Genomic DNA, 56,839 nt, shown 5'->3' on the forward strand with positions numbered 1-56,839 from the left:
GTTCTTGCCGTTCTGCGAGGTATCGATGACGCCGCGTGCGGCAACCGAACCGCGCGTCCCCATCTTGTCGAACGGGCGCGGCGTACGGATGTTGATCGTCGCACCGATGCCACCCGAGGGGACACTGGCGCGTCCCGACTTGTAGACCTCGAGCGCGGCGATGCCCTCGGACGCGAGGTTCGCGAAGTCGAAGGCGCGCGAGCCGGACGCGCCGTTCCCGTCGCCGATCACGGAGGTCGGCAGCTGGCGGCCATTGAGTACGACCAGATTGTATTCGGGGCCGAGACCACGGACGGTCACGAACGACCCTTCGCCATTCGAACGGTCGATCGACACGCCGGTGATGCGCTGAAGCGATTCGGCCAGGTTGGTATCGGGGAACTTGCCCATGTCTTCCGCCGAGATCGCGTCGACGATGCCCTGCGCGTCGCGCTTGATGTCGGCCGACGCGCGCAGCGAGGCGCGGATGCCGGTAACGACGATGTCGTCGGTCGCGGTGTCCGGCGTGTCCGTTGGCGCAGCCGCCTGCGGCTCGATCTGCGAGGGGCCGGTATTCCCCAGCGTGGCGGCGGCATCCTGGGCCGCAGCGATGCCGGGCAGGGCGACGAGAGCGGCGGTCGAAACCCCGATGGCAAAGTGCGAAAGCAGGCGAGCCCTGACGCGGCGCATGGTAATCCTCCCCGATAGGCGCGGCGAACCCGCGCTCTTGAGAACGTTCACTTCGAGGATAAGTGTTTGGCTGTCAAGCGGATCGTGAGCGGCCACAGGCGCCGTTGTGAACGTTCTCCGATTATGCTTTGAGGGGGGCTATGCCCTCAACGGGCGACAGGCCGGGGCGGTGCATGCGTCGGTGACGGGAGGATTGCATGAAGCGGTTTTGGAAGACGTGCGCATCGGCAACGATTTTGGCGACTGCCGGGCTGGCGACCGGCGGCGTCGCTGCCGGCGGCGCCGCGGAGACGCCCACCATGCAGGGCGCGGCGGCGCGGGCGCGGGCGGATGCGATCGTCGCGCGGATGACGATCGACGAGAAGATCGCGCTGCTCCACGGCCTGTTCCCACCGATGGCGGCAGGCAAGTCGGCCAGCGAGCTGATCCCGTCGGCCGGCCATATCGACGGCATCCCGCGGCTGGGCGTGCCGCTGGTGCGCGAGAGCGATGCCTCGCTGGGGGTCGCCAATCAGGTCGAGCAGCGCAAGGGCGACGTCGCCACCGCGCTGCCGTCCGGGCTCGCCACGGCGGCGAGCTTCGATCCGGCGATCGCCCGGGCGGGCGGCGCGATGATCGGTGCCGAGGCACGCGCCAAGCGGTTCAACGTGCTGCTCGCCGGCGGCGTCAACCTGACCCGCGATCCGTGGAACGGGCGCAATTTCGAATATCTCGGCGAAGACCCGCTGCTCGCCGGGACGCTCGCCGGCGAGCATATCGCCGGCGTCCAGAGCAACCGCATCGTCTCGACCGTCAAGCATTTTGCGCTCAACGCGCAGGAGACCGGCCGCACCGTCGTCGACGCGAGGATCGGGGAGGCGGCCTTGCGGATGAGTGACCTGCTCGCCTTCCAGATCGCGATCGAGAAGGGGCAGCCCGGATCGGTGATGTGCGCCTACAACAAGGTCAACGGCGACTGGAGCTGCGAGAACGGCCACCTGCTCAACGACGTGCTGAAGCGCGACTGGGGCTATCGCGGCTGGGTGATGAGCGATTGGGGCGCGGTCCATTCGACGGTGAAGGCGGCCAACGGCGGCCTCGACCAGCAGTCCGGCCAGGAACTCGACAAGGCGATATATTTCGGGGCACCGCTGAAGGCGGCGGTCGAGGCCGGCCAGGTCTCGCGCCAGCGGCTTGACGACATGGTCGCGCGCTACCTCACCGGGCTGATCGCGACCGGCGCCTATGACAGCCCGGTCCCCGCCACGGCCCAGACGCCCCCGTATGCCGCGCATGCCGACGTCGCGCAGCGCGCCGCCGAGGCGGGAATCGTGCTGCTCAAGAACGAGGGCGCGGTGCTGCCGATCGCGCGCAGCGCGAAGCGGATCGTGGTGATCGGCGGCAACGCCGATGTCGGCGTGCTGTCGGGCGGCGGATCGTCGCAGGTGCGCTCGGTCGGCGGCGCGCCGGTGGAGATCCCGCTGGCCTATGGCGGTTCGGCGTCGTTCGCGCGGATCACCTATCACGCCTCCTCGCCGCTCGCTGCGCTGCGCAAGGCGCTGCCGGGCGCGCAGGTGACGTGGATGGACGGCCGCAACTTCAACGCGACGATCGAAGCGGCCAAGGGGGCCGACCTCGCCATCGTCTTCGCGACGCAATGGACGACCGAGGCGGAGGACGTGCCCAATCTGCGCCTGCCCGATCAGCAGGACGCGCTGATCGCCGCGGTCGCCGCCGCGCAGCCGCATACGGTCGCGGTGATGGAGACGGGCGGCCCCGTCCTGATGCCATGGATCAAGACGGTGCCCGCCGTGGTGCAGGCCTGGTATCCGGGCCAGCGCGGCGGCGAGGCGCTGGCGGCGATCCTGACCGGCGCGGTCAACCCGTCCGGTCGCCTGCCGATCACCTTCCCGGCCGATGCGTCGCAGCCGCCGCGGTCCCGCCCCGTCGGGCTCGACCGTCTGAGCGGACTGGAGGCAGAGGCGGCGGCGAATCCGGCGGTGGCGTCGCAGAAGGGGCTCGAGAGCTTCCCGGCGGACTATGCCGAGGGCGCCGACGTCGGCTATCGCTGGTATGATAAGAAGGGCCTGACGCCCCTGTTCCGCTTCGGCCACGGGCTGAGCTACACGTCCTTCGCCTATCGCAACCCGGTGGTCTCCGGCGGCACCCGGCTCAGCGTGACGTTCGACGTGGTCAACACCGGCCGGCGCGCCGGCGCCGACGTGCCGCAGATGTATGTCGCGCGCGAGGAGGGCGGGGCGCCGATGCGGCTCGCCGCCTTCACCCGCGTGACGCTGAAGCCGGGCGAGACGCGTCGCGTGACGCTGACCGCCGAACCGCGCGTCGTCGCCGATTATGATACGAAGCTGCCCGGCTGGCGTATCGCCGCGGGGCGCTATCGCGTCGCGCTGGCGCGCGATGCCGGCGACCGGACGATGGTATCGGGCGCGACCCTGCAAGCGACGACCATGAAACCATAAGGTTGTCGCGGGCGCGCATCGCGGGCAGGGTCGGCGTCCTACGATGCCGACCCTTACCCTCCATTCGCGCCGACGGCTGTTCCTCATCGTCTTTGCGCTGGCCAATGTCGGCGGCGTCATCGCCTATCTGCCGCTGCTGACGCTGTTGCTGCCGCTCAAGGTCGAGGCGCTGAGCGGGGCGGCCCGGATCGGGGTCTATACCGCCTGCATCACCGCGGGCTCGCTGTCGGCGAGCGGCTCCAACGTGCTGTTCGGCTGGCTCAGCGACCGGTCGGTGCGGCGCGGCGGCGGGCGGCGGCGGTGGATGGTGGGTGGGATCGTCGCGACTGCGGCGAGCTATGCGGCGGTGGCGCTGGCCGCGACGCCGGCGGCGCTGATCGCGGCGATCGTCGCCTTCCAGTTCGCCGTCAACGCGCTGCTCGCGCCGATGATGGCGATCATGGCGGAGGAGATACCCGATTCCGAAAAGGGGATCGCGGGCGGGTTGTTGTCGCTCGGCAGCCCGGTGGCGTCCGCCTTTTCCGCGATGCTGGTCGGCGAGGCGATGCTGCCGGAGGCGGCGCGGCTGGCGCTGGTCCCCGCCACGGTGGCGGCGTGCGTCCTGCCGCTGCTGCTGATGCGCGGCGGCGCGGGCGCAGCGCGGGTTGCGCCAGCATCGGCGCCATCGCGGCGCGATCTGGTGATCGCCGGCGTGTCGCGCCTGCTGGTCCAGGTCGCCGCCGCGGTGACGCAGGCCTATCTGCTCTATTATTTCGAGAGCATCGTCGCCGTCGACGGGCGCGGCAACCTGCCGGCGCGGATCGGCAGCCTGCTGGCCCTCGCCTTCGTCATACCGCTGCCGATCGCCCTGCTGCTCGGGCGGCTGTCGGACATCGCCGGGCGGCGCCGGCCGTTTCTGCTGGGCGCGGCGGGGGTGGCGGTGGCGGGGCTGCTCGGCATGGCGGGCGCACGGGACTGGGCCGGCGGCGCGACCGCCTTCGGCGTCTATGTGGCGGGATCGTCCGTCTTCGTGGCCCTGCACGCCGCCTTCGCGATGCAGCTGCTGCCGAACCCCGCGCACCGCGGGCGGGACCTGGGGCTGTTCAACCTCACCAACACCTTGCCGTCGCTGCTGGGACCGCCGCTGACCTGGATGCTCGCGGCGCCGCACGATTTCGCCGCCATCCTGCTGCTGTTGGCCGGGCTGACCGGGTGCGGCGGACTCGGGATGCTGGGGGTGCGCGCCTGGCGGTAGCGATCGCGATCTCGCATCGATCGCGCCTGCCGATCGCAGTTGCGTCGAGGCGCCGGAAGGCCGGCGCGTCCGTCACGGCCAGTCCGACAGCCACCCCGCACCGGCGAGCATCGTGATCGCGTCGTCCACACGGCGTGGCGCCCGCGCGTCGAGCTCGACCGGATCGTCGCCCAGCAATGCGCGCATCTGCTGCGGCACGAACACCAGATCGACGAACCGACGGGCCACCTCGCTGGCCCGCTCGATCGCCTCCGGGGCAGCATCCTTGCCGGCGATCGCCGCAGCGACGCAGCGCACGCCCTCATCGCCGCCGATCCGGTCGGCGAGCCGGGCCAGCTCGGGCATCCGGTGTGCCGTCGCCATCACGACGCGCATCAACGCCACCGCGTCCGGCGTCAGCGTGGCGGCGAGCAGCGCGTGCCCGACCGCGCGCAGCCGCACGTCGAGCGGCTGATCCCACGGTATGGCGATCGCCGGTGCGAGCGTGCGATCGACCATCCGTCGCACCACGGCGGCAAACAGCTCCTCCTTATTGGCGTAGCGCGCATACAGGCTCGCCTTGCCGGCACCCGCGCGCACCACGACCTGATCGCAGCTCGTGGCATCGAAGCCCAGCTGCACGAACAGGTCGGTCGCGGCATCCAGAATGCGTCGATCGACATCCCCCGCCTGCCCCGCAGGGGGCCGGCCACCGCGCCCGCGGCGCCTGGGCGCGTCGTGGCTGGGATCGAAGGGCGCTTGCATGGTCCGCGCATATAGGTCAAAGCGCCGCGGAAGAGAACTGAACGGTGTAGTTCAGTTATCGGAGATAGGCTATGACGGACGCGGCAGACCGTACGATCGTACTGGCAGGCGCAACCGGCGATCTGGGTCATCGCATCCTCTCCGCCCTGGTGCGGCGGCGGGTGACGGTGAGGGCGCTCGTGCGCGTCGGTACCAGCCCGGCGAAGCTGGAGGCGGTGCGCGCTGCCGGCGGCACGCCGGTGATCGTCGATTTCGATGACGGTGACGCCCTTACTCGGGCGTTGGCGGGAACCGAGTGCGTCGTGTCGGCGGTGAACGGGCTGGCGCCGATCATGCTTGGCCTGCAGGGGCGGCTGCTCGACGCCAGCGTTGCGGCGGGCGTGGCGCGGTTCATCCCGTCGGACTTTTCGCTGGACTTCACGCAGACCCGCCCCGGCGACAATCGCAACATGGACCTGCGCCGCGCCTTCCTGGCGCGCGCCGATGCCGCCCCGATCCGCGTCACCTCGATCCTCAACGGCGCGTTCGCCGATCTGCTGACCGGGCAGGCGCCGATCGTCCTGCACGCACTGCACCGCGTGCTCTATTGGGGCAGCGCGGACCAGCCGTTCGACTTCACCACCAAGGACGATGTCGCCGACTATACCGCTGACGCCGCCCTGGACCGCGAGGCGCCGCGGTTCCTGCGCATCGCCGGCGACGAGATCAGCCCGCGCGATCTGGCGATGCTGATGACGCGTCTTGAGGGCCGGCGGTGGGCGCTGCTGCGGGCAGGGGGGATCGGGCGGCTGAGCGCGCTGATCCGCCTCGTGCGCGCGCTGACGCCGCGCAGCGATGCGCCGTTCCCGCCGTGGCAGGGCATGCAATATCTCCGCGACATGGCGAGCGGCCGCGGCAAGCTGCAGACGCTCGACAACGCGCGCTACGGCAAGACAGAGTGGACGCGCGCCGAAGCCGTTCTCGCCGCGACCGTTTAGACCGCGATCAATTGGAGCGACCATGAGCGACGCTATCACCCCCTTCCCGATCCACGTCGCGCAAGCCGAACTGGATGATCTGACGTCCCGCCTTGCCCGCACCCGCTGGCCGGACGCGGGCACGGTGACCGACGGATCGCAGGGGCCGCAGCTGGATCGCATCCGCAACTTGGTGACGCGGTGGCGGGACGGCTATGATTGGCGATCCACCGAGGCGCTCTTGAACGGCTGGGGCAGCAGCCGGACCGTCATCGACGGGCTCGGCGTCCATTTCCTGCACATCCGCTCGCCCGAACCGGCCGCAATGCCGCTTCTGCTGACCCATGGTTGGCCGGGGTCGGTGCTGGAGTTCCGCGACGTCATCGGGCCGCTGAGCGATCCGGTCGCGCATGGTGGCGTCGCCTCCGACGCCTTCCATCTGGTCATCCCCGCGCTGCCGGGGTTCGGGTTCTCGGACCAGCCGACCGCGCGCTACTGGAACGTAGGCCGCACCGCGGCAGCCTGGGCCGCGTTGATGCAGCGGCTGGGCTATGGCGATCGCTGGATGGCACAGGGCGGCGATTGGGGCGCGGCCGTGACGACAGCGCTGGCGCACATGCGCGCGCCCGGCCTCGCGGGCATCCACCTCAACATGGTGCTGTTCCAGCCGACGGAGGCAGAGATTGCCGCAGCGGATGCATCCGAACGGCAGATGCTCGACGACGCGGCACGCTACCAGCGCGACTATGCGGGCTACATGACGCTTCAGAGCAGCCGCCCGCAATCCGTCGCTTTCGCCTTCGCCGATTCACCGGTTGGGCTCGCCGCGTGGATCTACGCGCTGTTCCAGGACGTGTCCGATAGCGGCGGCCAGCCCGAGCGGGTGATCCCGATGGATCATCTGATCGACGATATCATGCTCTACTGGTTGCCGAATGCGGGGCCGAGCTCGGCTCGTTTCTGTTGGGAAGCCGCGCAGGAGATGGCGAACGGCATGCCGACCGATCCCGTGCCGCTGCCGGCCGGCGTCAGCATGTTCCCCGGCGAACAGGTCCGCCTGTCCCGCCGCTGGGCGGAGGCGCGCTTCGCCGACCTTCGCTTCTTCGGCGAGGCTGATCGCGGCGGCCATTTCGCGGCGATGGAGAATGCGCCCGCGCTCGTGGCGCATGTCCGCGCCACCGCCCGGCAGCTGTGACGGTGCGCCGGACGTGCCGCAAGCGTGGCGTCGGCGGCGGTGAGGGGCGTGAGGATCGAAGGGCATCTTCGATTTCACAGATTAGAAGCGACGCTGCCCGGGCTGCGGCCTCATTAGAAATATTTCGTTCATCGTACGATATCCCGCAAGATTCGATCTTGGCGTATTCGGTTGGGAACATCGATGTTGACGACACGCTGCACGCCGGTCTTTTCTGTACGTAGACCGTGGCTGCGGTGGCACGATAACAGCATATTGAATGCCGCTAAGCCATCAGACGGAGGCTTATAAAACGGCAACCGCCTACGACAACAAGCCGATAATATGCCTTATGTTAAGCGTCGCTGCGTCGCGTACGCACACCCCCGACGTACACGCAGCCACCCGCCCCTTAACGCAGCAACAGCCACCCGAGCGTTCCGAGCACCGCAAGTGCATACCAGCCGCCTTGCGCGCGCATCAGGTATGCGGCGCCAAGGACGCCCGTCGCCGCCAGAGCACCATCTGCGACCTGGCGGGACGCGATGCGGTCCAGCACGATGACCCCGCCGATCAGATTGGCCGCCGCATTGGCCGCGATCCATAGATAGGACGGCCACACGCCGATCGACCCCCATAGCGGCACCTTGATCGTGGCGAAGCCGCGCATCGTGCTCGGAAACAGATCGGCCGCAAGATGGACGCCGATGCCCAGCCCCAAGCCGGCCGCCACCGGCCAGGTACGGTGGTCAAGCAACGCGACGCAGAATGGCAGGATGCCGTGCACCAGGGCACTGCGATGACGTAGGCGAAGCGGGGTGTCGAGATCCGGCAAGCGCGTGCCGGCCGCCGCAGCGGCGACGACCGTCGCGATCAGGATCCACGGCCCGCTTCCACCGGTGAACGCCAGCACCACCGCAATAAGAAGAAACAAGGATGCCGCCATCGGGGCGCGTTAACCATATGTTCCCGCTTTGTCCACTGTGGGTTCACCCTGCTGGAACCAGTCGGCGCGGCGGGCCATTCCGTGTCGGAGGAGATGAGAAAATGGCCGATGACAAAAACAAGCGTGGGGCCGGTGATCGCGCCCGGGTTGCCGGCGGCGAGGGCTACGAAGTCGCCTATTTCGCGGACCAGCACGGCATCACCCGACAGCAGGCGGAAGAGCTGATCAGGACGGTCGGCAACGATCGCGCCGAACTGGACGCGGCTGCAGCCAAGCTCAAGCCGACGACGTGACTCCCGCCGCGGCGGGGATGACGATCGCCACCTATAACGTGAACGGCGTCAACGGGCGCCTGCCCGTCCTCCTGCGCTGGCTTGCCGAGGCACAGCCGGACATCGTCTGTCTGCAGGAACTCAAGGCGCCGCAGGAGAAATTCCTGGCTGCCGCGATCCGCGATTGCGGCTATGATTCCGTATGGCACGGGCAGAAGAGCTGGAACGGCGTCGCCATCCTCAGCCGCGTCGGCACGATCCACGAGACGCGGCGCGGATTGCCCGACGATCCCGATCCGTCGCAGAGCCGCTATATCGAGGCGGCGGTCAACGGCATCCTGATCGGCGGCCTGTATCTGCCCAACGGTAATCCCCGCCCCGGCCCTAAATTCGACTATAAGCTCGCCTGGTTCGAGCGGCTCAACGCCCATGCGGCAACACTGCTGGAGAGCGGCCTGCCCGTGGTGCTCGCCGGCGATTTCAACGTGATGCCGACCGAGCGCGACGTCTATAAACCCGAACGCTGGATCGACGACGCACTGTTCGCGCCGGAGGTTCGAGCGCTGTTCGCGCGATTGACCGCACAGGGTTGGACGGACGCGCTGCGTCAGCGTCATCCCGACGAGACGATCTATACCTTCTGGGACTATTTCCGGAACGCCTATGCCCGGAACGCAGGGCTGCGCATCGACCATCTCCTGCTCAGTCCATCGCTGGCCGGACGACTGGAGGACGCCCAGGTTGATCGGCACGTCCGCGGCTGGGAGAAGACCAGCGACCATGCGCCGACGTGGATCCGTCTCGCGCCCGAACCGGCGAAAACCGCCCGCCGCGCTTGATCGAGGTCAACATGGCGTGGAAAAACGCAGCAGAAAACAACAGTTTGGTCAACCACCGGGGAACGAGAGGTGCCGTGCACGCTTGGTGGAGCAGGGAGCCAAAGCATGTCCTACGCCATCGGCGCAGAATTCGATGTCAGCGATCATCGTGACTCTATGGGGCGCTCATGACGGCGCCGCGCTGGCCGAGCCGGCTCTGGATCGTGCGCCATGGCGAAAGCGCCGGCAACGTCGCCCGCGATGAGGCGCATGCGCGCGGTGCCGACCGGATCGAACTGGCGACACGGGACGTGGATATCACCCTGTCGCAGCGCGGTGGCGAGCAGGCCGGTGCACTCGGCGACTGGTTCGCACAGGTCGCTACCGATGACCGGCCGGAGGTGATGCTCGCATCGCCCTATGTCCGCGCGCTGGAGACGGCGCGAATCTTCCGCAACCATGGCGGTGGCTCCGGTGATGCGCCGATCGCCGTCGACGAACGCCTGCGCGAAAAGGAGTTCGGCATACTCGACGGGCTGACGACGACCGGTGTCGCCGCGGTCCATCCCGAGCAAGCCGAATTCCGTCGGCTCCTCGGCAAATTCTACCATCGGCCGCCCGGCGGCGAGAGCTGGTGCGACGTCATCTTCCGCCTGCGGTCGCTGATGGACACGATCGCGCTGCACCATGGCGGAAAGCGCGTCATGATCGTCGCGCATCAGGTGGTCGTCCTGTGCCTGCGCTATATCATCGAGGATCTGTCGGAAGCGGAGATCCTCGCGATCGATCGGCAGGGCGATGTCGCCAACGGCTCGGTCACCGAATATCGCTTCGATCCCGCCGCGGGCCGCGACGGCGCGCTGGCGCTGGTCCGCTACAACGACGTGCGGCATCTTGAGGACCGGGGTGCCGCAACGGTGACGGCGGAGCCTGACCGTACCGCGGGCATACGGGGATGACCGGCGCGGCCACCCCGCTCGACCGCAAATGGATCGCCGCCAATCCGCTGCCCGTGCATGGCAGCGGGACGACGAAGAACAGCCGCGGCCGCGTCCTCGCGATCGGCGGATCGCGGATCGTCCCCGGCGCCCTCCGCCTCACCGGCGAGGCGGCGTTGCGCGCCGGCGCCGGCAAGCTGCAGATGGCGACGGTGGAATCGGCCGCACTCCTCGGCCTGTTCGTGCCCGAGGCTGCGACCATCGCCCTGCCCGAGGACGAGGATGGCGAGATCGCGGCCGGACCCGGCAGCCGCCTCGAGACCGCGCTCGACGCCTGCGGCGCGCTGGTGATCGGCCCGGGGATCGGCAAGCCCGATGCGGCGCAGCGCCTGCTCGACCTGATCCTTCGGCAGCCGGGTGCGGATATGACGCTGGTGGTCGACGCGATGGCGATCGGCTGTGCACGCGACATGCGCAAGCAGCTTGCGCCCTTGTCAGGACGGCTCGTGTTCACGCCCCATTATGGTGAAATGGCGATCCTGACCGGACAGGATGAGGACGACATCGCCGCCGATCCCGCCGCGATCGCCAGCAGGGTCGCCGCGGACTATGGCGCGATCGTCGTGCTGAAGGGCAGCGACACCGTCATCGCTGCCCCGAACGGGGCGCTGCTGCATTATGTCGGCGGCGGCAGCGGTCTGGCGACCGGCGGCTCGGGCGATGTGCTCGCCGGCGCGATCGCCGGCCTGCTGTCGCGCGGTGCACCGCCGCTCGTCGCGGCGGGCTGGGGCGTGTGGCTGCATGGCGAGAGCGGTCGTCGTGTCGCCGCCGCGACCGGCCCGATCGGCTTTCTGGCCCGCGAGTTGCCGGCCGAATTCCCGCGCCTGCTCCCGCAATGAGCGGGCGGAGCGGTTCGGCGTGCCGGCGAGCTGAGCCGCGCTGGTTGGATCACCGGGACCCGCCGTTGAAATCGCACTGATCCACATCGTGCCCGCGGAACTCCCGCCCGTCGCCGCACGATGAGGTCCGCGCCCGGGCCGGCGGCGCGCGACCGCCGCGGGGCACGCCGATGTCGGACCGGCCATCAGTGAAGGGCGCGCGCGATCATGCACACATTCGAGCTGCTGCTCATCCTGATCGCGGCCTGCGTGGTCCTTGCCTATGCCGCCGAGCGTCTGCGCATCCCGCTCGCCGTCGCGCTCGTCCTCGGCGGCATGGCGCTTGCGTTCGTGCCGGGGATCGGCACCGTCGAGCTCGATCCCGAACTTGCGCTGGCGCTGTTCCTGCCGCCGTTGTTGCAGGCGAGCGCCTATCGCACCGACTGGCCTGCCTTCCGGTTCAACCTGCGCCCGATCCTGTCGCTGGCGCTCGGCGCGGTGTTCTTCACGGCCGCCGCGGTGGCGATCGTGGCGAAGCTGCTGGTGCCGGACCTGCCGTGGTGGGCGGCGATCACGCTCGGCGCGATCGTTGCCCCGCCCGATGCGGTCGCGGCCGCGGCGGTGCTGAAACAGGTCCGGCTGCCCAAGCGCCTCGTGACGGTGCTGGAGGGCGAAAGCCTCATCAACGATGCGTCCTCGCTCGTGCTGTATCGCTGTGCGGTCGCCGCGACCCTTGCCGGCACCTTCAGCCTTGGCGAAGGCGTGCTGCAATTCTTCGCCGCCTCGATCGGCGGCACGCTGGTCGGCTGGCTCGTCGGCCGCGGCGCGATGTGGGTCTTCGCGCGGCTCGACGACACGTTGCTCGATATCACCGTCAGCCTGCTCGCCGGGTTCGTCGCCTATGTGCTTGCCGAGCAGATCCAGGTGTCGGGCGTGCTCGCCGCGGTCGCCTGTGGCCTGGTGCTGGGGCGGCGCCAGCACGCCGCCTTCACCGGCGAGACGCGGCTCGGCATGGCGACGGTATGGCGCTTCGTCGAATTCTTGCTGACCGCCCTCGTCTTCATGCTGATCGGCCTCCAGCTGCGCGGCATCGTCGAGCGGTTGCAGGACTATGATCCGCTGCGGCTCGGGCTGATCGCCTTTGCCATCTCCGCGACGCTGATCGTCAGCCGCGGCCTGTGGATTTTTCCGGCGACATGGCTGCCGCGCCTGCTGTTTCGCAGCACGCGCGAGCAGGACCCGATGCCGCCGTGGAGCCACCCGGCCATCCTGTCCTGGGCCGGCATGCGCGGCGTGGTCAGCCTGGCGACCGCGCTGGCGCTGCCGATCCGCTTTCCCGGTCGCGACATCATCGTCTTCCTCGCCTTCTGCGCCATTTTTGCGACGCTCGTCGTCCAGGGCACGACATTGGGCTGGCTGATCCGCCGCCTCGGCCTTGAGGAGGACGAGGCGGTGCTGCCCGAACCGGACACGGCACAGGCACGGGCGGAACTCGCCGCCGCCTCGCTGGAAGCGGTGGAGGATCACGCCGGCGACGATGCCTCGCTGCACAGCGGCGCCGCGGCCGAACTGGTTGAGGAATATAAGGTGCGCGCCCACCGCGCCAGCATCGAAGGGCAGGACGTGGAAACGAAGACCGAACAGCTCGCGGCGCAGCAGCGGCTGCGTCTCGTCGCGATCCAGGCCGCCCGCGAGAAGCTGTCCGATCAGACCGATCAGATCGACGCCGACGCCCACCGGGCGCTTGGCGAGGAACTCGATCTCGAGGAGCAGCAGATCTGCCGCGCCCTCGGCGAGGGCTGACGGGTCACAGGTGCAGCTCGATCCCGGCGCCGAACGTCTGCGGATCGCCCAGGATCGCCTGGTTGCTGCTCGGGGAGTCATATTGCTTGTACCGCGTGTCGAGCAGGTTGCGCGCGAATACGAAGGTGGTCCAGCGATCGGTGTCATAGCCCAGCCGCGTGTTCACGATCGTCCGGCCAGCCAGCCGTGCCTCCGCCTGCCCCACGCCGGGCGTGGTGAAGACCGGTCCGCGATAATTGGCGTTCAGATTGCCGCTGATCCGCCCGACATGCGCATTGACGCCCCCGGCCAGCGTCCAGCGTGGTGCGTAGGGGAATTGCGAGCCCGCGAGATCGACGCTGCCTGTCGCACCGCCGGGCAGCGCGAACGTGTCGAACCGGGTCTGCACGTGCCCGATCGAAGCATAGGCATCGAGTGTGCGACTGATCCGCCCCTGCCCTTCGATCTCGAAGCCGTAGAGATGCGACTGCGCGGCGTTGACGGTGTTGTAATCGAAGGTGTTGAGGCCGAACCGCGCGATGGTCTGCTGGCTGCGCCAATCGACATAGAAGACGTTGGCATTGACCGTCAGGCGCCCGCCCAGCCATCGCGAACGCAGCGACCCTTCGTAGTTCCAGCTATGTTCGGGATCATAGGGCACCAGCAGCGCGCGCGCCGGATTCTGACTCGACCCACCCGAACGATATGCCCGCTGCACCGTGAAGGCGGTGGTCAGGTCGGGCGTCCACGCCATGCTGATCCCTGCCTTCGGCAGGAAGGCATCGAAGCTGCGCGCGTTGGCGGCGCGCGGCGACGAGGCTGCGGCGACGAGCGCCAGCACGCCGCGGTTGATCTGCTGCACCGCCCCGTAGCGTAGCGTGCCCGCTGCCCCAAACGCCGCCGGATCGGGCAGCGTGCCGGTGAAGGTCGTCAGCGTCGCCGCGATGTAGCGGTTCTCCTCGTGATCGTAGCGGAAGCCCGCGATCAGCGACAGGCGATCGGTGACCCGGTAGCGCCCGTCGCCGAACAGCGCGGCGGTGCGCACGGCATCGGGCTGTTGGCCGCGATAGTGGATCGGGATCGCGGGCAGGGCGGCGGCATAAGCGGTCACGATCTGCGCCGCGGTGGCCGCGGGAACGCCGCCGCTCTCCAGCAAACGCCCGATTGTCCCGGTTGGCAGCGGTACGTTGATCCGGCTCTCGGCCTCCAGCCCGCCGGTGCGGCGATACGCCCATGCCCCCAGCACGCCGCTCGCCCGCTCGCCGTCATAGTTCAGGCGCAATTCCTCGGTCCACGTCTTGTACCGCGTCAGGTTGTCGACCGCCTGCACGTCGGCGGCGGTGCCGTCGGTGTCGACCAGCGCGTGCGTGGTGACCTGGTTGTACGAGGTCACGCTCGACAGGCGCAGGCGCGGCGTGATCGCATAGCCGAGGTTCAGCACGGCGATGTCGGAGTGGACGCGCCCGCGGCTGGGCCGGTTGCCGGTGCTGATCCGGTTGTCGTAGAAATCGGGCACGTCGGTACGCGCATATTCGTAGAGGTAACCGCCGTCGCGACGCACACGGTTGTAGCTTGCGCGTACGTCCAGACCCGGAACCGCGGCCGGCGTCCAGCGCAGCTTGCCGCGCAGATTGAGCGACCGGAGGGCATCGTCATAGCCGCCGCGCGTCACGTTCCGGATCAGCCCGCGGTCCGAGCGCTGCTCGGCGGACAGCCGGAAACCGAGTTCATCGCGGAGGAGCGGGCCGCCTGCCGCGGCTGAGACGGTCCGCTCGTTGTGCTCGGTCCAGAGGACGCGCGCATCCGCGCTGTACGCGGTGGGCGAGGCATCGCGTGTGGTGAGCACCACCGCGCCTGCCAGCGTGTTCAGCCCCTGGATTGTCGACTGCGGCCCGCGCAGCACCTCGACCTGATGCACGTCCCATAGATCGGTGGGGCCGCCGAACAAGGCGTCGCGCGGGATCGGCGCGCCATCGACGTACACGCTCGCGGTATCCGCGTTGCCGCCCCCGCCGACGCCGGTATTGGTGATGCCGCGGATCGTGAAGCCGGTGGAGCCATAGGTCTCCGACATGTTGGCGGTGCGATTGTAGACGTCCTGCACCGTCTGGATCGTCTCCTCCCGCATCCGGTCGGGCGTGGTGATTGCGACGCTGGTCGGCGTATCCTGCACCGTGCGGTTCGTCTTTTCCCCCGTGACGACGATGTCATCCTCGGGCGCCTCTGCGATGCGCGCCTGCTGCGCCGAAGCCGGCATGGCTGTGAGCAAGGCCGAACCGGCCAGTAAGAATGCAATCGTCCGCATGATGCCCCCCTGCCCCGCCGTTATCCTCCGCCCTATTGAGAATCAATAGCACTAGTGGATAAGCTGGCCCGGGATGCTTGCGGTCGTGGCAACGGTCGGCGATGCTGCGTCCGGTTTGGAAAGGTACGTCGATGATCGCTGCTCTCGCTGCACTGCTCCTGCAATCGGCGCCGGCGGCGCTGCCGCCGCTTCATCACGGCTTCGTGGAGATACACTGTCCCGTCGGCGGGGAGCGGTTCAGCGCGCCGACTACGCCGGTCTATTCCACCATGGGCCGGCGACCGGACGAACAGCCCTATTCCGACGTGACGTTCCCGTTGCCGATGCCGGAATGCCCGGGCAACGGCTTGACCCTCTTCGCCCACTTCACGCCGGCCGAGACGGCGCAACTCGCAAAGTGGATCGCGACCCCCACCTACCAGGCGATGCGCGCGACCGAGTCACCCTTTTATCGCGCCTATTGGCTCGCGAAGAAGATCGGCCGCCCGGACGCCGACGCCATCGAACTGCTGCTGCCCGCGATCTGGAGCGCCAAGCAGCAGGATCGTGACGATCCGCGCCGGCCGCATGCGACCCGCTATCAGCGCGTCCTCGTCGCCGCCGTCGTCGCCGCATCGCCGGCCGTGTCGGTGGACGACCGCGTCTGGCTCCAGAGCCAGGCTGCCAACGCCTTGCGGGAGATGGGCGATTTCGCCGCAGCCGAGCGGATGCGCGCCCGCGCGGAGCAGGCGCTTCCGCAGACCACGCGGCCGCCGCTGGCCATTTATCTGCAAAAGCTGAAAGCGGTGATCGCGCGCAGGGATCGCGGCGATGAACCGCTCGACATGATCCCGGACTGGAAGGCCGACAGCATCTGCAGGGACCACCCGCCCCGCGACCGGTTCGCGCGCGATTATTGCGCGAGCCCCGCGCTCGCCAAGATCAACGGGTCATAGCACGACACAAAGCGCGGCGGCGGCCGGCCGGCCGCGCGACCGCGTCTTCAGGACGACAGGCCCTCGCACATACGCCCGAGCGACCGAAGCGCTTCGGGCGTCAGGGTGTAGACCGCTTCGCGGCGGGCGCCGCGATTGTGGTGATCCACCCGCCAGCCCTGATAGTGCCGGCGCACCAGCCCCGCCCGTACCAGCTCCGACACGGCACGGCTGACGTTGCAGCGCCCCGATGCGCGCACCCGCAGTCGCACCGCCTCGTCGACGGCGTGGGCGGCGGCCTTGGGATCATCGGGCAATTGCCCCTCGCGCGCCAGCTCCGCCCGCACCTGTTCGGCGAGCGCGATCCGCCGCGGGTCGCGTCCCGCCATCGGCGACAGCGCGTCGCACAGCCAGTCGCGCAGCCGCACCGCCTTGCCCTGCTCGACGACATAGGGTCCGGCGTCGCCGTTCGTTCCGGCGGCGCGCGCGATCAGGTTCAGCACCATGAACGCATAGCGCGGCCGGCTCGACACGCTCGCCAGCCGCTCGATGATCGAGGGCATGTCGGCGGGCGACGCCGCCTTCGGTTCCGGCGCCCTCGGCACCGCGCGGGCCTCTTCGATGACGGGGAACAGTTCAGCCTGGATCATGGAACAAGTGAAGCACGAAACGGGAATCCTGTGAATCCCTGTTCCGCCCCCGTCCTCGCTTCTGTCACCTGTGACACTTTGCCCGGCGGCAAAGTGTCACGGACGGCACCCGATGACGCGGACGGCGAGAGGATGTGGGCATGGTCCGCTACCCGCGCGGCTCACCGGTCCCCGCATCAGGCGCCGCCCGTTCATCCAGCTACACCTGTCGCATGCCGCCATCGACGCAAAGCTCCGCGCCGGTGATAAAGCTGGCTTCATCGCTGAGGAGAAACACGGCAGCAGACGCAACCTCGTCGACGCGCGCCATGCGGCCGAGCGGGATGGGAGCGATCAGCATCTGCCGCATCTCCTCGGGCACCGCGGCCATCATGTCGGTATCGGTTGGGCCCGGTGCGACGACGTTGACGCGGATGCGACGCGGCGCGAGTTCGGCCGCCCAGCTACGCGCATAGGAGCGCAGCGCCGCCTTGGTCGCCCCGTAGGTACTGAACGGCGTCACGCCCATGACGTCGGCGATCGAGCCGACCAGCACCACCGATGCCCCGTCGCTCAGCACGGGCAGAGCCGCTTGGATTCCAAACAGCGCGCCGCGCACGTTGACGGCGAAGTGCCGGTCGAAATGCTCGCTCGTCGCCTCGCCGATCGTCGCCGGCTCCGACAGTCCGGCGTTCAGCACCAGGGCATCGATGCGTCCGTGCAGTCGCTTGGCCTCGGCCATGACCCGCTCCAGATCGGCCTGGCATGCCGCATCGGCTGCGATGCCCTGCGCCGAAGGCCCGATGCTCTCAGCCGCAGCGGCGACTTCGCGGGCCCGCCGTCCCGTCAGTATAACCGTAGCCCCTGCCTGCGCGAGCTCGCGGGCGGTCGCGAGACCAATCCCCTTCGCTCCGCCGACCACCACCGCGACCTTGCCTGCCATTCTAGCCATTGTGCGCCCTTCCATTCGCGAAGGCGAACCAGATATACGAAGCATATCTGCTATCAAGAACGCACCGGGAGTAGCCTAGATATGGCGAGCGATACCGACCTGCAGGCCCTGTCGTGCCAGGCGATGTTGGACGTGCCCCGCATCCGCCCCGTGCTGGACAAGATCGCGGACAAGTGGACGATCATGATCCTGACCGTGCTGTGCCCTCAACCCGCACGCTTCAACGAGATCAAGCGCCGGCTCGACGGCATCACCCACAAGTCGCTCGCCGATGCGCTAAAACGCCTGGAACGTCATGGACTGATCACACGCACCGTGATCCCGACGACGCCGATCGGCGTCGTCTATACGATCACGTCGCTGGGCCATTCGCTTCGCGAGCCCTTCGAAGCGCTCTGCTCCTGGGCTCTGGCTCAGGAGCAGGCAATGTCGGAGGCAGCGACCGCGTACGATAGATCGCGGGAGTAATCCGCTCGTTGCCCCAGCAGCTCCCCCTTGTGCCATTCGTTGAAGTCGACGGCAAAGCGACCTCGGCCCCCAGTCGGTGAAATCGATCGGGAAGACGAAGTTTCGAGAATCCTTCGATCGCTTTCCCGGTGGATCTCATCCTCCTATGGCCATTCGATGGATGTAGCTGGCTTCGACCTGAATCTGCTGAAGGCATTCGATGCCCTCTATGCGGAGCGGCACGTGACCCGTGCCGGTCACCGTATCGGCCTGAGCCAGCCGGCCATGAGCGGGGCGCTCACTCGACTGCGCGAGGTGTTCAACGATGAATTGTTCGTGCGCTCGCCGACGGGCATGCAGCCGACGCCGCGCGCCGATGACCTGTCCGGCCCGATCTCCTCTTCGATCCGCCTCATGCAGTCGATCCTGCAAGACGATAGGTTCGATCCAGCGACGGTCGATCACATCGTCACCATTGCGATGACCGATTACGCTGCATTCGTCTTGCTGCCTCCCTTGATGGCGCAACTCGCAATTGAAGCCCCTCGTCTGGAGGTGCGGGTCCGCGGCATTTTCGGCAAGGACGAGGTCGTGGACCTCCTCGACAGTGGCGAGGTGAGCTTGGCCATCAGCGTTTCCGTGGACACCTCGGCACGCATCCTCACCCGCCCCCTGTTTCGCGAAGGTTTCGCCTGCATCGCGCGGGACGGGCATCCTGCCTTTGCCAATGGCGCCGGGATCGAAGCGTTTGCGGCGGCTCCCCATCTTCTGGTTTCACCCGAGGGGGATCGCACGGGGCTGGTCGACCGCAAGCTTGCCACGATCGGGCTGGCACGCCGTGTCGTGCTGAGCCTGCCGCAGTTCCTGGTCGCGCCGTTCGTCGTTGCGGAGACCGATCTGATCGCGACCGTCGCTGCGCGTGTTGCCCGGCGGTTCGCCGCAGCCAATCTGGGCATCGTCGTGCATGAGCCGCCAATTGCGCTGTCGGACTGGCCGCTGGCGATGATGTGGCACCGTCGGGTGGATGATCACCCGGCCACGGTCTGGCTGCGCGACTGCATTGCCGCGATCGCCGCATCGGCCTGACGCCATCGGCCAGGCCGATGACGGCGTATCATGTCTCGCGATTTCCCGCCGGGCCAGCGTTCCGCTCTACGTCCCAGCACAGAGGCAATGAGGTGCTGAGATGCGGATATTGGTAACGGGCGCTACGGGATTGATCGGTGGCGCGGTCGCGCGTCGATTGGCGGCGGCGGGGCATGAGGTGGTCGGCCTTGCGCGTTCGGAGGCGAGCGCGGGCAAGCTCACCGACATGGGCTATCAGGCGGCTCTTGGCGACCTGGAGGATGCGGCCAGCATCGCCAATGCCGTCCGGGGTGTCGACGCGGTCGTTCACGCGGCATCGCCGAATGACCAGAACAGTGCGGCGTATGACGAGGCGGCGACCCGAGCAATCATCGACGCGCTGCGCGGCACTTCCAAACGCTTCCTCTATACGAGCGGCTGTTTCTTGTACGGTGCCACCGGCGACACGCCCGCAACCGAAGGTAGCCGGCTGGATCCGCTGGAACTCGTGCGCTTTCGACAGGCGCTCGAAGCGGACATCCTTGCCGCGGCGACCGATGGTGTGCACGGGATCATCATCCGTCCCGCCTGGGTCTATGGCAATCACGCCTGGACCACGATGATGATGTACGGCTCGGCGCGGGAGCATGGCGCGGCGCGCTACGTCGGCAACGGGCAGAACCGCTGGACGTGCGTGCATGTCGATGATCTCGCCGACCTCTATCTGCTCGCACTTGAGCAGGCGCCGGCAGCCTCGATCTTCAACGGCGCTCACGGCGCCGCCATACCGCTGATCGAAATCGCACGGGCAGCCAGCGAAGGGGCAGGCGTGGAGGGCCGGGTGGCGGAGTGGCCGCTGGAGGAGGCGCGGCAGGTGCTTGGCGCCTTCGCGGACGCGATCGCCTGCGATCAGGTGGTCTCGGGCGAACGTGCTGAGCGTGAGCTTGGTTGGCGCCCGTCACGGCATTCGATTCTCGAGGAACTCCGCTCCTACGCTCCACCGATAGCCTGACTGCAAATCGCCTCTGCAATCGGGTTCTGGTTCCGCTGCTGCTGACTGGAGCCTGATCGCGAGGCGCTGTACACGGACGTGCGAGCGTCAAGCATTGGGCACGAGCCGGCCGGCAGCGGCATGGTGCAACGCCCCGCGACCCGACGCTCAGCGGTCCTTTTCCGCTATCGAAAAGCAGACCTTGGTTCACCTTGAGAAAGCGAGGCGCTGATCGATGCGTCGACGTCCCTTCCCTCCCGCGCAAACAGGGTCGGTGTAATGCCGACATGACGCGAGAAGGCGACGCTAAACGTGCTCGAGGAGCTGTAGCCGACCTGGCGAGCGACTTGCGCGACGGTCGACTGCCCGTCCTTCAGCAAGCGTTTGGCTAGCACCATGCGCCAGTGAAGGAGGTACTCCATCGGCGCCACGCCGACGGTGCGTCGGAAGCGTTCGAAGAAGGCGGATCGTGACATCGCCGCGGCACGGGCAAGGGCGGGCACGTCCCAGGCGCCAGTCGGCCGCTCATGGATCGCACGGATCGCTGCCGCGACCTGCTCGTCGCCCAGCCCGCGCAAGATACCGCTCGCGGCGTGAAGACCGGACGTACGGAGTGCCTCGATGAACAGCACCTCCATCAATCGGGCGAGAACGACCTCGCGTGCCGCGCGCGTACCGCGTGACTCCTCCACCGCCAGCTGGATCAGGGTGGTCAGGCGCGGCTCACCGCGCGCGTGGATCAGCGATGGCAGCAGCGACACGAGCAACGCGGCGTCTGGCGAGGCAAAGGCGCAGTAACCGACCAGCATGCGCAGGTCCGGCGCGACGTGCTGATCGCCAAGGCGGAAGACGTTGGGCCGGATCTCGACGGGCGCATATTCGAAGCCGGCGGGTGGCTCGGCAGTCACGCTCGACGCCGTGAAGTCGTAGGCGGCCGGGATCAGCACGAAGTCGCCACTCTCGATCAGCAGGGATGGCCGACCCGGCACCTCCATGCGAACGGTCCCTTCGAGCGCCGCGAAGAAGAAGGCGCGGCCGTCCTCTGTCCGGCGGACACGCCAAGCGCCCGCCCCTTCCACGAACTTGGCATAGGATAGGTCGGGCTGCAGCAGGCTGACGATTTGCGCGAGAGGATCGGCCAATTACGGACGCTCACCAAACAGATGTGGACGCACGAACGTAGCATGTCTGGCTGGGCGCGCCATCTCCTGCCGGGTCAACGACAGGAGCTTGTATGCCGACCATATTGATCACTGGATGCTCATCAGGGTTCGGACTGGAAACCGCTCGCCTCTTTGCAGCGCGCGGCTGGAACGTGATCGCCACCATGCGCACACCGCGCGAGGACATCCTGCCCGAATCCGACCGTGTGCGGGTGCTCCCTCTCGACGTGACCGACGCTGCCAGTATTGCACACGTCGTTGCTGAGGCGGGAGCGGTTGATGCATTGGTCAATAACGCCGGCGTCGGCTTTCTCAATGCGCTGGAAGGAACGCCGATCGCGACAGCGCGGCACATCTTCGAGACCAACACGCTCGGCACCATCGCGATGATGCAGGCGGTGTTGCCGCAGATGCGTGCGCGTCGCGCGGGCGTCGTGGTCAACGTCACCTCGTCGGTGACCTACCGGCCGTTGCCGCTACTGTCGGTCTACACCGCCAGCAAGGCAGCGGTGAATGCCTTTTCCGACAGCGTCGCGCTGGAGCTCGCGCCGTTCAACGTCCGTGTCCGCGTGGTCCTGCCGGGTCGCGCGCCGACGACACGCTTCGGCGACAATGCCCGAGCGCTGATGCCCGACGGATTCCCCGAAGCCTATATGCCGTTTGTCCAGCAGGTCATGGCGGACCGGCAGGAAGACACCAGACCGACGACATCGTCCGAAGACGTCGCCGAGGCGGTGTGGCGAGCGGTGACCGATGTGGACGCACCCGCCCACCTGCCGGCCGGTGCCGACGCGATCGCCTGCGCGTAGGCTGGCAAGACGCTCGGGCAGGCTCACGAGGCGTGCGCCTGCCCGGCAACCGATGTCCTGAAAACGTGTCGGTTGGTCACCAGGCGATCGGGCCAGCATCGTCGAAGAAGGCGCCGGTGGGCCCATCCCCCGGCAGGGTCGCCAAGCGGATGCCGATGGCGGCGCCCTGTTCCGGGGTGCGGAGGCCGGAGTGCTGATTGAGGTCGGTCGCCGTGTAGCCAGGGCAGCCGGCGTTGACCTTGAAGCCAAGGGGCGCAAGCTCTTTGGCGAACGCCACCGTCACGGCGTTCAATGCGGATTTCGAGCTGTTGTAGCCGAGCAGATTGACGTGTGCCATCGGCGCATCGAAGTCGGAGGCCCATGCAAGCGACCCCAGGCTGCTGCTGATCATCACGATATGCGGTGACGCCGATGCCTTCAGCAACGGCAGGAAGGCCTGTGTTACCCGTATCACGCCGAATACGTTCACGTCGTAGATTGCCCGCACGTCCATCACCGGCTCTGCGGACGGCGGGCCCCAGCCCGTCGAGATGCCAGCATTGTTTACCAGGGCATCCAAGCGGTTGGTCTTGCGTCCGACGGTTTCGACAGCCGCGGCAACGCTCGCGTCGTCGGTAACGTCGAGCGGCAGGAACTGAACGTCGAGACCTTCGTCACGCAGCATCTGCGCTGCTGGCTCGCCCCGCGTCTCCTCGCGACTGCCAAGCCACACGGCATATCCCTTGCGCGCCAGCCCGCGCGCGATCTCCAGTCCGATACCCTTGTTCGCGCCCGTCACCAACGCAATCGGCTTGTCCGTCATCGTCTTGTCTCCTTCTGCACGGACAAGGTGGCCACTGCCGGCGGGGCCCGCATGCGCGATCGCCGCGACTATTTGCCTAATCCTATCAAGGCGCTTGTCGGCTACGATTTGCTCGCCCATCGTGCCGAGATGGAAAACACCCTCGCGGAGCTGTGCGCCATCGTCGGCCGGCATGCACCAGATCGCTATCAGGCAAGCCTTTTGCCGGGTGTGGCCCTCTACAGGGATGGCGCCGCTCCCCAGGCGCTTTCCGGCGTCTACCAGCCGATGATGGCGCTCGTTCTGAGTGGCGCCAAGGAGATCGCGATCGGCGACCGTCGCTTGCGCTACGATCCGGCCAGCTATTTCATCGCCACCGTCGAATTGCCGGCATCGGGGTGCGTAAAGCTCGACCTGCCCAATAGCCAGTATCTTGCCGTCAGCCTTGATCTCGATAGCGACCGGCTCGCCTCGCTATTGACCGAAACGGCGATAGGTGACCCCGTCAGCGAGCCTGCGTTTGCGGTCAATCCGATGACGCAAGACCTGCTGGATGCCTGGCTCCGCTTCCTGAGGCTACTCGACACACCAAGTGACATCGCTGTTCTGGCGCCTTTGCTGGAGCGGGAGATTCTCTACCGCCTTCTTCAGGGACCCCAAGGTTCGATGCTGCGCCAGGTGGCGCGGGCCGACAGCCGCCTGTCGCAGATGCGCCGGGTCATCGCGATGATCCGCGACAAGTTCGATCAACCATTGCGGATCGAGGCGTTGGCGGACGTCGCCAATATGAGCCCTGCCTCGCTGCATCGACACTTTCGCACCGCGACCGCGATGAGCCCGCTGCAATATCAAAAAAGCCTCCGCCTTCAGGAAGCGCGCCGCCTCATGATCGCCGGGCGAGAGGTGACCGCCGCGAGCTATGCGGTCGGCTATGAGAGCCCGTCGCAATTCAGCCGGGAATATGCCCGCCTCTTCGGGGCTCCACCATCGCGCGACATCAAAATGACCGCGCCGGGTGACCATCGCTCCGCTGCCTAACGACGACCCATCTGATGCTTCGCGTGGATGAGGGGATATCGGGCATTTAACGGATAGGCGCCGGCTGGTCGGTCATCGCGAACCGGCACCGGCCGAGAGAAAGCATCGAGCGCTTCCCGCCCGGCATCATCGACTCGCAAGCGCGTTGCGCGGAAAATGGGTCGCCAGGTGATCGATCAATGCCCGCACTGCCGGTGCCAATCCACGCCGGGTGGTGAAGACCAAATGCACGATCCCTTGCAGACCGCGCCATTCCGGCAGAACGTGCACCAGACTATTATCCGCAATGGCGTTGCGGCATATCCGATCAGGCAAGATCGCGATGCCCAGACCTGCGATCGCCGCGTGCCGCACGGCCGTCAGGTCAGCGCAGCCGAGGCGCGGAGACACCCGCAGCACGTGGAGGCGGCCGTCTTCCGTCTCCAGATGCCACGCCACCTCATCCGCTTCGTCGTCGGTGGCCAGCAACGGAAGTGTATTCAACTCCTCCAACCCGGTCACCTGGCTGGCGATCTGCGGGCTCGCGACCAATATGCGCGTGGAGGTGCCGAGCGAGCGCATGGTGAGCGCTGCGTCGCTTGTCAGCGACGAGCGGACGCGCAGCGCCAGATCGATCCGCTCCTCGATCAGATCGACGGCGCGGTCGGTGGCGACGAGCTGAAGACGAACCTTCGGATAGCTGGCGAGGAATGAAGCCACGATGCCAGAGACCGGCTCGATCATACCGGTCGGACAGCTGAACCGGATGCGGCCGTGCGGCTCGGCCTGCGCCTGCATGACCAGGGCCTCGGCCTGTTCGGCCTCCGCCAGCATCGCACGGCAGCGTTCGTAGAAGGCTTGCCCCGTCTCGGTCACGCGGAAGCGCCGGCTCGACCGTTCGATCAGCCGCAGGCCGAGACGGTCCTCCAGGCCGGCGATGCGACGGCTGAGCTTGGACTTGGGCTCGTGCAAGGCGCGCCCCGCTGCCGCGAACCCGCCGTGCGAAACCACTTCGGCGAAATAGGCCAGATCATTCAAGTCCGTCCGCATCAGCGTTCCTCCAGTGGAACGGTACGTGCCGATTTCACCCGCTACAAGCATGATCGTTTCAGTTGCATCTGAGCGGGGCAACGGCGCTGCGCCGTTACGATCAAGGAGACAGACAATGACGGACCGGTTCAACAACAAGGTGGTGGTGGTCACCGGCGGGACGAGCGGCATCGGGCTGGCGGCTGCCGAGGCCTTTTCTGCCGAGGGTGCTCGCGTGTTCGTGACCGGCCGCCGCCAGGACGTGCTCGATGCCGCGGTGAAGCAGATCGGCGGGCACGTAACTGGGGTGCGGGGCGACATGACGAACCTCGCCGACATCGACCGGCTCTACGACGCCGTTCAGCAGCAGCATGCGCAGATCGACGTGATCTTTGCCAACGCCGGGGGCGGGACGATGCTGCCGCTGGGAGCGATCACCGAGGAGCAGTTCGACACGACCTTCAACACCAATGTGAAGGGCGTGCTTTTCACCGTGCAGAAGGCGTTGCCGCTGCTCAAGGACGGGGCGTCGATCGTGCTGACGGGGTCGACCGCCGGCGCATCCGGCACTCCCGCCTTTAGCGTGTACGGCGCAAGCAAGGCTGCCGTGCGCAACTTCGCCCGCAACTGGATCCTCGATCTGAAGGACCGGCGTATCCGCGTGAACGTGGTCAGCCCCGGGCCGACGGAAACCGCCGGCCTGAACGAGGTCTTCGGCAACGGCGATCAGGCGCAGGGCATCAAGGATTTCCTTGCCACCCAGATACCCGCCGGTCGTGTCGGTCAGCCAGACGAGATCGCCAAGGCGGTGCTGTTCCTCGCATCGGATGACGCGAGCTTCGTCAACGGCGTGGAGCTGTTCGTCGACGGCGGTCACACCCAGATCTGACCCCGCGTTGCCGCTGCCCGGCTGCTTCCGTGGGAGGTGGCTGGGCAGCGTCGTCCGACAGCACCGTCAGCAGCCGACAGGACGATCCATGGCGCCGATTGCGTAGCAGTGCACCGTCCGAAAACTGTTCACCTCCGCGGACGGGTCGCTCACACGGTGAGCGCCTGCCTGCGGATCGTATCAGCCAAAGGTTGCAGCTCGGCAGGCGTGCGAGGCGCTACGATACTGTAACCGATGCCGCGATCGGCCCAGGTGATGCGGTTGATATTGCCTTCCGTCGTCGGGGTCATCTTCGCCGCCTTGTCGATCTCCATCGGCCGGCTGAGTACCGCGAGACGGCTGCTCGCTGGTCCCTCGTAAAGGAACATGACAGCAGGGCCGTGCGGCGTGGCGATGAGACGCCCGCCGGCGAACCGGTAACCGGCCGATGCGAGGTCCGGTATCGCGACACGGCTGCCGATCCGTCTTGACGCCCAACCGACCAGCTGCCGCCTGTCGTCGGGTCCGATCTCGGCGCCACGCTGCAAGTCAGAGGCATATACCCGGTAATTGTACGTCGCCTCCTGGGCCAGCGCACCGATACCGGCCTGTGGCGGCAGGGTGGTGGTACGCAACCCCCACCCGCCGCCAAAGCCCACCGCCAGCAGCAGAGCCGCCGCCGCCGCATGCCACCATCGAGGGCCGGCGCGCCGGCGCGCCGCGATGGTAGCTACTCGCATCGTGGAGGGGATCGGCTCCGATGTGACCGCAAGGAACGCCGCGGAAAGCGCGGACCGCTGCTCGCGTTGCAGCCGAAGCCGGCTGGCGACATCGGGATTGTCGGCAAGGTAGGCGTCGACGCGCGGACCGCGCTCGGGCGGCAGCCGGCCATCGACCCAGGCCATGAGATCATCCTCTCCGATCGGGGGTGTCATTTCACCCTCCGCAGCTTCGGCCGCTCACCGGCGCCGATCAGCCCCGCAAGCCGGTCGCGGCCGCGCGACAATCGCGACATCAGCGTGCCGATCGGCACGTCCAGGACGGCGGCCGCATCGGCATAGGACAGGTCCTCGACCGACACGAGCAGGATCGCGGCGCGCTGATCGGGAGGTAGGGCATCGAGGCTGCGCATCAGGTCACCATGTTCGATAGCAGCCGCCTGCTCGGGCGCAACCGACAGCGCTGGCCCCTCCGCGACGTCGATGGGGACAAGCGTGCCGCGCCGCGCGACGCGTCGGCCATGATCGACCAGCAGATTGTGCAGGATCGCATAGAGCCACGGACGAACCGCGTCACCGTGCCGCCGGCGCCAGGCGGTGACGGCGCGCTCCAGGCAGTCCTGAACAAGGTCGTCCGCCAGGCTCTCGTCGCGCAGCCATGCGCGCGCATAGCGGCGCAGGCCGGGGATCAGCGGTTCGATCAGGACGGCGCGTTGATCCATGTCAGTCCTGCTGCACCTGGAGGACCGTGCCTGGCATATCCCGGATCGCCTCCGCAACGACGAGCCACCGCCGCCCGGCCGGCGTTCCGCCCGCGACGATCTGGCGGATGGGACCGGACACGTTGACGATGGCCGACCCTGCGGGATTGGTCATGAACTTGGCAAGCGGTTCCAGCGCGCCTGAGCCGTCGGCATGGTCGGACAGGGCCAGGACGTAACCGTGCCGGGGGGCAAGACCGGTCACGGAGCCTTGCAGGATCTGGATCAACCCCTGGTCGAACAGGGTGACGCTCGTCGGGCTCATAGTCGCGGCGCCGCGCGGCGCGAGGATCAGATGCGTCGCATTGCCGGCTTGGCCGAGCGGCTGGAGGTTCGCCGTGCCCGGACCATCCGGCACGGCATTCGGCACATAGGCAATCGCCTGCGGGGCCTGACCGATCGGTACCATATGCGTGACCCGGTTCCTTGCGGTGTCGATCACCGCAAGCTTATCGTCGTTCTCCAGACCGACGTAGATCCGCGAGCCGTCACCGGACGGCCATATGCCGTGCGGCAGCTTGCCGACGGGCACGGTCGCGACTTGTGCGAAATCGCTGGTGCGGAAGACCTTCACCACATTGAGGCCACCCACGGTGACATAGGCGAATTGCCCCTTCGGCGTGACGGCGAAATTGACGTGGTTGGTGATCGGACCCGTGTCGATCACCTTGAGCACGGCGAAGGGAGGCTTGGCATCGAAGGCGACGGCCTTGCCGACGTCCTTCAGCGTGAACCAGACCTGCTTGCCATCGGGGCTTGCCGCGATGTTCGGGCAGAACGGGCTGGGCTGCCGGACGCGGCCCGCTTCCTTGTGGGTTGCCACGTCGAACACGACGAGGTCGGGGTTGAAGGACGAGCACACGTAGCCGTATTGACCGTCCGGCGAAAAGATCGTCATGCCCGGCCCGCCGGGCGTCTTGATGCGGCCCGTTTCCTGATAGGTGCCGGGGTCGAGTACGGAGATATAGTCCTCGCCGCGGACCGTCACCCAGACTTGCCTGCCGTCCGGCGTGAAGAAGGCTTCGTGCGGGCTGCGGCCGATGTACGTGGTATGCTTGACCGCGTTCGTCGCGGTATCGATCCAGGTCACCGAATTGGACCCGATCGACACGACCGCCAGCGTTCTCCCATCGGGCGAGAAGCCCAGCCCGTGAACCAGCACCTGCCCCTTGTAGAGTGGGCTGAAATTGGCAGGCTGCGGATCCCCGAGCTTGATGACGCCAACGAGGGTGTTGGTTGCCGGGTCGGTGACGGACAGCGTGTTCGAGAATTGCTCAGCCGCATAGATCCGATCATGCCCGCTGACCGGAACGTCCTGGCGGCTCCATGGCGCCTGCGTGCGTCGAGCGTATGCCGAGCCGGCGGACGCCAGCGTCTGCGCCTGATCGTCGACAAGGGGCGCTTCGATCGCAGCGGGTGCTGCCCAAAGCGCGGTCTGCGCGCCGGCCGAACTGGCGAGCAGCGCCGCCACGAGGATGAAACGGTTCATTTCAGTGCTCCTTATGGGCCTGGGGCGCAGTGCCCTGTTGGGTCGGCGCGGCCTGCGAAGGGGGCAGCGGCTGGCCAAGCGCGAGACGCATGGCCGCGATCTCCTGCTGCTGGTCGACGATGATCTCCTGCGCGATGCGCTTGAGCTGTTCGTTCTTGCCGTAGCGGAGTTCCGCGACGGCCATGTCGATGGCACCTTGATGATGCGGCTCCATCATGATCACGAAGTCGGCATCGACATTGCCCGTCGGGCTGACCATCATGGCCTTCATCATCCGGTCCATGGCGGCATTCACCTCCACGAGGTATGGCTGCTCCGTACCGTCGACCGCGGCAAGGGCGGTGCCGGCGCTGAATGCCAATGCGGGTGCAAGAAGTAGGCGCAACAGGCGGCTGGTGGCTGGCATCGATGCCTCCGATGAAAGGATCACTGCCGAGACGCTGCCAGGTCAGGCTTTATTCCACTTGGCCACAGATTTTATTTCCGAGCGCCAGCGGGCCGGCGATGCTCACCCCTGTCCACCGTTTTTGAGCCGCTGATAAGTTGGCGTCGGTTTCCTCATGCCCCGTGGCGGGGCGCGGCTGGTGAACTTGGCGGGTGTTGTGCCGCCGAGGCTGCTGTGCGGGCGCACGGTGTCGTAGCCCGTCCGCCATGCCTTGATGATCCGTCTCACCGCCGCCGGCGAGGGGAACAGATGTTCGTTGGGGCATTCGTCGCGCAGGCAACCATTGAACGATTCCGTGAACGCTCCGCGAACGGGCGTTTACGTGACATCGTCAGCCCCCGATCGGCGACGTTTCCCGTCACGCAACCCGTCACCCGATCGTTTCACCGGGACCTAAGGCGAACGGCGATTGCGCCCGAGCGGCGCGCACGCACGTTCGTCCACCGACAACGATCGATAGGATACGATGATGACGACATACCCGCTGAGCGAGCTGGCGACGATCTACGCTGTCGAAGGTGACACCGAGGCGATGTCGGACGTCATCGGGCAAGGGACGCTGGAGGAATGCGTCGACGTCATCGCCGCGATGCCGGCGGACGAGCAGGCGTCCGTGTTCATCCAGATGGACGATTTGGGTCTCCGGTTCGGCCCGGCGGAGGTGGCGGAGCTGCTCGCGTTCCTGCGCGACGAAAGCGCAGGTCTCAGCAACAACGAGGTCGCCGACATCAGGCAACGCGATCACTGAGCGATCGCTGCTGCGGCAAGTCGGGAAGATCGTCTGGCGTCACGTCCCATCGTCTGGGCAGGTCGCGGCGAGCGACGACGCGGCAAGGACTGCCGTTTGCAAGAAGGGGTATTCGATCCAAGGGTCTGCCCGCCCGATTCCGTCTTGGATGCTGGAGACCAAGAAGGATTGACATGCGCCTCGACGCGGGCCCGGGAGTGCTCACCCAAAGATCGGACATAACCGTATCCGCCCGGAAGGCCGGCATGTCGGAAAGGCCCGTCAGCCCAGGGGAGGGCGCCATCGATGCTGGCAGGAGCGCCAGTAGTGCAGCAGATGGCGGCGAACCTGCCTTCTCCTGCCCGACCTATCCGACTAAACGAGGACGTTTTCAAACACGGATTTCCCGCTACGCCATGCCGCTTACCGGCCTCGAAGCAGTCTATCTCGAACATCGCGACGCACTGCTTCGTTTCCTGCGCGCGCGCGGTGCGGGTGAGGCGGCCGAGGATCTCGTCCACGACCTGTGGCTCAAGGTAGCGGGGCGTACCGACGTGCCGATCGACAACCCGCTCGCCTATTTGTACCGCGCTGCCGACCTGCTGATGATCGACCGCTATCGCTCTCGCCGGCAGGCGGAACGGCGTGACCAGGCCTGGGAAGACGGACGGCGCGATCCATCCTCGGTCATCCCGACACCGGAGCGCGAGGTCGAAGCCCGCCAGGAAGCCGCGCGTGTCGCACAGGTGCTGCAAGCCCTCGGCGATCGCAAGGCGACGGTCTTTCGCCGCGCCCGCGTCGATGGCGTGCCGCAACGCGTGATCGCGACGGAGCTCGGCATCAGTCTCAGCACGGTGGAGAGCGATCTGCGCGACGTGACACGGGCCCTGGTGAAGCTGAAGGACGAGATTCGATGAGCGCGTTCGACACGAGCGGTGCGCCCGGCGCCATCGATAGCGAGGCGCTGGACTGGGCGATCCGGATGGCCGAGCCTGACGCGGACTGGAACGCCTTCGTCACCTGGCTGGAGGCGGACCCGGCGCGTGCCGAACGCTATGATCGCGCGGCTGCGGCGATCGCCGGCGCGGCAGAGAGCGTCGCCCGCAGCGGCCCGCCGGCATACGTCGCCGCGAACGATCCCGAGCCCGCCGTCGCCAGCCGTGCAGGGTGGCGTGGGCGCTGGCTCGGCGGTGCCGCGGCCGCCGCGCTGATCGGCGCGGTGAGCCTTGGCCTTTGGCATGAGCAGGACCAATCCTATACGATTGCCACCAACGCGGGCGAGCAGCGCACCCTCACTCTGTCCGAGGGCAGCCGCATCCAGCTCGCGGGCGGAACGCGGGTCCGGCTCGATCGATCACGGCCGCGCCGGGCGACGCTGGAGGCGGGCGAGGCGCTGTTCCAGGTGCGCCACGATGCCGATGATCCCTTCCAGGTCGGCGTCGGCGATCTGTCGCTCACCGATCTCGGCACGGTGTTCGACGTGCGGGTGCTGGGAGCGCGGACGCAGGTGGCGGTGAGCGAGGGCGCGGTGATGGTCGATGCCGACCGGCAGGCGCTCCGTCTGGCACCGGGCGACGGGATCGTGGCGCAAGGCGGTACGCTGCGGCGCACGCGGCTGGATGTCGCCGACGTCGGGGCGTGGCGCGACGGTCGCCTTGCCTATGACGGCGCGACCATCAGCGAGGTTGCGGAGGACCTGTCGCGGCAGCTCGGATGGCGCGTCACCGCCTCGCCCACCGTCGCCGGCCGCATCTTCAACGGCACGCTGGAGACGCGCGCGTTCCGCAACGACCCCGCGTTGCTCGGCGCGCTGCTGGGCGTCCGCGTCCGCCACAGCGCGAACGTCTGGACGCTGGAGGCGCCTCAGTGAGGCACGGGACGGGCGGCATCGCCGCATGTGCGCTGCTCCTCGCGGCGCCCGCCGCCCGGGCCGAAACGCTGCCGATCAACCTGCCCGGCGGAACCCTGGGGCAGCAGGTGACCGCGCTCGGTCGACAGGCCCGGATCAGTATCGTCGTGCCGGACCGCACCCTTTGGGCGCGACCGGTGCCGGCGCTGCGCGGGCAGCTTTCCGCCAGAGCGGCGCTGGCTGCGATCGCCGCGCGCGCCGGCGCCGTGATCGTGCCGGTCGGCTCGCAGAGCTGGCGATTGCAGCCGGCCCCCCGTTCGGCCCGCCCGCGGCGACCGACGCCGCCCGTGCCGCCCCCGCCCACCGCGGAGCCAAAAGCCGACGATATCGTCGTCACCGCCAGCAAGCGCGACACCAGGCGCGACGATTTCGCCGGACAGGTGGTGCGCGTGCCCGGCGAGGAGCTGGAGCGCGGCGGCGCGGGGGGCACCGACCGGCTGGTCCAGCGATTGACCAGCGTCACCTCGACCTATCTCGGCGCCGGCCGCAACAAGCTGTTCATCCGCGGCATCGCGGATTCGAGCTTCACCGGGCCGACCCAGGCGACGGTGGGGCAATATTACGGCGATCTCCGCCTCAGCTACAACGCGCCTGATCCCGACCTGCGGCTCGCCGATCTCGCCGCGGTCGAGGTGCTGGAGGGGCCGCAGGGCACGTTGTACGGCGCGGGGTCGCTCGGCGGCCTGATCCGGCTGGTGCCCAATCCGGTCGAGCTCGACCAGGTCGCGGGAACGGCTGTCGTCGGGACCTCGGCGACGGTGCACGGCCGTCCTGGGCTGGATGCGCAGGGCGTCCTGAACCTGCCGCTCGTCGAGGACCGGCTGGCGGTGCGCCTCGTCGCCACGACCGCGATCGAGGGCGGCTATATCGACAAGCCGCTGCTCGGCCGCACCGACGTCAACCGCACCCGGATCGAGGGCGGGCGCGCGACCGCGCATGTCGATCTCGGCGCGGGCTGGAGCGCCGAACTCATCGGGATCGGCCAGATCATCCGCGGCGCGGACAGCCAATATGCCGATCGCGACGGCACGCCGCTGACCCGCCTTGCCGCCGTGTCGGAGGGATTCCGCGCCGATTACGGTCAGGCGCAGGTGGTGGCCTCCGGCCGGATCGGCGGGGTGCGGCTGCGCTCGACCAGCGGGGTCACTGCGCACGACCTGCTCGAACGCTACGACGCCACGCCGCCGGGCGGGCCGCCGCGCCTGTTCACCCAGGCCAATCGCACCCGGATGCAGGCGAACGAGACGCGCGCCTGGCATAGCGCCGCGGATGGCTCGGGCTGGCTGGTCGGTGCCAGTTACATCTACAATCGCACCCGGCTGCGGCGCCTGCTCGGCGCGCCGGACGCGCCCGCGCCGACCACCGGCGTGATCAACAGCGTGCGCGAATGGACCGCCTATGGCGAGGGCAGCATTCGCCCGCTCGCGGGGCTGCTGCTCACCGGCGGCCTGCGCGCGACGCGTTCGACGCTGGACGGCAGCGCCGAGAACGCATCGCCGCTGATCGCCGCGTCGCGGAGCGGCGAAACCGCACAACGGACGCAGACGATCGTGCTTCCCGCCACTGCAGCCCTCCTCACCCTCACGCCGGGCACCAAGCTGTTCCTCCGCTACCAGCAAGGGTTTCGGCCGGGCGGTCTGGCGATCGAGGGCGACTATGTCCGTCAGTTCCGCAACGACCGGGTCGCGACAATCGAGGCTGGCATACGCCACGACTCTCCCCTCGCCGATGTCAGCGTGACGATCGCGCGGGCATCGTGGCGCGATATCCAGGCCGATTTCATCGATGGTGGCGGGCTGCCGAGCACCGCCAACATCGGCAACGGGCGGTTATGGACGGTAGAGGCGACGGGGACCCTCCGGCCCACCGGCGGACTGCGCCTCGAAGGCGCGGTGTCGTACAACAATGGCCGGATCGATGAGCCCTCCCCCCGCCTGTTGACGCTGGTCGCGACGCCGGAATTGCCGGTGAACCTCGCGGTGGCGCGGGCGCAGGCCTTCGCCCGGCTGGAACAGATCCCGAATATCGCCAAGGTGACCGCGCGTGCCGGCGCCATTTACCATCGCGACCTCAATGGGGCGGCGCTGACGCTCGACGGATGGATCCGCTATGTCGGGTCGTCACGGCTCGGCGTCGGGCCGGTGCTCGGCCAGCAGCAGGGCAGCTACCTCGATACCGAGGTCACCGCGCGGCTCAGCCTTGCGCAGTTCGGCGTCACGGCCGGAGTCAGCAACCTGCTCGACACGCGGGGCAACCGGTTCGCGCTTGGCACGCCGTTCGCCACCGGCCGCGACCAGGTTACGCCGCTGCGGCCACGCACGTTCCGGATCGGCCTCGACACGCGATTTTAGCGCGGATCGACACTCGGACTTCGAGAGAACTCCTCCCCCGCCAGGGGGAGGTGGCGCGGCGCAGCCGTGACGGAGGGGGAGGTAAAAAATGTCGTCGGTGGCGTGCCTTCCCCCTCCGTCATGCCTTCGGCATGCCACCTCCCCCTGGCGGGGGAGGAACTTCGCTACGACACTGGATGTCGATCCCGCCTGACGGCACGCGTGCCGCGGGACAGGCCGCCCTCCGCGACGTTAATCGTCGTCGCCCGCGCAGCCGCCCTGCGGAAAAAGCGACGTCGAACCAAGGTCGGGCGACGGTGCCTCCGTCTGTCTCAGGATGGATGGGGTCAATCATCGTTTCGGACAGGGTGCGAAGGGCGAGGAGCCCGTTCTCCTCGACGTGACGCGTCTGGTGGAATTGCGCTGGACCGGGCGGCTGGCGAACGGGATCGACCGGGTCTGCCTCGCCTACCTGCGCCATTTCGCGCCCCGCGCGCACGCGGTGGTGCAGCATCGCGGCGTCATCCGGGTGCTCAGCCGCTCGGCTTCACGCCGTCTGTTCGCCCTTCTCGCTGGTCGCCGCGGCGGGGGCGTCCGGTATCGGCTGGCCCTGAATCTCGCCGCCGCCTTGCTGCGGTCGCACCCGCCCCGCCCCGGCAGCCTCTATGTCAACGTCAGCCATACCGATTACGACCTGCCGGCGCATGTCCGCTGGATCGAGCGCCATGAGCTGCGCGCCGTCTACCTGATCCACGATCTGATCCCGATCGTGCATCCCGAGCATTGCCGGCCCCATGCCGTGCGGCGGCACACCGATCGCGTCCAATCGGCGTTGCGATATGGTGCCGGGATCATCGTCGGCAGCGCTGCGGTTGCTCGCGATCTGCGCGCGCATGCGGCGCGACTGCGGCTCCCCTGCCCGCCGGTTGCGATCGCGCCGCTGGCAGGGGCGGCGTTGTCCCGGACGGCGCCGACACCGGTCGACAGCGACTATTTCCTGTGCGTCGGCACGATCGAGAGCCGCAAGAACCACGTTCTGCTGCTGAACGTCTGGGATCGTTTGCGCACCACGCCCGGCCTCGACGTGCCGCGGCTCGTCGTCATCGGACGGTGGGGCACGGGTGTCGGCTCGCTGCGCGCGGCGCTTGCCGCGTGCGGCATGGCGGGCGGCCTGATCGAGATCGTCGAGGATTGCGACGACGACGCGCTGGCGACGCTGATGCAGGGTGCGCGGGCGGTGCTGATGCCCTCGCTCGCCGAAGGATTCGGCCTGCCGATGGCGGAGGCGCTGGCGCTGGGTGTGCCGGTGATCGCCAGCGACCTGCCGTGCTTCCACGAAGTCGGCCAGGGTATTCCCTGCCTGCTCGACCCCCACGACGTCGCCGGCTGGACCGCGAAAATCGCGGCATTCGATGGCCCGGCATCGCGGCGGCAGCGGCGGATCGATGCGCTGCGGGGCTATTGCCCGCCCAATTGGGACGATCATTTCGAGCAGGTCGCACCCTGGATGGCGACGCTCACCCGCCTGCCGACGTCCGAACGCCGCAGCGGCAACGACCAGCCGGCGCCGGCCGGCTGTCCTATCGATCTGGGAACCGCCAACTAGTGTCATCCAATTTCAAGCGTCCATCGCCGCTGTTCCTCGCGCTGGTCGTCATCCCGACCGTGCTCGCCACGCTCTATTTCGCGTTGTTCGCCAGCGACGTGTTCGTGTCCGAGGCGCGCTTCGTGGTGCGCAGCCCGAGCAAGGCCGCGGTGACATCGCTCGGCCAGGTGCTCAGCGGCAGCGGCCTGAGCGGTGCCACCGAGGAGAGCAACGCGGTCGTCGAATATCTCGAGTCGCGTGGTGCGCTGGACGATGCCGATCGCGACGGCCTGCTCACCCGCGCCTATACGGCGGGATCGGTGTTCCTGCTCGACCGGTTCGGCGGTCTGCTGCCCGCCAACCGTGAGCGGTTCTTCGATTATTACCTCGGCAAGGTGGAGGTCGAGCCGGACACGACGACGCAGGTCCTGCATCTCAGCGTCAGCGCGTTTGATCCTGTCCAGGCGCGGGCGATCAACGAACGGCTGCTCGAACGATCGGAAGCGCTGGTCAATCGCCTGTCCAGCCGCGCGCGGACCGACGCACTCGCGGTCGCGGAGAGCGACGCGCGTGAGGCGCAGGAGCGCGCCCGCACCGCCGCGGTCCGCCTTGCCGCGTATCGCAATCGCGCCGGCATCATCGATCCCGAGAAGGAGGCGGAAGCGCGCCTGCAGGGGATTTCGAAACTCGAGGACGAACTCGTTTCCGCGCGCACTCAGTTGCAGCAGATGGAGGCGTTCACGCCCGCCGCGCCGCAGATCCCCTATCTCCGCACCCAGATCGACGGATTGCAGAAGGAGATAGCGCGACGGCGGTCGGGGGTCGCGGGCGGTCGCAATTCGCTGTCCGCCGCGGCGGCGCGGTACCAGGTGCTCCTGCTCGACAGCGAACTCGCCGCCAAGCAGCTCGCCGCGACGTTGGTCTCGCTCCAGGACGCACATGCCGAGGCGCGCCGCAAGCGGGCCTATGTCGAGCGGATCGCTCCCCCCAGCCTGCCCGACTATCCCATTCGGCCACGACGATTGGGCGGCGTGCTGGCAGTGCTGGTGCTCGGACTGCTCGCCTGGGGCATCCTCACCATCCTGCTGGCCGGCGTGCGCGAGCATCGCGAGGGATGACGACCTCCGTCTCGCCGATGGTCCGCCCGCGGTTGCGCGACAGTTTCAGGGTGCAGGGCCGTGTCCTCGTCGCGCTGCTGCTGCGCGAGATGCTGACGCGCTACGGCCGGCACAATATCGGCTTCCTGTGGCTGTTCGTCGAACCGATGCTGTTCACGCTCGGCGTCGCCGCCTTGTGGACCGCGGCCAAGGCCTATCATGGCAGCGACCTGCCGATCGTCGCCTTCGCGCTGACCGGCTATTCGAGCGTGCTGCTGTGGCGCAACATGCCGGGGCGCTGCATCGGCGCGCTGTGGAACAACCTGTCGCTGCTCTACCATCGCAACATCCGCGTGCTCGACATCTACGTCGCGCGCGTCGCGCTGGAGTTCGGCGGCGCGTCGATGTCCTTCGCCGGGCTCAGCGTGCTGTTCATCGTGCTGGGCTGGATCGACCCGCCGAAGAACATCCTCGAGGTGGTTGGCGGCTGGCTGCTGATCGCCTGGTTCGGTGCGGCACTGGCGATCACGCTGGGCGCGCTCAGCCACGAAAGCGAGCTGGTCGACAAGCTGTGGCACCCCGCCTCGTACCTCATCTTCCCGTTGTCGGGTTCGGCATTCCTGGTCGATGCCCTGCCTGCCGCAGCGCAGAAATACGTCCTCTATATCCCGATGGTGCACGGCACCGAGATCGTCCGCGAAGGCTATTTCGGATCGCGCGTCCATGCGCATTACGACCTCGGCTATGTGCTGCCGTTCTGCCTGGTGCTGACCTTCGTCGCGCTGTTCACCACGCAATGGGTGGCGCGGCGCGTGGTGCCCGAATGATCCGGCTGACCGACGTCCGCAAGGTCTACCGCACCCGTTCGGGCGACAATGTCGTGCTCGACGGCGTCGGCTTCGACCTGGCGATGGGCGAGCGGCTCGGCGTGCTCGGCCGCAACGGCGCGGGCAAGTCAACCATGGTCCGCCTGATCAGCGGCGCGGAGCGGCCGACCGCCGGGCGGGTCGAGCGGCATATGTCGGTGTCCTGGCCGCTCGCCTTCGGCGGGGCGTTCCAGCCGACATTGTCGGGGATCGACAACATACGCTTCATCAGCCGCATCTACGCACAGGATTTTCAGCGCAACCTTGCCTTCGTCGCCGACTTCTCGGAACTTGGCGCCTATCTGCACGAGCCGGTGCGCAGCTATTCGTCGGGCATGAGGGCGCGACTGGCGTTCGCGATATCGATGATCATCGAATTCGACTGCTTCCTGATCGACGAGATCGGCGCGGTCGGGGATGCGCGCTTCCACGATCGCTGCAACCACGAACTGTTCGGCAAGCGCGGGGACCGCGCGATGGTGCTGATCTCGCACGATCCCGGCTATCTCCGCGATCATTGCAACCGCTTCGCGCTGCTGCACGGCGGCAAGCTGGCGCTGTTCGACGATTTCGACGAGGCCTATGACCGGTTCCGGGAAGCGATCGGCCTGGTCGCCGCGCCGGCGATCGACCGCGCCGCGGCGGTCGATCGGGCGGCCCTGATCGAAGTCGCGCAGCACCGCGCGCTTGCCGACGACCGCTTCCGGCTGCTGGTGCGCGAAGGCGACTGGCGGCGGGACGCCCGCGACTGGGGCGCCGCCGAGGAGCGCTATGCCGCGGCGCTGGCGGTGCATCCCTATCAGCGCTCCTATTGGGTGCAGCATGCCCATGTCGCCAAGGAGGGCGGCCATTTCGCGCGTGCCGAGGCCTCGTACCGCACCGCCTGCGCGCTCGGCGAGCCGGCCGCCGACGTGGTCGAGCATCTGCGTTTCGTCATCGCGCAGGGCGGCGGCGATCCGGCGGCATGGCCGATCCATCCGTACGGCAAGGGCCCTGCGGCGACGCAGGTGCCCGGACGCCCCGACGTCCAGGCGCTGGCCTGGCTGCTGTGGCCGGGCGCCGTGCTGAGCGAGGACGAGATCATCGCGCTGCTGCGGCGCCACGCCACCTGCGATCAGCTTGCCGCGGCGATGGTCGCCGACCAGCGGTTCGCCGATGCCGCGACCGTCGCCCCGCACGCCGATGGCGCGGATCGCGAGACGATCCGCGTCCTCGCTTTCGCGCATCTCTCGCCCGCTGACGGCGCGCTTGCCGTCGAGGGTTTGCCGACCGACGCGCCGGTGTGGCCGGTCGCGGCCGACGCCGGCGCCTTTCGCGACTGGCCCGCCACCCAACAGGCACTGCTTTCATGAAACACGTCCTCATCGACGGCTACAATCTCGGGCTGGAAAAGGGCACGGGGGTGGCCACCTACGCGCGCAACCTCAGTTATGAGGTGGGGCGGCTCGGCCACCGCACCTCGATCCTGTACGGCCAGCAGGGGCTTTCGTCGCGCGAGCCGCTGCTGCGCGAGATCGGCTTCTTCGACAGCGGGATCGCCAAGCGGCAGAGCCGCTTGCAGGACCTCGCCGCCCTCGTCTCGCCGCTGCCGTCGCGTGGCATGGCGGTGCCGGTGACGGGACGGGTGGTGACGCGCCAGTTCGCCGCGCGGCTGCCGCATTACGACACGCTGTACAATGCCGCCGACGTCTTCCGCCGCGCGCATGGCCGGTTCCAGGCCTGGGGCAGCACGACCGCGGTGCAGCTGCCGCAGCGGCCCGATCTGGCGCACTGGACCTATCCGCTGCCGCTGCGCGTACCCGGCGCGGTCAACCTGTTCACGGTACACGATCTCGTGCCGCTGCGGCTGCCCTATACCACGCTCGACAACAAGCGGCGCTATCTCGCGCTGTTGCGGACGATCGCGCGGACCGCGGACCACCTCGTCACCGTGTCGGAATGCTCACGCCGCGACATCATCGAGATCACCGGGATCGCGCCCGAGCGGGTCACCAACACCTATCAGGCGGTCGACATCCCCGCCGAATACCGCGCCACCGCCGAAGAGCAGGTCGCCCGGGAGGTCGAGGGGGCGATCGGCGCGGGCTACAAAGACTATTTCCTGTTCTGGGGCTCGATCGAACCCAAGAAGAACATCGGCCGCATCGTCGAAGCCTATATGGCGAGCGGCCTCACCACGCCGCTCGTCATCGTCGGTGCCCAGGCCTGGCGCGCAGAGGGTGAACTGCGCCTGCTCGACGCGCTGGCCAACGGCAAACCGGCCAAGGGCGATGTCCGGCGCGGGCGGGTCATCCAATTGCCCTATGCGCCGTTCGGCCTGCTGGTCAGTCTGATCCGCGGCGCCAAGGCGGCGCTCTTCCCATCGCTGTACGAGGGGTTCGGCCTGCCCGTGCTCGAGGCAATGCTGCTCGGCACGCCCGTGCTGTGCTCGAACACGTCGTCACTACCGGAGGTGGCGGGGGACGCCGCGATCGCGGTCGATCCCTATGACACCGCCGCGATCGCGGCCGGGCTTCGGGCGCTCGACGCGGATGCCGGTTTGCGCGCCGATCTGACGCGCCGCGGCCACGCCCAGGCGGCGCATTTCTCTCCCGAACGCTACCGGGCGCGCCTCGCCGCGCTCTACGAGAGGTTCCTCTGATGCCTATCACGCCGTCGCGGCTGTCCGCCGCGCTCCTCCTGCTGCTCGGTGCGGGCTGTTCGACGATCGGCGGCTCCGGCCCCTCTTCGAAGGCGATCGGCCGGGCGGCGAAGCCGGGCGCGGCGACGAACCAGGGGATCAGCATCGTCCCGCTCGACGAGGCCGCGGCGCGGCGCAGCGCCGCCTTCGCCCGCTCGCAGCGGTTCGCCGACGTGTTCGGCGTGGTCGCACCGACCAGCACGGTCATCGGCGTCGGCGACGTGCTCGACATCGCGATCTGGGAGGCCCCGCCGGCAGTGCTGTTCGGGGCCACGCCGCCGGGCGCGAACATCGGCAGCGCCATCGCGCAGAGCGCGGGCATCCCGCAGCAGGTCGTCGGGGAGGATGGCACGATCACGGTGCCGTTCGTCGGCAGCGTAGCGGTTCGCGGGGCGACGCCGCAAGGTGTCGCCCGGACCATCGTCGCCCGGCTGGCGGGCCGCGCCCACAGCCCGCAGGCGATCGTGCGGCTGGCACAGAATGACAGCCGTGCGGTGACGGTGATGGGCGAGGTCGGCGCGACGCGCCGCATGCCGCTCACCCCGCGTGGCGAGCGTCTGCTCGATGCGCTCGCCGCCGCCGGAGGATCGCGCCAGCCCGTCGCCAAGACCACCGTGCAGCTGACGCGCGCCGGGCGGACCGCGGCGATGCCGCTCGACGCCATCGTCCGCGATCCGGCGCAGAACGTCGTGTTGCAGGCCGGCGACGTGATCACCGCGATCTTCCAGCCCTACAGCTTCGTTGCGCTGGGGGCGGTCGGCCAGAATGCCGAGGTTCCGTTCGAGGGCGGCGGCATCTCGCTGGCACAGGCGCTCGGCCGCATCGGCGGCCTGCGCGACGACCGCGCCGATGTCCGCAGCGTCTTCGTGTTCCGACTGGAGCATCCCGAGGTGCTCGATCCCGAAACCGCGCAAACGGCCCGGCGCACCGCCGAGGGACTGGTCCCGGTCGTCTACCGGCTCGACCTCGGCCAGGGCGCGTCCTTCTTCACGGCGCAGGATTTCGCCATCCGGGATCGTGACGTGCTCTACGTCTCGAACGCGCCGATCGCCGATCTGCAGAAGTTCCTGAACATCGTGTCCAGCGCGGCCTTCTCGGTCACCGGTATCAACAACGCTGTCCGGTAAGCGCACGCACGTGGCCATGCCGACGGTCTGTATCGACTGCCGCTACATCGGTCCGCGGCCAAGCGGCATCGCCGAGGTGGTGCGCGGCCTGATCGACCACGTGCCGCAGCTCGCGCCGGACCTGCGCTTCCTGCTGCTGCGGCATCCCGGCCATCCCGGCCAGCTCAGCGATGCGCCGAATGTCGTCGAGCAGGTGGTGTGGCAGGCGGCGAACGGCCCCGCGACGATGTGGTGGCTGCCGGAGGTCGTCGACCTCACAAAGGTCGACCTGTTCCACGCCACCTTCAACATCATGCCGGCAGGGCTGGCCATGCCCTGCGTCGTGACGATCCACGACATCATGCGCCTGACCCATCCCGCCTGGTGCCGCACGGGCCTGCGCGGCGCGGTGGAGCGGCTGTTCTACGGGCACGGCCTGCGCCGCGCCGTCCGGTGCGCCGACGCGATCGCCGCGATCAGCACCGCGACCGCGACCCAAATCGCCGCCTATCATCCTGCCGCGGCGGAGCGGACCATTGTGACCCTGTCGGGCGTGTCCGATCACTTCCGCCCCGTCGCCCCTGACCCTGCGATGCTCGCCGCGCTCGGCCTGGCGCCCGAGCGCCCCTTCGTGCTGACCGTCGGTCAGGATGCGCCGTACAAGAACCACGAAGGCGCCCTGCGCGGCTTCGCGGCGGCCTTCGCCGGGGATGGCGACATCGATCTGGTGGTGGTGCAGCGGCGCGGGCCGCGGCGCGCGCGACTGGAGAGCCTCGCCGCGGCGCTGGGCGTCGCGGGCCGCGTCCACTTCCTTCCCGTCGTCGACGGTGACGCTCTGGTGACCCTGTACAGCGCGGCGCGCGTGCTGCTGCACCCCTCCTTGGCCGAGGGGTTCGGCAACCCCGTCGCGGAGGCGATGGCCTGCGGCTGCCCCGTCGTCACCAGCATGACCTCGTCGATGCCCGAGGTCGCGGGCGGCGCGGCCATGCTGGTCGACCCGGACGATATCGTCTCGATTGCAGACGGGTTGCTGGCCGTCGTGCGCTCGCCGACCCGCGCCGACCAGATGCGCGCGGCCGGGCTGACGCGCGCCCGCGCGCTCCGCTGGCAAGGCTTTGCGGCGGCCAATCTCGCGCTCTACCGGCGGTTGCTGGCGAACGCCCCGGTTCGGCGCGCATGACCAAGGTTTTCGCGCCGCCATTCCGTCAAAGCATCGATGCACCAGCGGGAACGAGCGATTTGCCCCATATCATCCTTGTCTTTTCGAGTGCGGCGGCGGCGGAATACCGCGTCGCGGGCATTCCCGCAGCCGCTCGCGCCGCGCATGCGATCGCCGCGATCGCGGAGCAGGACGGCATCCGCCAGTGTGCGATCGTCGTCGACCAGCCATGGCAACCCAGCGAAACGCTGCTGACGGAATGTCGGCGCCTGGCGCCGCATCTCCGGCTCGCCTTCGCACCGCCGGCGCCGTCCGGCACGGTGCTGACCGTGCGCGGCGAGGCGTTCGTCGCCGCCGTGGCGCGCCGCGCCGGGCCGCTCGGGCGAGAGGCCGTGCTACCGGCGCTGTTCGACGCCTGTATCAGGGATGAGGCGCCGCCGGCCGCCGCGTCCATCGACGGGCGCGCGGCGCTCAGGATGCTGCGACGCGCAGGTCAGGACGTCCTCGCCGCGACCGGCAAGGGCGGCGACGGTATCGTGTCGCGCTACATCAACCGCCCGATATCGCGCGCGATCAGCCGGCAGTTGCTGCGCATCCCGGCGTTCACGCCATTCCATGCCAGCCTGGGCACCGCATTGCTCGGTGTTGCGATGGCGTTCGCGCTGTTCCTCGGCGACAAGACCGGGCTGATCGTCGGCGCTCTGCTGTTCCAGGCCGCTTCGATCTTCGACGGCGTCGATGGCGAGATCGCGCGCGCGACGTACCGCACGTCGGATCAGGGCGCGACGCTCGACAGCGTCATCGACGCGTTCACGAACCTGGCGTTCGTCACCGGCCTGACGCTCAACATCGGCCTTTCAGGCGACGTGTCCGGTGCCGTGGCGGGCGGCGTCGCGCTGGTGACCCTGGCGGTCGGCCTGATGCTGATCGGCCGGCATGCCGATGCGATGGGCGAGCCGATGAACTTCGACATCATCAAGCGCCATTTTCGCAGCGGCCGGCGACCGTCGCGGCTTATGGAGTGCCTGATCCATCTCACCATGCGGGACTTCTTTGCTGCCGCGTGCGCCGTGATGGTGGTCGCGGGGCTCACCCATCTGCTCATCCTCGCCTTTGCGACGATCGCGCTGGGCTGGTTCGTCGTGACGGTCTTCGTCCTCTTCCGAACGCGGCGCGGCGCCGTCGACACGGATCCCGCCTTGTACGGCGTCCTGACGCCCCTCCCGTCGTCGCAGGGCCGCAACAGCTGCGCGTAGCGGCGCTGCCATCACGATCGATGCGCTGGCCGCAGTCGACGCCGCAGGTCAGCGCAGGTTCAGCACTGCCCTGCTATCAGGCACGCATGCTTAGATCCCTGCTCATTGCGGCGGTTGCGCTCGCGACGCCCGCCGTTGCTGCTCATCGCGATTCTCCCGATATCCAGATGCAGAAGGCGCTGGCCGGACGCGTCGCCGGCAAGCCGGTCAATTGCATCAGCCTGACCGGCGTCAACTCGAGCCAGATCATCGACGGCAAGGCGATCATCTACCGTGCCGGCGGCCGGCTGTACGTCAACGAACCGCGCGCAGGTGCGCCGTCGCTGCGCGACGACGACATACTCGTCACGCGCAGCTTCGGCTCGCAGCTTTGCAGCATCGACACCGTTCGGCTGGTCGACCGGGCGTCCCGCTTCCCGCGCGGCTTCGTCTCGCTGGGGCAGTTCGTGCCTTACACGAAGGTCAAGCCGCCGGCCTGAACCGCCACGGACGCGGCGCGCGCCCGGTCATTCGTCGCCGGAGGTGTCGTCGTCCTTCGCCTCGACGCCCCGCGCAGCCAGCGCCTCGCGTAACTGCCGCTGGATGCTGGCCCCGTTGAGGTGGCCGTGGACCCCGTCATAGCCCTCGGCCGCCAGTTGCGTGCGGATGTCGGCGACCGAATGGCAGGCCCCGGAACGGGCCAGCTGGAATGCGCGCTCGATCGTGCTGATCTCGTTGTCCTTTCTCATCACCAGGGCCGATCCCGCCGGCCGCCTGTCATATGCATCACCTGCGTTGCAGATGCATGCGCGTCTACTTTTGCCTTCACTGTTGCGCCGCGACTGATCCGCGGCCGGGTTCGCGCGCCGCCGCGATGAACTCCGACGATCGCAGGTTGATGCGGTCGTATAGCTCCAGCAGGCGGTTCACCTCCTCGACGACGGTCTGCTGCTCGCGCCGCCAGCGATTGCTCGCGTCCGCGGTCGGGACGCCGTCACGACCGTCGTGGATCGTAAATCCCTGATCCAGCAGCCAGAGGGCATCCTGCGCACGGGAGCGCTGCCGCCTGAGGTGAAACACCCATTGCTCGATGACCCCCGACGGGACCAGCCTTTCGATCTCACCCATTGTCGGCGCCTAGCCGCCCCGGGCGGCACGCGCCAGCCAATGCTTTGGTTATCCGCCTTTTGCCGTGATCGGCACCGAGGGTCGGCGCCGGGCCGGATCGTCGCGCGGTGGCACCGGATCGCCACGGCGCGTCGCGTGGAGATGCCGCAGGATCATCGCAAGATCCCGTTCGGTCAGGCCTGAGGCGGGGTCGATCACCACGCCTTCCGGCAAGGGCTCCACCCACGCGGCTAAGCGGTTGCATGCAGCTCCCAACGCGGGGTCCAACGCATCGTCGAAATCGGCCATGGCGGCAGTCTAAGCTGTCCGCGCTCGTCCGCAAGCCCGGGAGCGCGGAACGGCATCGGCTTTGCCGGTGGGCGCCTGCTCAGTGGCCGACAGCGTCGTGCACGCCAATGCCCGTTTCTGACCGCAGTCGCTGCGTGGCATATCCCGCTCTGTCGATGGCGGCACGTGGGGATCGATCGAGTGTCGAAATCAGCCAGATACCAAGAAAGCCGGCCGGCACGGAGAACAGCGCGGGCGAACTGTAGGGGAAGATCGCATGGTCGAAGCCGAACACCGTAACCCATATGACGGGCGACAGCACGGTCAGACCGAATGCCGACAGGAGCCCGATGGCGCCACCCCATGCGGCACCAGCGGTTGTGCAGCCCTTCCAGAGCAGCGACATTACCAGCACCGGAAAATTGCCTGACGCAGCGAGCGCGAAGGCAAGGCTGACCATGAAAGCAACATTCTGCTTCTCGAACACCACGCCCAGCAGGATCGCGGAGACGCTGAGCAAGATCGTGGTGACGCGGGACACCCGCAGCTCCTTGACCGGGTCTGCCGCGCCCTTCCGGATCACGCTGGCATATATATCGTGCGAGATCGCTGAGGCGGCCGAGAGCGTCAGCCCCGCTACGACCGCAAGGATCGTTGCGAATGCAACCGCCGAGATGAAGCCGAGGAAAAGATTGCCGCCAATCGCGTGGGCCAGATGCATTACCGCCATGTTGTTTCCGCCCCGCAGCGCGCCGCCGATGCCGACATATTCCGGGTTGAACGAGATCATCACGATCGCCCCGAACCCGAGGATGAAGGTCAACGCGTAGAAATATCCGATCCAGACCGTGGCCCACATGATTGATTTGCGGGCTTCGCGCGCGTCGGGCACGGTGAAAAAGCGCATCAGGATATGCGGCAGACCGGCAGTGCCGAGCATCAACGCGAACCCGAACGACAGGGCTGAGATCGGGTCCTTGATGAAGCCGCCCGGACCCATGATCGAGCGTCCCTCCACGACCGCGGCGGCCGGCGAAGCCCCCTTCTCAAGCGCCAGACGGGTCTTCACCGCGACAGCGCGCGAGAACAGCGACTCGAAGGAGAAGCCGACATGCGCCATCACGCCGAGCACCAGGAAGGTCGCGCCGCACAACAGCATCACCGCCTTGATGATCTGCACCCACGAGGTCGCGCGCATCCCGCCGAACAGGACATAGATCATCATCAGCCCGCCGACGACCGCAATGGCGTACAGGTAGGGCAAGCCGAACAGAAGCTGGACCAATTGTCCCGCGCCCACCATTTGCGCGATCAGATAGAAACAGACGACGAACAGCGTACTGGCTGCAGCGAAGGTGCGCACCGGCCCCTGCAAGAAGCGGTAGGACGCGACATCGGCGAAGGTGAACTGGCCCAGGTTCCGCAACTTCTCGGCGACCAGGAACAAGACGATCGGCCAGCCGACAAGGAAGCCGATCGCATAGATCAGTCCGTCATACCCGTCATTAAAGATCTGCGCCGTGATCCCGAGGAACGATGCGGCCGAACAATAGTCCCCCGCCATTGCAAGGCCGTTCTGGAATCCGGTGATGCCGCCGCCGGTGTAGAAGTCGGACACCGTGCGCGTCCGCCGTGCAGCGGCCCCCGTGATGAACAGGGTGATGCCAACGAACCCGCCAAACATCAGGATGGCCGTCCAATTGGTCGGCTGGCGCTGGATGGCGCCGGCGATCGCCGCATTGGCGCCAGTCGCCCAGCCGAGCAATGCCAGCAAACCCAGGGTGCGCCACAAGGTGCGCGTCATGATCGCACGCCAGCGAGCAGTTCCGCGAGACGAGTGTCATATTCGCCGTTTGCGCGGCGAACATAAACGGCTGAGATCGCCACCGTCCCGATCAGCATCGCTGCGCCGAGCACTACCGCAAGGCTCACCGTGCCATCGCCGATCGGCCGCGCCATCAGCGGTTTGTCGAAGGCGATGAGCGATATGAAACTGCTGTAGACGACCACGGTTATCGCGGTCAGCGTCCACGAAAATCGCTGCCGGTCGCGCACCAGGGCGGCGTATCGAGGATCGGCGGCAATCCGCATTTCCAGTTGATCAGGCGTCGTGGATGTCTGCATGTCGCATCTTTGACGAGGATGCGGCACTTGGCAACGCATTGCTGATGTCACTGACCGAGCACCGAAACCCCGACCGATTCGCGTCCTTGATCTAGGCCGGATCGACCCGCTGCCCCCGATCTCCCCATCCTCGACCGGATGGCTGGTTGACGGGCTGTGCCAGTTCACCGTCCCCGCTTGGCACGCGATCGATGCACTGCCAGACGTTGGCCACAAAAATGTAAGCTGAGAGGAGAGCGGGTTGACGTCTGAAACGACACGTCGCGGCGTACTGGCAGGCATGGCTGCCATCGGACTCGCTCCTCTCGACGCCGCGGGCAGAGCATCGGTTGGCAACCCGGATCTGGGCCCCAATGTGCTGATCGTCGACCCGGCCATGCCCGGCGCCCAGCGCCGCATCAACGCTTGGTTCGCGCAGCAGGAACGTGCGCATTTCACCGACCGGCGCTACGCCGTGCTGCTGAAGCCGGGGGCACACCAGCTGGATATCAACGTCGGATTCTTCACTCAGGTGGCCGGCCTGGGGCTGCAACCTGGCGACGTCACCGTGACCGGGCACGTTCATGCCGAAGCCGATTGGGCGAAAGGCATGGCCTTGGTCAATTTCTGGCGAGCGGTCGAGAACATGACCGTCCGCCCGCCGGACGGGGCGGATCGGTGGGCTGTGTCACAGGCCGCTCCATACCGGCGCGTCCACCTTGCCGGTGACCTGCCACTGGACGATGGTGGCTGGTCAAGCGGGGGTTTCCTCGCCGATTGCCGCATCGACGGCACCATCCGGTCGGGTACACAGCAGCAATGGTTCACCCGCACCTCCGATATCGGAGGCTGGCAGGGTGCCAATTGGAACATGATGTTCATGGGCGTCACCGGCGCCCCGCGAGGTAGTTTTCCCGAGCCGCCCTATACCACCCTGCCCTCCGTCCCCCTCATACGGGAAAAGCCGTTCCTGTTCGTCGAGGCAGACGGTCAATGGGCCGTATTTGTCCCGGCGCTCCGCCGCGATGCGGTTGGAATATCGTGGCAGCGCCGGCCAAAGGGGCGGGTCGTGCCGCTCGACGCATTCCTGATCGCCACTCCTGCGACTCCGGTCGCGGTGATCAACAGTGCTTTGGCGGCCGGGCGCCATCTCTTGCTCACGCCGGGTGTGTATCGTCTGCAGGCGCCGATACGTGTCGTCCACGCCGACACCGTGGTACTGGGCTTAGGCCTGGCGACCTTGCTGAGCGAGGCCGGCAACGCCGCAATGACGATCGCCGACGTTCCCGGTGTGTCGATCGCAGGCTTGCTGATCGACGCGGGACCGCGATCCTCACCCGTTTTGATGCAGGTGGGCCCAAGCGGCGCGGCTCGCGACCACCGAGCGAACCCGACCCTCCTCGCCGACGTCTTTTTCCGGGTCGGCGGCGCGACGGTGGGCAATGCGGTGACCTGTCTCGAGATCAACAGTCATCACGTCGTCGCCGATCATCTCTGGATATGGCGCGCCGACCACGGTGATCGGGACAATGGCCGCGTGCATGTCGGTTGGTCCGAAAGCCGGGGCGATCACGGGCTGATCGTCAACGGTGACGATGTGAGTTGCTATGGACTGTTCGTGGAGCATTTTCAGCGCTGGCAGACGGTATGGAACGGCGAGAACGGGCACACCTTCTTCTACCAGAACGAACTGCCCTACGATCCACCAAGCCAGCGAGCCTGGCGGCGGGATTCAGCGCGTGGCTGGGCGGCGTACAAGGTCGCTGACCATGTACGCCACCACGAGGCGGTCGGCATGGGCGTGTACGCGAACTTAACAGCAGACCCGAGCATCGTGCTGGCGAGCGCCGTCGAGGTGCCGGATGCGCCGGGTGTGCATGTGGAGAACGTCACCACCATATCGCTGGGCGGGGGCAAGGGTACAATCGCGCATCCGGTGAACAACGTTGGTGCCGCCGCCGGTCCTGACAGTATTCGCCAGACGCTACGTCGCTATCCAAGCCGATAGGCGACGCTGGTCAGCGACATGGCAGCGAACTGCTCGGCGCTTCTACGGACCCGAACGATCGATTCTGCACGCTCACGCCGGCCGGCATCGGCTGGTCAGCGCCGATATGCCGCGCGTCGTATCCGCCGCCAGCCGAGCACCACGCCGGTGATGCTGAACAGGAAGCCGGCGGTGAGCGGGATCAGCAGCAGGCCCCGGCGCAGCGCGGGGCGGGTCGTCAGCCCTGGTACGTTGCCCGTGTGGAGCGCGTAATAGATCCACGCATACGCGGCGCGGCTCGCGTCCATCACGGTCAACAATTGCCCGGTGTCCGCATCGACGTAGAGGTCTGGCAACGACGTCGCGCCGAGCCGCACCCGCCAAGCGGAGCCGGACCAGCCTTCGGCCAGGGCGTAGGTGGCGCTGGGATCGACGGGCCCGATACGGACACGGGAGGGTGCCGGCCAGCCGGCGGTCGCTGCCTGCTGCACCAGCCTATGCATGTCTGCCGCCCCGATCTGCTGCCCGGCGGAATCGAACCGGGTCGTCCCGCCGCCGGCCGCATAGCGGGTCGCGACGACGCGGCACGCGACGGGCGTGAAAACCAGCGCGCGCGCGTCACGGGTCATGGTCCTGACCGGCGCGTCAGGACCGAGCGCCATCGCGAGCGGGCAGCCGGCGTAACGTGCCGCCTGCCGGGCTGTCGCGGTTCCGCGCGAGAACAGCCGGCCGTGATCCATCGACAGCCAGCCGCTGACGATCCAGCCGAGCACAAACACCGCCGTGCCCAGCCCGAGCAGATGATGCCAGCGCAGCCAACGCTGGCGATAGAAGGTGATGGCGGGCGGGTGCAGCCGGCGCGCGGCGAGCATCCGCACGATGCCCAGTATCGTGCCGGTGACCGCCACGAGCATACAGACCAGCGACAGCCACCAAAGGCTGCGGTCCCACGCGATCCAGCTCTTGCGAAGCGGCGTGACATAGACCCAGTGCAGCACCGCGCCGGCCCAGTTCCACGCCCGGGCCGCGCGCGTCGTCCGCTGGAGCACTTCGCCCGTCTGCGCCGAAAGGTACAGCTGTGTCCCTACGGCGTCATTGGCATCGAGACGGTAGAAGGGGCGCGCGGGATCGAAATGATTGTGGACCACCCATTGGTCGTAATCGAACGGCCCGACGACCGTGGCACCCGGTCCGACCACACGCCGCGCCTCGTCCCCGGCCTCTTGGCGGGACAGCAGCGGGCGTGTCGCGCCGGTCATGGCGTCGACGGCTTGCACGATGCTGGCGGTGCCGACGAGATAGGTGGGATGGCCGGCACGCTGTACCAGGCGGAGCGTCTCCGCCTCGCCGCCCGCGTTGCCGAGCGCCTGCCGCGGCGGGATCGCGATCCGCTCGCCGTCGATCGGTGCCTGCAAGCCCATCTGCGCGGCGTGGGACAAAGCCGGGAACGGCTGGAACAGCATGATCGCACCGCTCGCGAACCACGCCGCGAAGATCAGGCAGGTGGCGACACCGAGCCAGCGATGCACCCATGCCAGCGCGGGGAGCAGGCGCTGCCGCCTGCGCACATCAGAAGCGGGCAAGCAGACTGACCTCCGCGCGCCGCGGCTCGCCGAGCATCACCTGGCCGGGGTAATAGATATCCGCCCATTGGACGAAGGTCGTGTCCCACACGTTGTTGATCCGTCCGGTCAGCGACAGCTTCGGGCTGAGCGCGTAGGTCGCATAGACGATGCCGGTCGCATAGGGCTTGAGCGTCAGGTCGTTGGCGGTGTCGCCATAGCGTCTGCCGACATATTTGACGCCGCCGCCCGCCTCCAGCGGCAGGCCGGCGATGCGGCGTACGCTCGTCCAGATGTTCGCGGTCCAGTCTGGCACGTTCGGCGGCCGACGCCCCGAGGCCGCCACGCCATAGGTCGGATCGACGAATTCGCCATAAGCGGCATCGACATAGGTGCCGCTCGCGGTGACCGCCCAGTCCCTGGTCAGGCGCGCTTCGCCCGACAGCTCGAAACCGCGTGATCGCTGGCGACCGACGTTGCTGACCGTGTCGATCGCCACCTGCGTCAGGATGTTGCGCCTCCGGATGTCATAGCCGGCCAGCGTCAGCGATCCGCGTCCGTCGGCCAGGTCGGCCTTCAGCCCGATCTCCACCTGGCGCGAACGCGACAGATCGAACGCCTGGTCGGCGTTGACCAGGAAGATGTTGGAGCCGGCGGGATCCCTGCCGGTGCTGAACGAGGCATAGGCGGTCACCGCCGATGACGCATCGTAAACCAGTCCGGCGCGCCAGTTGAACGGCTCGTAGGTGCGCCGGAAGCTCGTCGCCGCGCTGAAGCTGCCGTCGAGGTTGAAGTTCTCGCGCGTCAGCGCCAGTCGCTCGGTCCGCACCCCCGTCACCAGTTTCAGATCGGGGCCGAGGGTCAGCGCATCTTCGGCGAACAGCGCGATCTGGTCCCAACGCGTCGGGCTGACCCGGCGGTCGATCGGCCCGAAGCGGCCGCGCTCCGGACGAAGCAGGTCCACGGTGTCGCCATCGGGAAAGCCGCGACTGCGGACGAAGTCGAGATGGCTGTAGTCGAAGCCGGCCACGAGCGTGTTCGGCAGGCCGAACAGGTGATGGCGCAGCGTGGCGGTGCCTTGATCGCCGACCAGATCCTGATTGTGGAAGACGAAGAAGCGGTCGCGGGCGATCCCGCCGCCTGCTGCGTCGAAGGTATAGGATTCGGCGTTGATCCACGTACGGTCCGCGTGGAAATAATAGCTCGTGTTGGACAATGTCAGCGTGTCGGATGGCGACCAGTCGATCACCATGCGCGGCCAGACCTGCCAGCTGTTCGCCCGGGCATCGCCGACGTTATAATTGACGAAGCGGGTGCGGCGATCGACGACCGCCCCGTCCGCCCGCGACAGGATGCCTCCAATCGGATCGGCCGCCGCCGCCGCGGGGAGCAGCGGCGTGCCGTAATAGGTCGGCAGCCGATCGCGCAGATAATCGACGCTGAGCTCGATCGACAAAGCATCGGACGGGCGGACCAGTAATGCCCCCGTCGCGTTGAACGAATGCGGCCCGGTGCCGTCGACATAGCCGTCGGAGCGATGGTAGCTCACGTCCGCCCGGCCCGCCACCGTGTCGCTGAACACCCGGTTCCCGCCCAGCCCCAGGCTCACCGTGTCGAAATCGCCGTACGAGGCGAGCGCCTGTCCGGCGTTGCCGCGGAAATCCGGGCGCTTGTCGACGATGTTCACCGCGCCGCCGACGGCGCCCTGGCCGTAGAGGACCGAGGCGGGCCCCTTCAGCACGTCGATACTGGCGATGTTGAAGGTGTTGCCCGGCCGGTTGATCATGTTCGCGGGGCCGAGATAGAGGCCGTTGTGCAGGATGGTGACCTGCTCGCCCGTGAAGCCGCGCATCGAGAACAAGGTGGGATTGCCGGGCGATCCGCCGGAGATGATGCCGGGCAGGCTGTCGGTCGCCTCCTCGACCGTGCGGAAGCCGCGCGTCAGCATCTCGTCCGCGCCGATCCGGTCGAGCGTGGCGGGGGTCTCGCGGACCGACAGAGCGAGGCGGCTCGCGGTCGGTGCTTGCATGTCGAGTTCGCGCAGGCGCCAGCCGGTAACGGTGATCTCGCCCTCTCCCGGCTGCGCGACGGCGTCTGCGTGGGCAGGCGCCGGTGCCTCCTGGGCGGTGGCAGGTGCTGCGAGGCTGATGAGCAGCGCCAGACGGGAGATGCGCGAGAGCGCGGGCCGGAACGCGGGCATGACGGATACTCTTGAGTGTCGGTGGTGGGTCAAGGAACGGACGGCGGTCGCCGGTCAGCTACGCGCCGGCGCGCGCGCCCACCAGCGGCCTGCGGCGAGCAGCAGCACGATCGCCCCCGCCGCGCCGACACCGACTGCGGTAAAGGCACCATCGGACAGCGCGACGTCCAGCCCGGCCATCTCCGCCAGCGCATATCCCGCCGTGCCGAAGCTCAGCGTCACCACCAACCAGCCGACCGCGCGGCGGTAATGCCGCACCCTCGCCGCCGAGCGGCCGGTCGAGCGCAGCAGCCGGCCGACGATCTGGCTGTCCAGCGTGTCGGCCAGCATCATGCCGGCCGCGAAAGTCGCGACGAGCGCGAGCGCCGCGCTGGTGCCGCCCTTGGCGGTCGCCGCCGCCCCCCAGGCGGCCGCCTGCGTCGCGGTGTCGAACACCAGCCCGAAGATGGCGCCGATCGCGATGACGGCGATCGGCCGCGTGCTGTTGCGCAGCCGGGACGGCACCAATGCGCTCCGCCAGCCGACCGGCGTGTAGTCGTCACGGCGCAGCAGCGCGCGCAGGTTGAGCGTGCCGACGATCAGCAGCAGGCCGACCACGGCAGCATCGACCATCGGAGCGGTCCACGCGGGCATCGCGAACGCATCCGCCGCCAGCGAGACACCGATCGCCACAACGGCGACCGCCAGGCTGTGCCCGAGCGCGAAGAAGCTGCCGGTCCACGGCGCCAGGCGCGGGCGCGCATCGACGGTGCGAAAGACGATATTGTCGATCACCGCGACATGATCGGGATCGAGCCCGTGACGCAGGCCCAGCACGAACATCAGCCACAGCGCGGACATCTCGATCATCATTCGTCCTCGAACACCCGCACGCCGCGCGCATCCAGCTTGGTGAGCCGGGCCGGCAGTGCCTTGTTGATCGCCATCAGCCGGGGCCGTGGCGCTTTCTTCCATTCGCGGCATTCCGCCAGCGTGCGGCCGCACGCGACGCACCAGCCGGTGCGTCCGTCGAAGCGACAGATGCTGACGCACGGGCTCTTCACGCGCGCGCATCCATGTCGAGGATGCCGACGCGCCCGTCCTCGCACCCCCATCCGAGGCGGCTGCCGTCCTCGTTCCAGGCAAGCGTCGTGACATAGCCGTCGGCGCTGTCGAGCAGCAGCGTCGCGTCGTCGGCCAGCCGCGCAAGGACCACCACGCCGTCGCTATATCCCACGGCGAGCAGGTCATTCTGGGGGTGGAAGGCGACCTGCGTCACCAGCGCTCCCGTGCGTTCGGCGAGCATCAGCGGCGCCTTGCCCATCGGCCCGGTCTTGCCCTCGAACGGCCAAAGGATCGCGCGCGCATCGCCGCTGGTCGCCAGCCACTTGCCGCGCCGGTCCCAGGCGAAGCTGCGCGTCTTGGCGGCATAGCCCGACATCCGCATGTCCCGCAGGTCGGGGAGCTGCCAGCCGTGCAACCCGGTTTCCTGCAAGGCGGTGAGCAGATAGCGTCCGTCCGCGCTCAACGTGCAGGCGAGGTGCGACCCCACCCAGTCGAGCGCGATCCTGCCGCTATCGGGGTTGGTCCCGTAGACCAGGGTCGCACCGTTATAGTGCGCGATGCCCAGCCGCTTGCCCTTGCCGTCGAGCGCCAGCCCGCCCACCGTCGAGCCGACCGCATAGCGATGCGACGGGGTGGTCGCACCCTTCACCCAGGCGACGGCCTCCCTCCCCACGCCCGCGACGATCAGTCCGGAGGCGGGGCTTGCTACCAGATGCTCGACCCATTTGCGCTCGAACCGGCCGAGTTCGACGATTTCGCCCGCGGGCGAGACGTGGCAGACGCGACCGTCCTGGCCGCCGGTGACGATGCCCGTGGCGGCGGGATGGCGGCAGGCGGCGAGGATCGCGCCGGCATGGACCGGCATCGCCCGTTCATCCTCACCGTCCGCGATCCAGCGCACGCTGCCATCGCCCAGTGTCACCGCCACGGTGGTGCCGAGCCACAGCAACGCGGTCGGTTCCGCATCGAGCGCGACGTGGCGACCGTACCGCCGGACCAGCGGCGCATCCTGCACGGCAACTGCCATCAGGCGGCCAGACGCGCGGCGCAGGCGTCGAAGCCCTGCTGCAAGCCTATGGGGTCCAGGTTGCGCCCGATGAAGACCATGCGGCTGACGCGGTCTTCTTCCGGTTTCCAGTCGCGCTGGTGATCGCCGTCGAGCAGCATATGCACCCCCTGCACGACATAGCGCTGGTCCTCGCCGGCGAAGGCGAGCACGCCCTTCAGCCGCAGGATGTCCTGCCCCTGTTCGGCGGTCAGCCGGCGCAGCCAGGGCATGAACAGCTCGGGCCGGATCGGCGCCTCCGACCGCAGCGAGACGGAGGTGATCGCATCGTCGTGCTCGTGGTCATCCTCCGACAGGAAATCGGGTTCGATCTCGAGGATGCGCTCAAGGTCGAACGCGCCGCGTTCCAGCACCGCCTCGAGCGGGACGACGCAATTCTGCGTCTCGTGCAGCCTGGCCTGGGCGTTGATCGCACGGATCCGCTGGCGCACCCGTTCCAGCTCCTGCGCGTCGACCAGATCCGTCTTGTTGAGCAGGATCACGTCGGCGAAGGCGATCTGCTCCTCCGCCTCGTGGCTGTCCTCCAGTCGCTGGAGGATGTGGCGCGCGTCGACGACGGTCACGATCGCATCGAGGCTGGCCCGGGCGCGCACCTCGTCGTCGACGAAAAAGGTCTGCGCCACCGGCGCGGGATCGGCGAGGCCGGTCGTCTCGATGATGATCGCGTCGAAGGCGTCCTTGCGCTTCATCAGCCCTTCGATGATGCGGATCAGGTCGCCGCGCACGGTGCAGCAGATGCATCCGTTGTTCATCTCGAACACCTCCTCATCGGCATCGACGATCAGGTCGTTGTCGATGCCGATCTCGCCGAATTCGTTGACGATGACCGCATATCTACGTCCGTGATGCTCGCTGAGGATACGGTTGAGCAGCGTCGTCTTGCCCGCGCCGAGATAACCGGTGAGGACGGTGACGGGGATGGTGGATCGATCGGCCATGACGGGCTCCGTGATATGATGCATCATCTCATTGCCGACCAATGGCATGGCGATCAAGGGGTTTTGCTCTGTCCTGGCGCCACGTGCCCGCGCAGGCGGTTCAGGTCAGGCGCGGTGGGTGATGAAGAACGAGGCGGTTGCCGGCAAGGCGCCTCGTGGGCCGAGGGGAGCCTGATCGAAGCAATCGAGGCGGGCGCATAGCGGCGGCTCCGACCTGCTGTCGGCCGCGGCAGACCCGCGATCAGTGGCTGAGCTTGCGCTTCTCCAGTTCGACCGAGCACAGCGCCATGGCGCGGGTGTCGCGCTCGATGATCGCGTCGTCATAGGCTTTGGCCACCTCGCGGTCAGACACCACCGCCAATGCCTTCGCGAGGATCTCGGCGTCTAGATCTGATTTAACATGGCTCATGTTCACAACGTATCTTATTGTCGTGCTTTAACAAGCTGCAAAGCCGATCGACCCGGTGGGCGGAGCCCGGCGTCAGCCAAATGGCCGCGAATGGCGTGCCTGCGCGGCCTTCCATGCCCATTCGACCCAAGCGCCGGACTTGCGAAACTGAATGCATCATCGGATCGCAATAAACCGGTCCCGGCCA

55 protein-coding genes and 1 pseudogene (1 of these 56 running past the window's edge) are annotated in these 56,839 nt (G+C 67.9%); 30 read left to right on the forward strand and 26 right to left on the reverse strand.

All coding sequences use genetic code 11. The annotated features are described in order from the left end of the window. Positions 1–669: the start of a TonB-dependent receptor gene (locus HD841_RS14990; protein WP_179509676.1), read on the reverse strand. Its footprint begins 2,355 nt before the window's first position; 669 of the gene's 3,024 nt are visible here — the first part of the coding sequence; its start codon is at positions 667–669; its stop codon lies beyond the left edge, outside the window. A 197-nt stretch (positions 670–866) separates the two neighbouring features. Here HD841_RS14990 and HD841_RS14995 point away from each other — a divergent pair, with 197 nt between their 5' ends. Beyond that, positions 867–3,128, forward strand: coding sequence for a beta-glucosidase family protein (locus HD841_RS14995; RefSeq protein WP_179509677.1), 2,262 nt, complete (start codon positions 867–869; stop codon positions 3,126–3,128). 43 nt (positions 3,129–3,171) lie between these two features. Then, positions 3,172–4,362 (forward strand): MFS transporter, encoded by a 1,191-nt coding sequence (locus HD841_RS15000; RefSeq protein ID WP_179509678.1) that lies wholly within the window; start codon positions 3,172–3,174, stop codon positions 4,360–4,362. A 72-nt stretch (positions 4,363–4,434) separates the two neighbouring features. Here HD841_RS15000 and HD841_RS15005 read toward each other — a convergent pair whose 3' ends face one another. Then, positions 4,435–5,106: a TetR/AcrR family transcriptional regulator gene (locus tag HD841_RS15005; protein ID WP_179509679.1), complete on the reverse strand. Its 672-nt coding sequence runs from the start codon at positions 5,104–5,106 to the stop codon at positions 4,435–4,437. Positions 5,107–5,177: 71 nt separating this feature from the next. Between HD841_RS15005 and HD841_RS15010 the strand changes: the two genes are divergently transcribed. Further along, on the forward strand, positions 5,178–6,083 hold the full coding sequence (locus HD841_RS15010; RefSeq protein ID WP_179509680.1) for an NmrA family NAD(P)-binding protein: 906 nt from the start codon (positions 5,178–5,180) through the stop codon (positions 6,081–6,083). Between the two features lie 22 nt (positions 6,084–6,105). Further along, complete coding sequence (locus HD841_RS15015; protein ID WP_179509681.1) at positions 6,106–7,257, forward strand: epoxide hydrolase family protein; 1,152 nt, start codon at positions 6,106–6,108, stop codon at positions 7,255–7,257. Between the two features lie 391 nt (positions 7,258–7,648). On the opposite strand, the gene HD841_RS15020 is transcribed toward HD841_RS15015, so the two are convergent. Beyond that, on the reverse strand, positions 7,649–8,182 hold the full coding sequence (locus HD841_RS15020) for a hypothetical protein (RefSeq protein WP_179509682.1): 534 nt from the start codon (positions 8,180–8,182) through the stop codon (positions 7,649–7,651). Positions 8,183–8,283: 101 nt separating this feature from the next. Between HD841_RS15020 and HD841_RS15025 the strand changes: the two genes are divergently transcribed. From HD841_RS15025 to HD841_RS15045, 5 genes are all read left to right on the forward strand, one after another. Further along, positions 8,284–8,475 (forward strand): DUF3606 domain-containing protein, encoded by a 192-nt coding sequence (locus HD841_RS15025; RefSeq protein ID WP_179509683.1) that lies wholly within the window; start codon positions 8,284–8,286, stop codon positions 8,473–8,475. 17 nt (positions 8,476–8,492) lie between these two features. Then, positions 8,493–9,293, forward strand: coding sequence for an exodeoxyribonuclease III (xth, locus tag HD841_RS15030; protein ID WP_179509754.1), 801 nt, complete (start codon positions 8,493–8,495; stop codon positions 9,291–9,293). A 167-nt stretch (positions 9,294–9,460) separates the two neighbouring features. Next, positions 9,461–10,231 carry a histidine phosphatase family protein gene (locus HD841_RS15035; protein ID WP_179509684.1) on the forward strand — a complete coding sequence of 257 codons (771 nt, stop codon included), beginning with the start codon at positions 9,461–9,463 and terminating at the stop codon, positions 10,229–10,231. Continuing rightward, positions 10,228–11,109 (forward strand): NAD(P)H-hydrate dehydratase, encoded by an 882-nt coding sequence (locus tag HD841_RS15040; RefSeq protein WP_179509685.1) that lies wholly within the window; start codon positions 10,228–10,230, stop codon positions 11,107–11,109. The genes HD841_RS15035 and HD841_RS15040 overlap by 4 nt, the downstream gene beginning before the upstream one ends. Positions 11,110–11,316: 207 nt before the next feature. Then, positions 11,317–12,891, forward strand: coding sequence for a Na+/H+ antiporter (locus tag HD841_RS15045; RefSeq protein ID WP_179509686.1), 1,575 nt, complete (start codon positions 11,317–11,319; stop codon positions 12,889–12,891). A gap of 4 nt (positions 12,892–12,895) precedes the next feature. Here the strand turns inward: HD841_RS15045 and HD841_RS15050 are convergent, their stop codons facing one another. After that, positions 12,896–15,175, reverse strand: coding sequence for a TonB-dependent receptor (locus HD841_RS15050; RefSeq protein ID WP_179509687.1), 2,280 nt, complete (start codon positions 15,173–15,175; stop codon positions 12,896–12,898). 131 nt (positions 15,176–15,306) lie between these two features. Here HD841_RS15050 and HD841_RS15055 point away from each other — a divergent pair, with 131 nt between their 5' ends. After that, positions 15,307–16,110: a hypothetical protein gene (locus HD841_RS15055; RefSeq protein WP_179509688.1), complete on the forward strand. Its 804-nt coding sequence runs from the start codon at positions 15,307–15,309 to the stop codon at positions 16,108–16,110. Between the two features lie 47 nt (positions 16,111–16,157). Here HD841_RS15055 and HD841_RS15060 read toward each other — a convergent pair whose 3' ends face one another. Continuing rightward, the gene (locus HD841_RS15060) at positions 16,158–16,739 is read right to left on the reverse strand and encodes a hypothetical protein (RefSeq protein ID WP_179509689.1); all 582 of its coding nucleotides are present in this window, start codon (positions 16,737–16,739) and stop codon (positions 16,158–16,160) included. A gap of 199 nt (positions 16,740–16,938) precedes the next feature. Beyond that, entirely contained in the window at positions 16,939–17,661 is a 723-nt protein-coding gene (locus HD841_RS15065; protein ID WP_218845576.1) for an SDR family NAD(P)-dependent oxidoreductase, read from the reverse strand. Between the two features lie 90 nt (positions 17,662–17,751). Between HD841_RS15065 and HD841_RS15070 the strand changes: the two genes are divergently transcribed. The 3 genes from HD841_RS15070 to HD841_RS15080 all read left to right on the forward strand — a co-directional run bounded on the left by HD841_RS15070 (position 17,752) and on the right by HD841_RS15080 (position 20,194). Continuing rightward, on the forward strand, positions 17,752–18,138 hold the full coding sequence (locus HD841_RS15070) for a winged helix-turn-helix transcriptional regulator (protein WP_179509691.1): 387 nt from the start codon (positions 17,752–17,754) through the stop codon (positions 18,136–18,138). A 156-nt stretch (positions 18,139–18,294) separates the two neighbouring features. After that, a complete protein-coding gene (locus tag HD841_RS15075; RefSeq protein WP_179509692.1) occupies positions 18,295–19,203 on the forward strand; it encodes a LysR family transcriptional regulator in 909 nt (302 codons plus the stop codon). 100 nt (positions 19,204–19,303) lie between these two features. Beyond that, positions 19,304–20,194, forward strand: a complete 891-nt coding sequence (locus HD841_RS15080; protein WP_179509693.1) for an NAD-dependent epimerase/dehydratase family protein — start codon at positions 19,304–19,306, stop codon at positions 20,192–20,194. 164 nt (positions 20,195–20,358) lie between these two features. On the opposite strand, the gene HD841_RS15085 is transcribed toward HD841_RS15080, so the two are convergent. After that, positions 20,359–21,315: an AraC family transcriptional regulator gene (locus HD841_RS15085; protein ID WP_179509694.1), complete on the reverse strand. Its 957-nt coding sequence runs from the start codon at positions 21,313–21,315 to the stop codon at positions 20,359–20,361. 92 nt (positions 21,316–21,407) lie between these two features. Between HD841_RS15085 and HD841_RS15090 the strand changes: the two genes are divergently transcribed. After that, entirely contained in the window at positions 21,408–22,145 is a 738-nt protein-coding gene (locus HD841_RS15090) for an SDR family oxidoreductase (protein WP_179509695.1), read from the forward strand. A gap of 76 nt (positions 22,146–22,221) precedes the next feature. Here HD841_RS15090 and HD841_RS15095 read toward each other — a convergent pair whose 3' ends face one another. Beyond that, positions 22,222–22,947, reverse strand: coding sequence for an SDR family oxidoreductase (locus HD841_RS15095; protein ID WP_179509696.1), 726 nt, complete (start codon positions 22,945–22,947; stop codon positions 22,222–22,224). A gap of 51 nt (positions 22,948–22,998) precedes the next feature. Here HD841_RS15095 and HD841_RS15100 point away from each other — a divergent pair, with 51 nt between their 5' ends. Then, positions 22,999–23,964 carry an AraC family transcriptional regulator gene (locus HD841_RS15100; RefSeq protein WP_257015603.1) on the forward strand — a complete coding sequence of 322 codons (966 nt, stop codon included), beginning with the start codon at positions 22,999–23,001 and terminating at the stop codon, positions 23,962–23,964. 126 nt (positions 23,965–24,090) lie between these two features. Here HD841_RS15100 and HD841_RS15105 read toward each other — a convergent pair whose 3' ends face one another. Further along, the gene (locus HD841_RS15105) at positions 24,091–25,146 is read right to left on the reverse strand and encodes a LysR substrate-binding domain-containing protein (RefSeq protein ID WP_373563036.1); all 1,056 of its coding nucleotides are present in this window, start codon (positions 25,144–25,146) and stop codon (positions 24,091–24,093) included. On the opposite strand from HD841_RS15105, the gene HD841_RS15110 reads away from it, so the two are divergent. Continuing rightward, positions 25,109–25,861: an SDR family NAD(P)-dependent oxidoreductase gene (locus HD841_RS15110; protein ID WP_179509697.1), complete on the forward strand. Its 753-nt coding sequence runs from the start codon at positions 25,109–25,111 to the stop codon at positions 25,859–25,861. The genes HD841_RS15105 and HD841_RS15110 overlap by 38 nt on opposite strands. Before the next feature lie 149 nt (positions 25,862–26,010). Here the strand turns inward: HD841_RS15110 and HD841_RS15115 are convergent, their stop codons facing one another. The 5 genes and pseudogenes from HD841_RS15115 to HD841_RS15135 all read right to left on the reverse strand — a co-directional run. Beyond that, positions 26,011–26,745 carry an anti-sigma factor family protein gene (locus tag HD841_RS15115; RefSeq protein WP_179509698.1) on the reverse strand — a complete coding sequence of 245 codons (735 nt, stop codon included), beginning with the start codon at positions 26,743–26,745 and terminating at the stop codon, positions 26,011–26,013. Between the two features lie 26 nt (positions 26,746–26,771). Continuing rightward, entirely contained in the window at positions 26,772–27,281 is a 510-nt protein-coding gene (locus HD841_RS15120; protein WP_179509699.1) for an RNA polymerase sigma factor, read from the reverse strand. Between the two features lies 1 nt (position 27,282). Next, the gene (locus HD841_RS15125) at positions 27,283–28,791 is read right to left on the reverse strand and encodes a YncE family protein (protein WP_373563037.1); all 1,509 of its coding nucleotides are present in this window, start codon (positions 28,789–28,791) and stop codon (positions 27,283–27,285) included. Positions 28,792–28,810: 19 nt separating this feature from the next. Then, positions 28,811–29,215, reverse strand: a complete 405-nt coding sequence (locus tag HD841_RS15130; protein WP_179509700.1) for a DUF305 domain-containing protein — start codon at positions 29,213–29,215, stop codon at positions 28,811–28,813. A gap of 102 nt (positions 29,216–29,317) precedes the next feature. Further along, positions 29,318–29,548 (reverse strand): annotated as a pseudogene (locus tag HD841_RS15135) (integrase core domain-containing protein); the annotation flags it as partial. A gap of 175 nt (positions 29,549–29,723) precedes the next feature. Here HD841_RS15135 and HD841_RS15140 point away from each other — a divergent pair. The 13 genes from HD841_RS15140 to HD841_RS15195 all read left to right on the forward strand — a co-directional run bounded on the left by HD841_RS15140 (position 29,724) and on the right by HD841_RS15195 (position 44,448). Continuing rightward, complete coding sequence (locus HD841_RS15140) at positions 29,724–30,002, forward strand: hypothetical protein (RefSeq protein WP_179509701.1); 279 nt, start codon at positions 29,724–29,726, stop codon at positions 30,000–30,002. 173 nt (positions 30,003–30,175) lie between these two features. Next, positions 30,176–30,898, forward strand: coding sequence for an RNA polymerase sigma factor (locus tag HD841_RS15145; protein ID WP_306455786.1), 723 nt, complete (start codon positions 30,176–30,178; stop codon positions 30,896–30,898). Continuing rightward, complete coding sequence (locus HD841_RS20795; RefSeq protein WP_257015605.1) at positions 30,895–31,851, forward strand: FecR family protein; 957 nt, start codon at positions 30,895–30,897, stop codon at positions 31,849–31,851. Before HD841_RS15145 ends, HD841_RS20795 begins: the two co-directional genes overlap by 4 nt. Next, entirely contained in the window at positions 31,848–34,241 is a 2,394-nt protein-coding gene (locus HD841_RS15150; RefSeq protein ID WP_373563038.1) for a TonB-dependent receptor, read from the forward strand. The genes HD841_RS20795 and HD841_RS15150 overlap by 4 nt, the downstream gene beginning before the upstream one ends. A 379-nt stretch (positions 34,242–34,620) precedes the next feature. Beyond that, positions 34,621–35,826 carry a glycosyltransferase family 4 protein gene (locus HD841_RS15155; protein ID WP_179509703.1) on the forward strand — a complete coding sequence of 402 codons (1,206 nt, stop codon included), beginning with the start codon at positions 34,621–34,623 and terminating at the stop codon, positions 35,824–35,826. Beyond that, entirely contained in the window at positions 35,826–36,923 is a 1,098-nt protein-coding gene (locus HD841_RS15160; RefSeq protein WP_179509704.1) for a hypothetical protein, read from the forward strand. The genes HD841_RS15155 and HD841_RS15160 overlap by 1 nt, the downstream gene beginning before the upstream one ends. Next, entirely contained in the window at positions 36,920–37,729 is an 810-nt protein-coding gene (locus HD841_RS15165) for an ABC transporter permease (protein WP_179509705.1), read from the forward strand. The genes HD841_RS15160 and HD841_RS15165 overlap by 4 nt, the downstream gene beginning before the upstream one ends. Next, positions 37,726–39,120 carry an ABC transporter ATP-binding protein gene (locus HD841_RS20885; RefSeq protein WP_179509706.1) on the forward strand — a complete coding sequence of 465 codons (1,395 nt, stop codon included), beginning with the start codon at positions 37,726–37,728 and terminating at the stop codon, positions 39,118–39,120. The genes HD841_RS15165 and HD841_RS20885 overlap by 4 nt, the downstream gene beginning before the upstream one ends. Continuing rightward, positions 39,117–40,409 (forward strand): glycosyltransferase family 4 protein, encoded by a 1,293-nt coding sequence (locus tag HD841_RS15175; protein ID WP_179509707.1) that lies wholly within the window; start codon positions 39,117–39,119, stop codon positions 40,407–40,409. Before HD841_RS20885 ends, HD841_RS15175 begins: the two co-directional genes overlap by 4 nt. Then, positions 40,409–41,575, forward strand: coding sequence for a polysaccharide biosynthesis/export family protein (locus tag HD841_RS15180; RefSeq protein ID WP_179509708.1), 1,167 nt, complete (start codon positions 40,409–40,411; stop codon positions 41,573–41,575). Before HD841_RS15175 ends, HD841_RS15180 begins: the two co-directional genes overlap by 1 nt. Positions 41,576–41,591: 16 nt before the next feature. Next, positions 41,592–42,734: a glycosyltransferase family 4 protein gene (locus tag HD841_RS15185; RefSeq protein ID WP_257015638.1), complete on the forward strand. Its 1,143-nt coding sequence runs from the start codon at positions 41,592–41,594 to the stop codon at positions 42,732–42,734. A gap of 59 nt (positions 42,735–42,793) precedes the next feature. Continuing rightward, the gene (locus tag HD841_RS15190; RefSeq protein WP_179509710.1) at positions 42,794–43,969 is read left to right on the forward strand and encodes a CDP-alcohol phosphatidyltransferase family protein; all 1,176 of its coding nucleotides are present in this window, start codon (positions 42,794–42,796) and stop codon (positions 43,967–43,969) included. An 86-nt stretch (positions 43,970–44,055) separates the two neighbouring features. After that, entirely contained in the window at positions 44,056–44,448 is a 393-nt protein-coding gene (locus HD841_RS15195) for a hypothetical protein (RefSeq protein ID WP_179509711.1), read from the forward strand. Positions 44,449–44,475: 27 nt separating this feature from the next. Here HD841_RS15195 and HD841_RS15200 read toward each other — a convergent pair whose 3' ends face one another. The 5 genes from HD841_RS15200 to HD841_RS15220 all read right to left on the reverse strand — a co-directional run bounded on the left by HD841_RS15200 (position 44,476) and on the right by HD841_RS15220 (position 47,467). Continuing rightward, entirely contained in the window at positions 44,476–44,700 is a 225-nt protein-coding gene (locus HD841_RS15200) for a hypothetical protein (RefSeq protein WP_179509712.1), read from the reverse strand. Positions 44,701–44,773: 73 nt separating this feature from the next. Next, positions 44,774–45,076 (reverse strand): hypothetical protein, encoded by a 303-nt coding sequence (locus HD841_RS15205; RefSeq protein WP_179509713.1) that lies wholly within the window; start codon positions 45,074–45,076, stop codon positions 44,774–44,776. A 48-nt stretch (positions 45,077–45,124) separates the two neighbouring features. Next, positions 45,125–45,364, reverse strand: coding sequence for a hypothetical protein (locus HD841_RS15210; RefSeq protein ID WP_179509714.1), 240 nt, complete (start codon positions 45,362–45,364; stop codon positions 45,125–45,127). Between the two features lie 79 nt (positions 45,365–45,443). Beyond that, positions 45,444–47,147, reverse strand: coding sequence for a cation acetate symporter (locus tag HD841_RS15215; RefSeq protein WP_179509715.1), 1,704 nt, complete (start codon positions 47,145–47,147; stop codon positions 45,444–45,446). Then, positions 47,144–47,467 carry a DUF485 domain-containing protein gene (locus HD841_RS15220; protein ID WP_218845577.1) on the reverse strand — a complete coding sequence of 108 codons (324 nt, stop codon included), beginning with the start codon at positions 47,465–47,467 and terminating at the stop codon, positions 47,144–47,146. The genes HD841_RS15215 and HD841_RS15220 overlap by 4 nt, the downstream gene beginning before the upstream one ends. A gap of 241 nt (positions 47,468–47,708) precedes the next feature. Here HD841_RS15220 and HD841_RS15225 point away from each other — a divergent pair, with 241 nt between their 5' ends. Beyond that, on the forward strand, positions 47,709–49,454 hold the full coding sequence (locus tag HD841_RS15225; RefSeq protein WP_257015606.1) for an adenylyl cyclase: 1,746 nt from the start codon (positions 47,709–47,711) through the stop codon (positions 49,452–49,454). A gap of 95 nt (positions 49,455–49,549) precedes the next feature. Here HD841_RS15225 and HD841_RS15230 read toward each other — a convergent pair whose 3' ends face one another. From HD841_RS15230 to HD841_RS15260, 7 genes are all read right to left on the reverse strand, one after another. After that, positions 49,550–51,016, reverse strand: a complete 1,467-nt coding sequence (locus tag HD841_RS15230) for a PepSY domain-containing protein (RefSeq protein ID WP_257015607.1) — start codon at positions 51,014–51,016, stop codon at positions 49,550–49,552. Further along, positions 51,003–53,195: a TonB-dependent receptor gene (locus tag HD841_RS15235; protein ID WP_179509716.1), complete on the reverse strand. Its 2,193-nt coding sequence runs from the start codon at positions 53,193–53,195 to the stop codon at positions 51,003–51,005. The genes HD841_RS15230 and HD841_RS15235 overlap by 14 nt, the downstream gene beginning before the upstream one ends. Positions 53,196–53,249: 54 nt before the next feature. Continuing rightward, a complete protein-coding gene (locus HD841_RS15240; RefSeq protein WP_179509717.1) occupies positions 53,250–54,044 on the reverse strand; it encodes a HoxN/HupN/NixA family nickel/cobalt transporter in 795 nt (264 codons plus the stop codon). Then, the gene (locus tag HD841_RS15245; protein ID WP_179509718.1) at positions 54,044–54,238 is read right to left on the reverse strand and encodes a DUF1289 domain-containing protein; all 195 of its coding nucleotides are present in this window, start codon (positions 54,236–54,238) and stop codon (positions 54,044–54,046) included. Before HD841_RS15245 ends, HD841_RS15240 begins: the two co-directional genes overlap by 1 nt. Beyond that, the gene (locus tag HD841_RS15250; protein ID WP_179509719.1) at positions 54,235–55,266 is read right to left on the reverse strand and encodes a WD40 repeat domain-containing protein; all 1,032 of its coding nucleotides are present in this window, start codon (positions 55,264–55,266) and stop codon (positions 54,235–54,237) included. Before HD841_RS15250 ends, HD841_RS15245 begins: the two co-directional genes overlap by 4 nt. Next, complete coding sequence (locus HD841_RS15255; protein WP_179509720.1) at positions 55,266–56,243, reverse strand: CobW family GTP-binding protein; 978 nt, start codon at positions 56,241–56,243, stop codon at positions 55,266–55,268. The genes HD841_RS15250 and HD841_RS15255 overlap by 1 nt, the downstream gene beginning before the upstream one ends. A gap of 241 nt (positions 56,244–56,484) precedes the next feature. Then, entirely contained in the window at positions 56,485–56,652 is a 168-nt protein-coding gene (locus HD841_RS15260; protein ID WP_179509721.1) for a hypothetical protein, read from the reverse strand. Between the last annotated feature and the right edge of the window lie 187 nt (positions 56,653–56,839).

Source organism: Sphingomonas melonis, assembly GCF_013409985.1.
Taxonomy (GTDB): Bacteria; Pseudomonadota; Alphaproteobacteria; order Sphingomonadales; family Sphingomonadaceae; genus Sphingomonas; species Sphingomonas melonis_A.

Coding starts and splice junctions, on each gene's coding strand:
- HD841_RS15260 (WP_179509721.1), bottom strand. CDS start 56,652: ATGAGCCATGTTAAATCAGATCTAGACGCCGAGATCCTCGCGAAGGCA.
- HD841_RS15090 (WP_179509695.1), top strand. CDS start 21,408: ATGCCGACCATATTGATCACTGGATGCTCATCAGGGTTCGGACTGGAA.
- HD841_RS15050 (WP_179509687.1), bottom strand. CDS start 15,175: ATGCGGACGATTGCATTCTTACTGGCCGGTTCGGCCTTGCTCACAGCC.
- HD841_RS15130 (WP_179509700.1), bottom strand. CDS start 29,215: ATGCCAGCCACCAGCCGCCTGTTGCGCCTACTTCTTGCACCCGCATTG.
- HD841_RS15165 (WP_179509705.1), top strand. CDS start 36,920: ATGACGACCTCCGTCTCGCCGATGGTCCGCCCGCGGTTGCGCGACAGT.
- HD841_RS15100 (WP_257015603.1), top strand. CDS start 22,999: ATGCGCGATCGCCGCGACTATTTGCCTAATCCTATCAAGGCGCTTGTC.
- HD841_RS15095 (WP_179509696.1), bottom strand. CDS start 22,947: ATGACGGACAAGCCGATTGCGTTGGTGACGGGCGCGAACAAGGGTATC.
- HD841_RS15250 (WP_179509719.1), bottom strand. CDS start 55,266: ATGGCAGTTGCCGTGCAGGATGCGCCGCTGGTCCGGCGGTACGGTCGC.
- HD841_RS15040 (WP_179509685.1), top strand. CDS start 10,228: ATGACCGGCGCGGCCACCCCGCTCGACCGCAAATGGATCGCCGCCAAT.
- HD841_RS15210 (WP_179509714.1), bottom strand. CDS start 45,364: ATGGCCGATTTCGACGATGCGTTGGACCCCGCGTTGGGAGCTGCATGC.
- HD841_RS15025 (WP_179509683.1), top strand. CDS start 8,284: ATGGCCGATGACAAAAACAAGCGTGGGGCCGGTGATCGCGCCCGGGTT.
- HD841_RS20795 (WP_257015605.1), top strand. CDS start 30,895: ATGAGCGCGTTCGACACGAGCGGTGCGCCCGGCGCCATCGATAGCGAG.
- HD841_RS15145 (WP_306455786.1), top strand. CDS start 30,176: ATGCGCCTCGACGCGGGCCCGGGAGTGCTCACCCAAAGATCGGACATA.
- HD841_RS15055 (WP_179509688.1), top strand. CDS start 15,307: ATGATCGCTGCTCTCGCTGCACTGCTCCTGCAATCGGCGCCGGCGGCG.
- HD841_RS15005 (WP_179509679.1), bottom strand. CDS start 5,106: ATGCAAGCGCCCTTCGATCCCAGCCACGACGCGCCCAGGCGCCGCGGG.
- HD841_RS15075 (WP_179509692.1), top strand. CDS start 18,295: ATGGATGTAGCTGGCTTCGACCTGAATCTGCTGAAGGCATTCGATGCC.
- HD841_RS15035 (WP_179509684.1), top strand. CDS start 9,461: ATGACGGCGCCGCGCTGGCCGAGCCGGCTCTGGATCGTGCGCCATGGC.
- HD841_RS15180 (WP_179509708.1), top strand. CDS start 40,409: ATGCCTATCACGCCGTCGCGGCTGTCCGCCGCGCTCCTCCTGCTGCTC.
- HD841_RS15240 (WP_179509717.1), bottom strand. CDS start 54,044: ATGATCGAGATGTCCGCGCTGTGGCTGATGTTCGTGCTGGGCCTGCGT.
- HD841_RS15080 (WP_179509693.1), top strand. CDS start 19,304: ATGCGGATATTGGTAACGGGCGCTACGGGATTGATCGGTGGCGCGGTC.
- HD841_RS14995 (WP_179509677.1), top strand. CDS start 867: ATGAAGCGGTTTTGGAAGACGTGCGCATCGGCAACGATTTTGGCGACT.
- HD841_RS15015 (WP_179509681.1), top strand. CDS start 6,106: ATGAGCGACGCTATCACCCCCTTCCCGATCCACGTCGCGCAAGCCGAA.
- HD841_RS20885 (WP_179509706.1), top strand. CDS start 37,726: ATGATCCGGCTGACCGACGTCCGCAAGGTCTACCGCACCCGTTCGGGC.
- HD841_RS15000 (WP_179509678.1), top strand. CDS start 3,172: ATGCCGACCCTTACCCTCCATTCGCGCCGACGGCTGTTCCTCATCGTC.
- HD841_RS15235 (WP_179509716.1), bottom strand. CDS start 53,195: ATGCCCGCGTTCCGGCCCGCGCTCTCGCGCATCTCCCGTCTGGCGCTG.
- HD841_RS15060 (WP_179509689.1), bottom strand. CDS start 16,739: ATGATCCAGGCTGAACTGTTCCCCGTCATCGAAGAGGCCCGCGCGGTG.
- HD841_RS15115 (WP_179509698.1), bottom strand. CDS start 26,745: ATGGCCTGGGTCGATGGCCGGCTGCCGCCCGAGCGCGGTCCGCGCGTC.
- HD841_RS15020 (WP_179509682.1), bottom strand. CDS start 8,182: ATGGCGGCATCCTTGTTTCTTCTTATTGCGGTGGTGCTGGCGTTCACC.
- HD841_RS15120 (WP_179509699.1), bottom strand. CDS start 27,281: ATGGATCAACGCGCCGTCCTGATCGAACCGCTGATCCCCGGCCTGCGC.
- HD841_RS15205 (WP_179509713.1), bottom strand. CDS start 45,076: ATGGGTGAGATCGAAAGGCTGGTCCCGTCGGGGGTCATCGAGCAATGG.
- HD841_RS15010 (WP_179509680.1), top strand. CDS start 5,178: ATGACGGACGCGGCAGACCGTACGATCGTACTGGCAGGCGCAACCGGC.
- HD841_RS15175 (WP_179509707.1), top strand. CDS start 39,117: ATGAAACACGTCCTCATCGACGGCTACAATCTCGGGCTGGAAAAGGGC.
- HD841_RS15045 (WP_179509686.1), top strand. CDS start 11,317: ATGCACACATTCGAGCTGCTGCTCATCCTGATCGCGGCCTGCGTGGTC.
- xth (WP_179509754.1), top strand. CDS start 8,493: ATGACGATCGCCACCTATAACGTGAACGGCGTCAACGGGCGCCTGCCC.
- HD841_RS15110 (WP_179509697.1), top strand. CDS start 25,109: ATGACGGACCGGTTCAACAACAAGGTGGTGGTGGTCACCGGCGGGACG.
- HD841_RS15140 (WP_179509701.1), top strand. CDS start 29,724: ATGACGACATACCCGCTGAGCGAGCTGGCGACGATCTACGCTGTCGAA.
- HD841_RS15255 (WP_179509720.1), bottom strand. CDS start 56,243: ATGGCCGATCGATCCACCATCCCCGTCACCGTCCTCACCGGTTATCTC.
- HD841_RS15220 (WP_218845577.1), bottom strand. CDS start 47,467: ATGCAGACATCCACGACGCCTGATCAACTGGAAATGCGGATTGCCGCC.
- HD841_RS15195 (WP_179509711.1), top strand. CDS start 44,056: ATGCTTAGATCCCTGCTCATTGCGGCGGTTGCGCTCGCGACGCCCGCC.
- HD841_RS15215 (WP_179509715.1), bottom strand. CDS start 47,147: ATGACGCGCACCTTGTGGCGCACCCTGGGTTTGCTGGCATTGCTCGGC.
- HD841_RS15065 (WP_218845576.1), bottom strand. CDS start 17,661: ATGGCAGGCAAGGTCGCGGTGGTGGTCGGCGGAGCGAAGGGGATTGGT.
- HD841_RS15185 (WP_257015638.1), top strand. CDS start 41,592: ATGCCGACGGTCTGTATCGACTGCCGCTACATCGGTCCGCGGCCAAGC.
- HD841_RS15070 (WP_179509691.1), top strand. CDS start 17,752: ATGGCGAGCGATACCGACCTGCAGGCCCTGTCGTGCCAGGCGATGTTG.